Source organism: Pseudomonas sp. GW821-FHT05D12, from assembly GCF_059419825.1.
The window spans coordinates 460906-518576 of the sequence record NZ_JBWKSN010000003.1 but is presented as its reverse complement, the minus strand read 5'-3'; the positions used below and the strand labels follow the sequence as shown (position 1 = coordinate 518576).

At 61.5% G+C, this 57671-nt stretch carries 49 protein-coding genes and 2 tRNA genes (2 of these 51 only partly in view); 17 read left to right on the top strand and 34 right to left on the bottom strand.

Going from position 1 to position 57671, the window contains the following annotated elements; all coding sequences use genetic code 11:
• Positions 1-377: the 3' portion of a DMT family transporter gene (locus AC07SI_RS07985; RefSeq protein WP_495005491.1), read on the top strand. Its footprint begins 511 nt before the window's first position; 377 of the gene's 888 nt are visible here — the last part of the coding sequence; the start codon falls outside the window, past its left edge; the stop codon is at positions 375-377.
• Positions 378-472: 95 nt separating this feature from the next.
• On the opposite strand, the gene AC07SI_RS07980 is transcribed toward AC07SI_RS07985, so the two are convergent.
• The gene (locus AC07SI_RS07980; protein WP_120447510.1) at positions 473-1363 is read right to left on the bottom strand and encodes an esterase/lipase family protein; all 891 of its coding nucleotides are present in this window, start codon (positions 1361-1363) and stop codon (positions 473-475) included.
• A gap of 201 nt (positions 1364-1564) precedes the next feature.
• Here AC07SI_RS07980 and AC07SI_RS07975 point away from each other — a divergent pair, with 201 nt between their 5' ends.
• Positions 1565-2095, top strand: coding sequence for a ferritin-like domain-containing protein (locus AC07SI_RS07975; protein WP_034105637.1), 531 nt, complete (start codon positions 1565-1567; stop codon positions 2093-2095).
• Positions 2096-2206: 111 nt separating this feature from the next.
• On the opposite strand, the gene AC07SI_RS07970 is transcribed toward AC07SI_RS07975, so the two are convergent.
• On the bottom strand, positions 2207-4276 hold the full coding sequence (locus AC07SI_RS07970) for an AsmA family protein (RefSeq protein WP_065900188.1): 2070 nt from the start codon (positions 4274-4276) through the stop codon (positions 2207-2209).
• Between the two features lie 347 nt (positions 4277-4623).
• On the opposite strand from AC07SI_RS07970, the gene AC07SI_RS07965 reads away from it, so the two are divergent.
• Entirely contained in the window at positions 4624-4995 is a 372-nt protein-coding gene (locus AC07SI_RS07965; protein WP_065900187.1) for a hypothetical protein, read from the top strand.
• Between the two features lie 153 nt (positions 4996-5148).
• The gene (locus AC07SI_RS07960) at positions 5149-5781 is read left to right on the top strand and encodes a TetR family transcriptional regulator (protein WP_065900186.1); all 633 of its coding nucleotides are present in this window, start codon (positions 5149-5151) and stop codon (positions 5779-5781) included.
• Positions 5782-5786: 5 nt separating this feature from the next.
• Here AC07SI_RS07960 and AC07SI_RS07955 read toward each other — a convergent pair whose 3' ends face one another.
• Positions 5787-6284 carry a C40 family peptidase gene (locus AC07SI_RS07955; RefSeq protein ID WP_495005500.1) on the bottom strand — a complete coding sequence of 166 codons (498 nt, stop codon included), beginning with the start codon at positions 6282-6284 and terminating at the stop codon, positions 5787-5789.
• 276 nt (positions 6285-6560) lie between these two features.
• On the opposite strand from AC07SI_RS07955, the gene ureE reads away from it, so the two are divergent.
• From ureE to AC07SI_RS07930, 5 genes are all read left to right on the top strand, one after another.
• Complete coding sequence (gene ureE, locus AC07SI_RS07950; protein ID WP_065900182.1) at positions 6561-7061, top strand: urease accessory protein UreE; 501 nt, start codon at positions 6561-6563, stop codon at positions 7059-7061.
• Positions 7058-7732 (top strand): urease accessory protein UreF, encoded by a 675-nt coding sequence (locus AC07SI_RS07945; RefSeq protein ID WP_495005490.1) that lies wholly within the window; start codon positions 7058-7060, stop codon positions 7730-7732. The genes ureE and AC07SI_RS07945 overlap by 4 nt, the downstream gene beginning before the upstream one ends.
• A gap of 23 nt (positions 7733-7755) precedes the next feature.
• Positions 7756-8370 carry an urease accessory protein UreG gene (gene ureG / locus AC07SI_RS07940; RefSeq protein WP_065900180.1) on the top strand — a complete coding sequence of 205 codons (615 nt, stop codon included), beginning with the start codon at positions 7756-7758 and terminating at the stop codon, positions 8368-8370.
• 22 nt (positions 8371-8392) lie between these two features.
• A complete protein-coding gene (locus tag AC07SI_RS07935; protein WP_106805307.1) occupies positions 8393-8965 on the top strand; it encodes a HupE/UreJ family protein in 573 nt (190 codons plus the stop codon).
• Between the two features lie 175 nt (positions 8966-9140).
• Positions 9141-10250 carry an AGE family epimerase/isomerase gene (locus tag AC07SI_RS07930; protein ID WP_495005489.1) on the top strand — a complete coding sequence of 370 codons (1110 nt, stop codon included), beginning with the start codon at positions 9141-9143 and terminating at the stop codon, positions 10248-10250.
• 120 nt (positions 10251-10370) lie between these two features.
• Here the strand turns inward: AC07SI_RS07930 and AC07SI_RS07925 are convergent, their stop codons facing one another.
• From AC07SI_RS07925 to amaB, 9 genes are all read right to left on the bottom strand, one after another.
• A complete protein-coding gene (locus AC07SI_RS07925; protein ID WP_495005488.1) occupies positions 10371-11276 on the bottom strand; it encodes a cation diffusion facilitator family transporter in 906 nt (301 codons plus the stop codon).
• Between the two features lie 164 nt (positions 11277-11440).
• Positions 11441-12205 carry an SDR family oxidoreductase gene (locus tag AC07SI_RS07920; protein WP_065900173.1) on the bottom strand — a complete coding sequence of 255 codons (765 nt, stop codon included), beginning with the start codon at positions 12203-12205 and terminating at the stop codon, positions 11441-11443.
• Between the two features lie 823 nt (positions 12206-13028).
• Positions 13029-13745, bottom strand: coding sequence for an ABC transporter ATP-binding protein (locus AC07SI_RS07915; RefSeq protein WP_065900171.1), 717 nt, complete (start codon positions 13743-13745; stop codon positions 13029-13031).
• Entirely contained in the window at positions 13742-14617 is an 876-nt protein-coding gene (locus tag AC07SI_RS07910) for an ABC transporter ATP-binding protein (protein WP_065900169.1), read from the bottom strand. Before AC07SI_RS07910 ends, AC07SI_RS07915 begins: the two co-directional genes overlap by 4 nt.
• A complete protein-coding gene (gene livM, locus AC07SI_RS07905) occupies positions 14614-15891 on the bottom strand; it encodes a high-affinity branched-chain amino acid ABC transporter permease LivM (protein WP_065900168.1) in 1278 nt (425 codons plus the stop codon). The genes AC07SI_RS07910 and livM overlap by 4 nt, the downstream gene beginning before the upstream one ends.
• A gap of 2 nt (positions 15892-15893) precedes the next feature.
• A complete protein-coding gene (locus AC07SI_RS07900) occupies positions 15894-16808 on the bottom strand; it encodes an ABC transporter permease subunit (protein WP_003236186.1) in 915 nt (304 codons plus the stop codon).
• Between the two features lie 208 nt (positions 16809-17016).
• Entirely contained in the window at positions 17017-18153 is a 1137-nt protein-coding gene (locus AC07SI_RS07895) for a branched-chain amino acid ABC transporter substrate-binding protein (protein ID WP_495005487.1), read from the bottom strand.
• Between the two features lie 374 nt (positions 18154-18527).
• A complete protein-coding gene (gene amaA / locus AC07SI_RS07890; protein ID WP_213550401.1) occupies positions 18528-19811 on the bottom strand; it encodes an L-pipecolate oxidase in 1284 nt (427 codons plus the stop codon).
• 177 nt (positions 19812-19988) lie between these two features.
• Positions 19989-21479, bottom strand: a complete 1491-nt coding sequence (amaB, locus tag AC07SI_RS07885) for an L-piperidine-6-carboxylate dehydrogenase (protein ID WP_495005486.1) — start codon at positions 21477-21479, stop codon at positions 19989-19991.
• 154 nt (positions 21480-21633) lie between these two features.
• Between amaB and AC07SI_RS07880 the strand changes: the two genes are divergently transcribed.
• The 3 genes from AC07SI_RS07880 (at position 21634) to nadE (ending at position 24802) form a co-directional block, all read left to right on the top strand.
• Complete coding sequence (locus AC07SI_RS07880) at positions 21634-22530, top strand: LysR family transcriptional regulator (protein ID WP_120447502.1); 897 nt, start codon at positions 21634-21636, stop codon at positions 22528-22530.
• Between the two features lie 226 nt (positions 22531-22756).
• On the top strand, positions 22757-23971 hold the full coding sequence (gene pncB / locus AC07SI_RS07875) for a nicotinate phosphoribosyltransferase (protein WP_065900159.1): 1215 nt from the start codon (positions 22757-22759) through the stop codon (positions 23969-23971).
• 3 nt (positions 23972-23974) lie between these two features.
• Complete coding sequence (nadE, locus tag AC07SI_RS07870) at positions 23975-24802, top strand: NAD(+) synthase (protein WP_065900157.1); 828 nt, start codon at positions 23975-23977, stop codon at positions 24800-24802.
• Positions 24803-25017: 215 nt separating this feature from the next.
• Here the strand turns inward: nadE and azu are convergent, their stop codons facing one another.
• Positions 25018-25464 (bottom strand): azurin, encoded by a 447-nt coding sequence (gene azu / locus AC07SI_RS07865; RefSeq protein WP_120447501.1) that lies wholly within the window; start codon positions 25462-25464, stop codon positions 25018-25020.
• Between the two features lie 332 nt (positions 25465-25796).
• Between azu and AC07SI_RS07860 the strand changes: the two genes are divergently transcribed.
• Positions 25797-25979 carry a hypothetical protein gene (locus AC07SI_RS07860; RefSeq protein ID WP_495005485.1) on the top strand — a complete coding sequence of 61 codons (183 nt, stop codon included), beginning with the start codon at positions 25797-25799 and terminating at the stop codon, positions 25977-25979.
• Between the two features lie 220 nt (positions 25980-26199).
• Here AC07SI_RS07860 and AC07SI_RS07855 read toward each other — a convergent pair whose 3' ends face one another.
• The 13 genes from AC07SI_RS07855 to rnr all read right to left on the bottom strand — a co-directional run bounded on the left by AC07SI_RS07855 (position 26200) and on the right by rnr (position 44573).
• Complete coding sequence (locus AC07SI_RS07855; protein ID WP_065900151.1) at positions 26200-27090, bottom strand: transglutaminase family protein; 891 nt, start codon at positions 27088-27090, stop codon at positions 26200-26202.
• Positions 27090-29576 carry a circularly permuted type 2 ATP-grasp protein gene (locus AC07SI_RS07850; RefSeq protein WP_495005484.1) on the bottom strand — a complete coding sequence of 829 codons (2487 nt, stop codon included), beginning with the start codon at positions 29574-29576 and terminating at the stop codon, positions 27090-27092. Before AC07SI_RS07850 ends, AC07SI_RS07855 begins: the two co-directional genes overlap by 1 nt.
• A 161-nt stretch (positions 29577-29737) precedes the next feature.
• Positions 29738-33028, bottom strand: coding sequence for a transglutaminase family protein (locus tag AC07SI_RS07845; protein WP_495005483.1), 3291 nt, complete (start codon positions 33026-33028; stop codon positions 29738-29740).
• 187 nt (positions 33029-33215) lie between these two features.
• Positions 33216-33665, bottom strand: a complete 450-nt coding sequence (locus AC07SI_RS07840; protein ID WP_201143430.1) for a hypothetical protein — start codon at positions 33663-33665, stop codon at positions 33216-33218.
• Positions 33662-34582, bottom strand: coding sequence for an Ssp4 family T6SS effector (gene ssp4 / locus AC07SI_RS07835; protein ID WP_065900142.1), 921 nt, complete (start codon positions 34580-34582; stop codon positions 33662-33664). The genes AC07SI_RS07840 and ssp4 overlap by 4 nt, the downstream gene beginning before the upstream one ends.
• Positions 34583-34802: 220 nt before the next feature.
• A complete protein-coding gene (locus AC07SI_RS07830; RefSeq protein ID WP_065900141.1) occupies positions 34803-37106 on the bottom strand; it encodes a YgiQ family radical SAM protein in 2304 nt (767 codons plus the stop codon).
• A 189-nt stretch (positions 37107-37295) separates the two neighbouring features.
• Positions 37296-38693 carry a replicative DNA helicase gene (dnaB, locus tag AC07SI_RS07825; protein ID WP_065900140.1) on the bottom strand — a complete coding sequence of 466 codons (1398 nt, stop codon included), beginning with the start codon at positions 38691-38693 and terminating at the stop codon, positions 37296-37298.
• Positions 38694-38803: 110 nt separating this feature from the next.
• On the bottom strand, positions 38804-39250 hold the full coding sequence (rplI, locus tag AC07SI_RS07820) for a 50S ribosomal protein L9 (protein ID WP_003171376.1): 447 nt from the start codon (positions 39248-39250) through the stop codon (positions 38804-38806).
• Between the two features lie 18 nt (positions 39251-39268).
• Entirely contained in the window at positions 39269-40162 is an 894-nt protein-coding gene (locus tag AC07SI_RS07815) for a hypothetical protein (RefSeq protein ID WP_495005482.1), read from the bottom strand.
• 36 nt (positions 40163-40198) lie between these two features.
• Positions 40199-40429 (bottom strand): 30S ribosomal protein S18, encoded by a 231-nt coding sequence (gene rpsR, locus AC07SI_RS07810; protein WP_002551829.1) that lies wholly within the window; start codon positions 40427-40429, stop codon positions 40199-40201.
• 28 nt (positions 40430-40457) lie between these two features.
• The gene (gene rpsF / locus AC07SI_RS07805) at positions 40458-40880 is read right to left on the bottom strand and encodes a 30S ribosomal protein S6 (protein ID WP_003236224.1); all 423 of its coding nucleotides are present in this window, start codon (positions 40878-40880) and stop codon (positions 40458-40460) included.
• 307 nt (positions 40881-41187) lie between these two features.
• Positions 41188-41943, bottom strand: a complete 756-nt coding sequence (rlmB, locus tag AC07SI_RS07800; protein WP_065900136.1) for a 23S rRNA (guanosine(2251)-2'-O)-methyltransferase RlmB — start codon at positions 41941-41943, stop codon at positions 41188-41190.
• Complete coding sequence (gene rnr / locus AC07SI_RS07795) at positions 41940-44573, bottom strand: ribonuclease R (RefSeq protein ID WP_495005481.1); 2634 nt, start codon at positions 44571-44573, stop codon at positions 41940-41942. The genes rlmB and rnr overlap by 4 nt, the downstream gene beginning before the upstream one ends.
• A gap of 225 nt (positions 44574-44798) precedes the next feature.
• Between rnr and AC07SI_RS07790 the strand changes: the two genes are divergently transcribed.
• The 4 genes from AC07SI_RS07790 (at position 44799) to AC07SI_RS07775 (ending at position 47879) form a co-directional block, all read left to right on the top strand.
• Positions 44799-44888 (top strand) — tRNA-Leu (locus AC07SI_RS07790).
• A 153-nt stretch (positions 44889-45041) separates the two neighbouring features.
• Positions 45042-45128: transfer RNA gene (locus AC07SI_RS07785), tRNA-Leu, on the top strand.
• A gap of 160 nt (positions 45129-45288) precedes the next feature.
• Positions 45289-46314 carry an iron ABC transporter substrate-binding protein gene (locus tag AC07SI_RS07780; RefSeq protein WP_065900132.1) on the top strand — a complete coding sequence of 342 codons (1026 nt, stop codon included), beginning with the start codon at positions 45289-45291 and terminating at the stop codon, positions 46312-46314.
• Entirely contained in the window at positions 46314-47879 is a 1566-nt protein-coding gene (locus tag AC07SI_RS07775; RefSeq protein WP_495005480.1) for an ABC transporter permease, read from the top strand. The genes AC07SI_RS07780 and AC07SI_RS07775 overlap by 1 nt, the downstream gene beginning before the upstream one ends.
• A 108-nt stretch (positions 47880-47987) precedes the next feature.
• On the opposite strand, the gene AC07SI_RS07770 is transcribed toward AC07SI_RS07775, so the two are convergent.
• The 8 genes from AC07SI_RS07770 to miaA form a co-directional block, all read right to left on the bottom strand.
• Complete coding sequence (locus AC07SI_RS07770) at positions 47988-49922, bottom strand: methyl-accepting chemotaxis protein (protein WP_495005479.1); 1935 nt, start codon at positions 49920-49922, stop codon at positions 47988-47990.
• A gap of 140 nt (positions 49923-50062) precedes the next feature.
• A complete protein-coding gene (locus AC07SI_RS07765) occupies positions 50063-51352 on the bottom strand; it encodes an adenylosuccinate synthase (protein WP_120447494.1) in 1290 nt (429 codons plus the stop codon).
• Between the two features lie 54 nt (positions 51353-51406).
• Positions 51407-52594, bottom strand: a complete 1188-nt coding sequence (locus AC07SI_RS07760; RefSeq protein ID WP_106805318.1) for an ATP phosphoribosyltransferase regulatory subunit — start codon at positions 52592-52594, stop codon at positions 51407-51409.
• Positions 52595-52897: 303 nt separating this feature from the next.
• A complete protein-coding gene (hflC, locus tag AC07SI_RS07755; protein WP_065900122.1) occupies positions 52898-53764 on the bottom strand; it encodes a protease modulator HflC in 867 nt (288 codons plus the stop codon).
• Positions 53764-54939: an FtsH protease activity modulator HflK gene (gene hflK, locus AC07SI_RS07750; RefSeq protein WP_028615515.1), complete on the bottom strand. Its 1176-nt coding sequence runs from the start codon at positions 54937-54939 to the stop codon at positions 53764-53766. Before hflK ends, hflC begins: the two co-directional genes overlap by 1 nt.
• A 96-nt stretch (positions 54940-55035) precedes the next feature.
• Complete coding sequence (hflX, locus tag AC07SI_RS07745) at positions 55036-56337, bottom strand: ribosome rescue GTPase HflX (protein WP_065900120.1); 1302 nt, start codon at positions 56335-56337, stop codon at positions 55036-55038.
• 12 nt (positions 56338-56349) lie between these two features.
• Positions 56350-56610: an RNA chaperone Hfq gene (gene hfq, locus AC07SI_RS07740; protein WP_003188059.1), complete on the bottom strand. Its 261-nt coding sequence runs from the start codon at positions 56608-56610 to the stop codon at positions 56350-56352.
• A gap of 93 nt (positions 56611-56703) precedes the next feature.
• Positions 56704-57671, bottom strand: partial view of a tRNA (adenosine(37)-N6)-dimethylallyltransferase MiaA gene (gene miaA, locus AC07SI_RS07735; RefSeq protein WP_495005478.1) — the 3' portion only. Its footprint extends 4 nt past the window's final position; 968 of the gene's 972 nt are visible here — the last part of the coding sequence; its start codon lies beyond the right edge, outside the window — the gene reads right to left on this strand; its stop codon occupies positions 56704-56706.

The window sequence follows — 57671 nt, the reverse complement described above, 5'->3', positions numbered from 1 at the left end:
AATGGCAGCTGCGCCTGCCGCCGTTGGTGCTTCTCTATCTGCAGGTGCTGGTGGCGGTGGTGGTGCTGTTTCCGCTGTTCCTGTTTTCGGCGAAAGCGGGCCTGGGCTGGGCGAACATCCCGCTGGTACTGTACGCGTGCTTGCTGGCGTCGATGCTCGCGCCGTTGGCGTGGATGCATTCGGTCAAGACCCTGGGGCCAAGCCGCACCACATTGTTTTTCAATCTGCTGCCGCTGATCACCGCGCTGATTGCAGCCGTGGTGTTGAAGGAGCAGTTGGCGCTGTATCACCTGGTGGGTGGCTTGCTGACGTTGGGCGGGGTGATCTTGTCGGAGCGTTGGACCACGCCGGTGCGCCGCGAGGCCAGCGCGGCCTGAGCCCTCGCTATCGCGGGCAAGCCCGCTCCCACAGTGAACCGCGTTGCTTGGTGGGTGCTGGCTTGGCGCGATAAACGATTACGCGATTGGGTCGGCTAAACCCCGTCGGCTTTCAATCGCTGCGCATGCTCGACGAACAAGCGGATCGGCTCCGCGCCCTTGCCCACCAGCCCCATGGACTGGTTGACGATGTCGAAGTGGTCCAACGCATAGTCATCGCCGATCACCCGCCCCAAATGCGAACTGTAGCGCCCGACCATGCCGTCACACTGACCCTTTTCTCGCACAAAACTGCGAGCGAACAAGCGGCAACTGCGGTTCGTGCCGTCCAGCAAGTTGCGCCCGCGATCGGTCTTGCCCGGCTGTAAAGTGCCGGACCACGAGTAATAGCGCACGCCATTGACCACCTCGGCGCCGTGCCCACCCCAAGTGTCGGGCAACCCCTGGGGATACTGGCGATTGAACAGGGCCACGCCGGCGCTGGTCAGGGAATGGTGCGAGGCCTGCAGATCAGCCTTGAAGCGCGGCCCGCGATAGCCGGTTTCCAGCACGCCCATCACCCAGGCAACCAGATGGAACAGCGCGCTCATGATCCGCCCTTTCACACTCTCGGCCGGGTAATGAAGGTGGATATGGTCCGCCAGTTCCGAACCCTGATTGGGCCCGGCCACCGACGTCACCGACGCCACCCAGTCAGGGCGCTTGGCCGCCGCATAGCGGGCGGTAAGGGCGCCCTGGCTATGGCCGATCAGGTTGACCTTGTCGGCACCGGTGTCACGGCGAATCTGCTCGATTTGCGTCAGCAGTTGCTCACCGCGCACCTCGCTGGAATCCAGCGGCGCCACCTGCACGGCAAACACCTGCGCGCCACCGGCCCGCAGCGCCGGGACAATGCCGTACCAATAGGGAAACAACCCCACGCGCACGAAGCCGAGCATGCCGGGGACCAGCACCAGGGGATAACGCGTGGCGAGCGGTTGGGGCATGACGCTGACATCCTGGTCTGAAGGGTGATTGAACCATCCTAGACCAAATGACATGACCGCCCCATGAACAGGCGATCGTTTGCAAATGCTCGACGCCCATTGAAATCCGATAAAACTTTTTGCGTCACGCAGGACTCACAACTTGGAGCGATCACGCCGGTAGAGCGTGGCGTAAAACCGGATTAGCACCAGGAGATTGAGATGACTGAAGCAAACTTGACTGACGTTGCGACCCTGCGCAGCCGCGCCCGCCAGAACGTCGAAAACGGTGCCGTGACCGAGGGTTACGACGCCGACCGCGAAGAGATCATTCGCCTGCTCAACGCCTCGTTGGCCACAGAACTGGTGTGCGTGCTGCGCTACAAGCGCCACTACTTCATGGCCAGCGGCGTCAAGGCCCAGATCGCCGCCGAGGAATTCCTCGAGCACGCGACCCAGGAAGCCGAACACGCCGACAAACTCGCCGAGCGCATCGTGCAACTGGGTGGCGAACCGGAGTTCAACCCGGACCTGCTGTCGAAGAACTCCCACGCCCAATACGTGGCGGGTAACAGCTTGAAGGAAATGGTCTACGAAGACCTGGTGGCCGAGCGGATCGCGGTGGACAGCTACCGTGAAATCATCCAGTACATCGGCGACAAGGACCCGACCACCCGCCGTCTGTTTGAAGAGATCCTGGCTCAGGAAGAAGAGCACGCAGACGACATGGCTGACATCCTCGAAAGCCTGTAACCCCCGCAACACCCTGTAGGAGCCGGCTTGCCGGCGATGATGGCCTCAAGCTCTCCACCGAGAACCAAGGCCTCATCGCCGGCAAGCCGGCTCCTGTTTTTTTGTGTCGGATCAGCCTTTCACGGTCTTCGGCGCCTTGCCTTCCTTCATCTGCTGGAGCAATGGTGCACATTGGTTCGGCTCATCGCCGCTGGGGGCGACCAGCGCCAGCAACCCGGCAGCCGGGCCGGCGATCACGCCCAGGGCGACCATGCCCGCACCACGCAGCGCCAATGGGATGGCTTTCACCCCGGCATTCGGCTTGATGAACGGGCCGTTGACGTACAGCGGGGAACGCAGGGAGAACAGGCGGAAGCCCTTGGATTCCGGCGTGATGGTGAGGTCGAGCTGCTCGGTGGCCATGTTCGCCGTGCCATCGATGTAGATGATGGCGTTCTCGGTATCGAACACAAACAGCCGCGTAGTCGCCAGGCCAGTCTTGATGCCGAAGTCCGCCGCCGCGCAATTGATCTTCACTTCCTTGTCGCCAAACAGGCGGCCCACCACGTAGTTGCCGACGTTGAGCCCGGCGATTTCCATCAGGCTGCGGCTGATGGCGCCATCGTTGATGAGCATTTTCAGGTCACCGTTCGAGGTGCCCAGCAGCGCCGCCACGGAGTTGCCGCGCCCGGAAATATCCGCGTCGCCGTTGAGTTCACCAAAGCTGGTTTTCATCGGTTCGAAGGTCGGGAACAGCTGCTTGAGCTTGAAGTTGCGCGCAGTGAGCCGGGCACGGCCCTCCATTGGCGTAGTGCGGCCATTCAGACGGATCTGCGCGTCCAGCTTGCCGCCGGCCACGCCGAAACGCAGGGGTTCCAGGCTCAGTTCGCCGTCGTTGAGGATCAGGTGGGTGTAGAGGTCGGTGAACGGCAGATCGGCACTGTGCACGATGCGCTTGCCGGTGAATTCCACATCGGCATCCATGTCGCGCCAGCGCTCGGTGCGGAACTCTTCCACCGGCAGCACTTTGGTCGCCGGTTGTTTGCTTTCGCCGCCCCGGGCCTTTTGCTTGGCGTTGGAGTCGGCGCCGATCAGGGGCGCGAGGTCGGTCATCAGCAATTGATTGGACACCAGCGCGCCGCTGAGCTTGGGCCGTGGCTGGCTGGCGACGTAGCCGAGGTTGCCGTGGATGTCACTGTCACCGATCTTGCCGTTGAAGTTTTCGTACCGGAAAGACGCACCCGTCGGCTCGTGCAGTTTGGCGATCAAGTGCCCGTCAGTGGCGTAGGCCGGCGAGTCCGGCAGGGTCACGCCCGTCAGCGGGTACAGGTTGCCCAGGCTGGTGCCGGAGAGTTTCAGGCGCAGGTCGAGGGCGCCGAGGTTCAGCGGGTCGGTCAGGGTGCCGGCCAGCGCGATGCTGGTGTCGGCGATCTTGACCTGGGCCTGCAGCGGGAATGGCTTGGCCGCGTCCTGCAGGGCCAGCAGGCCACCGATTTTGCCGCTGCCGTCGAGTTTCTGGCCATGGTACTGGCCTTTGACCTTGAGGCCGAACGCGTAGTCCTGCGGTGCCGAGCCTTTTTCCAGGGCCTTCTTGGCATCGGCGTCGCCGACGATTTCGCCAAACGGAATCGGCTTGCCCAAGGGGTCGATGATCACGTCGAGCTGGGTCTTGAGGGTCTGGTCGTCGAGGGTGACGTGGCCCTTGTCGAAGCCGATGGCGCCAATGTCCACCACCCAACTGGAGGGTTCGGCGTTGGGGTCCTTGGGGTCGAACTTGAATGTCCAGTTGGCGCGGCCGTCGGCCAGGCGCTGCAACTGGGCACTCGGCTCGGTGAGGTCGATGCGCGGGATCACCACGCGCTGCACCAGCAGCGCCAGCGGCGAAATGCGCAGCTCGACCTTCTTCAACGTGACCATTTGCGGCTGTTTCGACCAATCGGGATTGCCCAGGGTCAGGTCTTCGGCAATCACATGGGGCCATGGCACCCAGGCACGCCAGCCGCCTTCGTCGGGCTCACGCGCCCACACCACGGCCAGGTTGCCGTTGATGGCAAACGGGCGATGCAACTCTTCGGAAACCTTGGCATTGAGGGGCGGCTTGATGCGGTTCCAGTCAAAAAACACCAGGACCAGCACCAGGATGGCGATTAACAGAACGAAGCTGGCGCAGCTCCAGGCGACAATTTTACGAGTGCGCGTCATTGCACAGGACTCCTCAACACGAATAGCTGAACTACAGCTCATAAGGCTACGACTGGCAAACCGCGCGGGGGTTTAACTCGATCGCGGATTTAGTCGCAAAAAGCCATTTTCCTGATCGACCGGACAGATTCGATCATCAACGGGCGCACCATTGTTACCCATGTTCGTGTCGAAAATACCCACCTCGGTGCAAAAGCGCGTGCTTGAGAGGCCCGTTCTAGAGCGGCTCTGGCGAACAATCAATTCTGTTGATTATTACCATTGTGTTTATGAACTTTTATATCGACTTATCAAGAGTAGCATTAGCCCTGTACCCACTTTATCGCCCTCCCAAGGAGCAACCCATCATGAAACGCCAAGTACTCGCTACCGTCCTGCTGTCTGTCCTTGCTTCCAGTGCCTTTGCCCTGCCAGCAGCCGAACAGGCAACCCCACAGAACAAAGCTCAAGCCGTTCAATCCAGCCAGACCCTGGCTCGCAGCGGTTCGCAAGAAGAAGAGAATCGTGACTACGCCAAAGGCGGCGTCGCTGAAAACGGTTCGGAACAGGCCAACAAACGCGCCTACACCGAAGGTGTTGCTGAAGGTGGCCGTGATCGCCTGGAACAGAAAGGCCTGGTCGAAGGTGGTTCTGAACAAGCCAACAAACGCGCTTACACTGAAGGCGTTGCCGAAGGCGGCTCGGACCGTCTGCAAGAACTGCATCAAGCACAGAGCTAACCCCGTGGTGGCCCTGAAAAAAGCCCGATCAGCCGATCGGGCTTTTGACTTTTCATAGCACCTGTCACCCCGCCTGCCCCGTCAAGTTCGACGCCAGCGAAGCTGTTTTGCTAGAGTGCAGCGCTGTACTTGTCGACAAAAGCCCGCCCGCCAATGCTGCCCCGCGCCGAACAGAAGCAACAGACCCGCCTCGCCCTGATGGACGCAGCCCGCCATCTGATGGAGTGTGGCCGTGGGTTTGGCAGCCTGAGCCTGCGTGAAGTGGCGAAGACGGCCGGCATCGTGCCTACCGGTTTCTATCGTCATTTTGCCGATATGGACCAGCTCGGACTGGTATTGGTCAGTGAAGTGGGCCAGACTTTTCGCGCCACGATTCGCCTGGTGCGCCACAACGAATTCGTGATGGGCGGCATTATTGATGCCTCCGTGCGGATCTTTCTCGACGTGGTCTCGGCCAACCGTTCGCAATTCCTGTTCCTGGCCCGCGAGCAATACGGCGGCTGCCTTGCCGTGCGCCAGGCCATCGGCGCCTTGCGCGAAGACATCACCCGCGACCTGGCGGCCGACCTGACGCTGATGCCCAAGCTGCAACACCTGGATGCCGAAGGCCTGCACGTGATGGCCGACCTGATCGTCAAAAGTGTGTTCGCCACCCTCCCCGACATCATCGACCCGCCCGCCCAGGCGCTGCCTGCCCACCTCACGCCCCAGGCGAAAATCACCCAGCAATTGCGCTTTATCTTTATCGGCCTGAAGCATTGGCAGGGCCTGGGCAGCACCGAATAAGCGCCTTACCCCGCCGGGTGAAAACGCTTCGCGGTGGTGTAGTGCTTGTTCCAGTACGAATTGCTCAGCGAATCGATACGCACGTTTTTGCCGGCGCGCGGCGAATGAATGAACTTGCCGTCACCGATGTACAGCCCCACATGGCTGACCTGGCCGCGCCCATTACCTTTGAAAAACACCGCGTCGCCAGGCTTGAGTGCATGGCGCTTGATGGTCGCCGCCGTTGATCGATGCATTGCCAGCGTGGTGCGCGGAATCTGGATATTGGCTTCGGTCTTGAACAGGTACACCAGGAAGCTGCTGCAATCGAAGCCCTGCTCCGCCGAGGCACCGCCCCATTTGTAAGGTGTGCCGAGCAATTGGAGGGCACGGTCAACCACATCCTCAATGGACGCTTCTTTAAAGGACGCAGTGAACAAAGGGCGTGGCTGTAGATTGGCCGACGCAGACGAAATGGCGAGAGACAGACTGACAATCACTAAACAAAAAAATGACTTGAACATGATGAACGTCGCAATGGGATAAACACGGCGCACAGCCTAAAGAAACAGTGCGTAACGTTTTGAACGCCGAATCCGCATCACTTGTAGGAATAGTCCTAAAACGCCCATGACAGGTGCGCCCTACTTCCGCGCGCACCACTTTGGTTCACCACTAGAAACTTCCTACGCCCTCTTTAGTAGCACTACTACACTGCCTACAAGCAATTCCTACCCTTCACCGGGGTTGGCAAGCCCCTTGCTCTAGCACTCTCATCGCTCATTGCTGGAAGCTTCCTGATGCTGGTGATCCACCGCCGAATCGCCCCCCAAGCCCTCTGGGCCGCCGAGTTGCTGCTGAATTTCGAAGCACGCAGCAAAAGCCGCCTGCGCTGTTTCAGTGCCGACGGTGAAGATGTCGGCCTGTTCCTGGAGCGTGGCCAGCCGCCGCTGCACGATGGCGAATGCCTGCAGGCCGAAGACGGACGCGTCGTACGCGTCGTTGCACGACCTGAACAACTGCTTCACGTCACCTGCAGCAGCGCCTTCGAACTGACCCGCGCCGCCTATCACCTGGGCAACCGGCATGTGGCGTTGCAAGTGGGGGACGGTTGGTTGCGCCTGCTCGATGACTACGTGCTCAAGGCCATGCTGGAGCAACTGGGCGCCCACACCGAGACCATCGAGGCACCCTTCCAACCGGAGCACGGTGCCTACGGCGGTGGCCACCATCATTCGCGGCATGGCGATGAAGATTTCAACTACCCGCCCAAGTTGCACCAGTTCGGCGTGCGTCCATGAACCCAGCCTGGGCGCTGCTGCGTCTGGCCAGTCCGCAATTGCCGATTGGGGGCTACAGCTATTCCCAGGGCCTGGAAATGGCCGTGGAGAACGGTCGCGTCAACGACGCGGCCAGTGCGCGGCGCTGGATCAGCGACCAACTGCTGCTCAACCTGGCACGCTTTGAAGCGCCTCTCTTGCTCGCCCATTGCCGCGCCGCTGCCGAACTCGATTGGCCGCGCCTGACCCAATTGTGCGAAGAGCACCGCGCCAGCCGAGAAACCCGCGAGCTGTACCAGGAGAGCCGGCAGATGGGCTACTCCCTGCAACAACTGCTCAATGGCCTGCCGGAACTCGACCAACCCGCCGAGGATTTCCTCGCCCGCCAGCCAGAGCCGCACCTGGCCCTGGGCTGGGCGCTGGCGGCGCGGGCCTGGACTATCAGCCCTGACGATGCCCTCGCCGCCTGGCTCTGGAGCTGGCTGGAAAACCAGTTGGCCGTATTGATGAAAACCCTGCCGCTGGGCCAGCAAGCCGCGCAGCGCTTGACCAGCGAACTGCTGCCGCTGCTGCAACAGGCCCAGCAGGACGCCAGCCATATCGCCCCCAACCATTTCGGCAGCGCCGCTTTCGGCCTGTCCCTGGCGTGCATGGCCCATGAGCGCCAGTACAGCCGACTGTTTCGTTCCTGAGGCCTTTTACTGTGGAGAAGCACATGAACACACAACCCCTGCGCGTCGGTATCGGCGGCCCGGTGGGCTCCGGCAAAACGGCCCTGACCCTGGCCCTGTGCCTCGCGCTGCGCGACCGCTATAACCTGGCCGTCGTCACCAACGACATCTACACCCGCGAAGACGCCGACTTCCTGGTGCGCAACCAGGCGCTGGCGCCGGAGCGCATCATCGGCGTGGAAACCGGTGGCTGCCCGCACACGGCGATCCGTGAAGACGCCTCGATCAACCTGGAAGCGGTGGACCAGCTCAACCGCCGCTTCCCCGGCCTGGACCTGATCCTGGTGGAGTCCGGTGGCGACAACCTCTCGGCCACCTTCAGCCCGGAACTGTCGGACCTGACCATCTACGTGATCGATGTGTCCGCCGGCGACAAGCTGCCGCGCAAAGGCGGGCCTGGCATTTGCAAATCCGACCTGCTGGTGATCAACAAGATCGACCTCGCGCCGATGGTCGGCGCCTCGCTGGAGCTGATGAACAGCGACACCCAGCGCATGCGCAACGGTAAACCCTTTGTGTTCAGCAACCAGAAAACCGGCGTCGGCCTGGCCGACATCGTCGCCTTCATCGAACGCCAGGGCCTGCTGACCGCCGCCTGATCAACCCACAAGGAACCTGTCCATGAGCCTCAACAAACTCCTCGCAGCTGCCGCCCTGCTGCTCGCCCCTGCCCTGGCCTTCGCTCACCCGGGCCACGGCGACAACGGCCTGGTGGCCGGTATCAGCCATCCCCTCAGCGGCATCGACCACTTGCTGGCGATGGTTGCGGTCGGCCTGTGGGCGGCCCAACAAAAAGGCGCCGCGCGCTGGGCCCTGCCGTGCACCTTTGTCGGCACCATGCTGATCGGCGGCGTGCTGGGCTTTGAAGGGCTGGAACTGCCGGCCCTGGAAAGCGGGATTGCCGCCTCGGTGTTGGCCCTGGGCCTGGCAGTGGCGCTGGCGGTGCGTCCACCGCTGTTCGTGGCCGTGGCTGCCACGGCGTTGTTTGCGCTGTTCCACGGCGTGGCCCACGGCCTGGAGTTGCCGGACATGTCCAGCCCTTGGGCCTATGCCGCGGGCTTTGTCGGCGCAACGGCGGTGTTGCACGCGGCCGGGTATGCGGTAGTGCGCTTCCTGCCGGCAGCGGCGGCGCCGTTGGTGCGGATTGCCGGCGCGGCTTCGGCGGCGACTGGGGTGTGGTTGTTGGCGGGGTGAGTGTTGTCGCGCCGATAAGGGCCACATCGCAGGCAAGCCAGCCGCCCACATTTGACCGGTTTCACACACCCAAATGTGGGAGCGGGCTTGCCCGCGATAGCGCCAGCGCAAACACCATAGATCCCAAGCCTGCTACCATGCGCGGCAAACACCCCTGCCGTGACGACGCCAGCCAATGCCCAGCGCTTCCCACCCCTCCTTGAACACCGTGCTCACGCACTTCCACAGCCTGATCGTGCCGCTCTGGCAAGGCCCGGGCTGGAACGCCGAGTTGGCATTGCCCTTTGAGGCGCTGGACGCCGATCACCGCCCCTTGCCCCCGCAACGCTACCGCGCCATGGCCTGCGCCCGGCAGTTGTACCTGTTTGCCAGCCTGATCGGCGAGCCCGGCGCGGCCTTCGCCGAAGAGCGCGCAGCGGCGCTGTTCCGTTCGCTGCAACGGCATTTCCACGACGCCGAGCACGGCGGCTGGTTCTACAGCATCGACCCCGCCGGCCAGCCGCTGGACAAGCGCAAAGACCTCTACACCCACGCGTTCATCATCTTTGCCTGTGCGCACTACTGGGCCAAGGTGCGTGAGCCACTGGTGGAGTCGGTGCTCGACGCAGCCCTGGAAGTGGTCGCCAGTCGGTTCGCCAGCGGCGACGGCCTCTACGAAGCCGTGCTGGAGCGCAACTGGTCATCCCTCAAGTCCGGCCCACTGCAAAACCCGCTGATGCACCTCGCCGAGGGTTTCCTCGCGACGCTGGCCGTGCGTGAAGACCCGATCACGCAAGACGCCCTGCTGGACTTGGCCAACGCGATGCAGAAGCGCTTCATTGCCCCCGAGCACGGCGTGATGCTGGAAAAACCGCTGGGCGCTGTGGATAACTGGTTTGAGCCCGGCCACCAGTTCGAATGGTTCTTTTTGCTGGAGTCATCGCCAGTGCTGCGCGGCACGCCGCTGCATGCGTCGTTGACGCGCGCATTTGCCTACGCCGAACAGAAGGGTGTGGATAACAGCAGTGGCGCGGTCAGCGGCATGCTGGCCCTGGACGGTAGCGTGCGTGATAGCACCCAGCGTATCTGGGCACAGGCCGAATACCTGCGGGCACTGACCTTGCGGCCGAACAGTGAAGCCGTGCTGCAGCGTCAATTGCTGGCGCTGCAGCAAAAATTCCTGCATGCCAAAGGCTGGAATGAATGCCTGGATGCCCATGGCGAGGTCAGTCGGCGGGATATGCCGTCTACCACGCCTTATCATTTGGCGACCTGCTATCAGGGGTTGGTCCAGCATTTGGGCTGACCTCATGGGCCTCTTCGCGAGCAAGCCCGCTCCCACATTTGATCGCATTCCAAAGGCAGGACGCGGTTAAATGTGGGAGCGGGCTTGCTCGCGAAAACCTCACCTCGGTCTACCTGACTATCACGCAATCCACTTGCGATCCCCGGTAAAACTGATCGTCAGCCAACGCGCCGCATCCGGCTTGCCCAGCCCTGTGGATATCTCTTCACGCAGCGCATCCAGCGTGGCGACATTGCCCACCGGGTAATCCGCCGGCAATACCACATGAATCTCGATAAACCGTGCGCGTCCGTGCTTTTGCACGTAGGACACGTAGTCGTCGAAACCATGCCGGGCCTGGGCCGCGTCCATCACTTCACGCACTTTGTCGTCCAGATGATCCGGCGCAATACCCAGCACCTCGCGCAATGCCGGGCGCAAAATCTTCAGCGCCGGCGCCAGCATGCTCAGGGCCAGCAGGATCAGGATCAACGGGTCGACATACACCGCCCATTCGCCATAGCCCTGGGACTTGAGCAGCAGTGCAGCCAGGAAGCTGATCAGCAAACCCACCGACAGCATCGCGTCCACCAGCCAACTGATGTTGTCGAACTGGATCAGTGACGATTTGAGCGTACGGTTGCGGTAGCGCACGTAGAAGAAATAAGCGAACTCGACAACGGTAAACACCGCCGCGTAGATGATCACCAGGCCCAACTCGATCTCGCGCCCGCCATTGATGATGCCGAACACACCGTTGAGAAACGCGTAGATGGCGATCAGCAACAGGAAACTGCCTTCGATCAGCAGCACCATGGGTTCCAGGTGCCAATAGCCGAACTGGAAGCGTTCGTTGCTTTTCTTGGCGATCAGCTTGGCCGTGATCAGCATCAACACCTTGATGGCGGTGGCGATCAGCGAGAAAAAGCCGTCGAATAAAATGGATTGGGCGCCAGATACCACACCCGTGACAATCCCGGCGATCGCCACGGCGAACATCAGGATAGTCGATTGTTTGAGCAGTGCCTGCTCACCTCGGTTACTCACATTTCCTCCTGTCAAAACCTATAAACCGCACACTGCGGAGGGGTTTTCAGGGGTGGAGTGTACCTTATGTCGTGTTTTGGCCGATTTGCCGCCATCGCCGGCAAGCCGGCGCCTACATATGACCACCTGCAGGAACCGGTTTGCCGGCGACTCGAATCAATGCCTTACTTGGCGCCTCGCTCGATGGCAAACCCAGCCCAGGTCTGGCTCACCGGCATCAACTCCAGGCGGTTGATGTTGACGTGCGCAGGCGTGTTCAGCACCCAGAAGATGGTGTCGGCAATGTCCTGCGGCTGGATCGGCTCGGCACCGGCATAGGTGGCGTCATAGCGCGCCTGGTCGCCGCCGAAGCGCACCAGCGAGAACTCGCTTTCGCACAGGCCTGGCTCGATGTTGGTCACACGCACGCCGGTACCTTGCAGGTCGCAACGCAGGTTTAGCGAGAACTGCTTCACGAACGCCTTGGAGCCGCCATACACGTGGCTGCCCGGGTACGGGTAGCTGCCGGCGATGGAGCCCAGGTTGATGATCCCGGCGCCACGGCCATGGGCGATCAGGCGCGGCAGCAGCAGGCTGGTGGTGGTCAGCAGGCCCTTGATGTTGGTGTCGACCATGGTTTCCCAATCGTCGAGGCTGCACTTGGGCGCAGGATCGGTGCCCACGGCCAGGCCGGCGTTGTTGATCAGTCCACGCAAGGTGGCGAACGACGCTGGCAGATTGGCGATCGCGTCTTCCATGCCCTTGCGGTCACGGACGTCCACCACCAGGCCATGCACTTCGGTCTGCTTGGAAAGCTCTTCGACCAACGCATTCAAACGGTCGGCACGACGACCGGTGAGCACCAGTTTCCAGCCGGCTTCGGCAAAACGACGGGCACAGGCCTCGCCAAAACCTGAGGTTGCGCCAGTAATAAACAGCGTGTTGGACATGGTGTTCTCCTTGCGGTGATCGGGGAAAAAAGTTGCCAGCAGAATGCCCGTACGCCGCGGTGGCGGCAACCGCTATGCACTCACCTTCTTGTACAGCTGATCATTTTTTGACCATTACGAGCAACGCCATATAAACCGTGGCCTGCAGCCATATGCGCGCAGGTTATCCACAACTGCGCCCACAGTCTTTGGGGGCAAGTGCAAAACACCCGAAGCCGCTGTGTACAAGGCCTGCAGGCGGTTTTAGAAAGTTTTTTGCTTGACCTTGGCCGGGGCGTATGTAGGCCCATGACCCCGCAGAAAATCCAGACGATGGCTCCAGGCCAGTCATTCCGGCCTCTGCGGCAGTCTTTCCAGAGTTTAGTCACAGACTTATCCACAGGCCGGAGGGACATATTTCGGTCATATACCTGTGTCTTTAAACAGGTTGACAAAGGCCTCGTCCAGTCCGCAAAAAGCCGCTGGTCAAAAAACAACCGCCATGCTGCAAGCCACGTAAATAAAGGCCTTCAGCGAGCTACACCCACGTTACCCACAGCCGGTTCCACAGCGGATGGGGACAAGTCAAAACTGTGACAAAACAGGGATTTGCGGCGGCTATATGTCGCGCTTTCAGAGGAGGCCAGATTTGTTTTCCACAATTTGGCGGGGAGCCTGTGGACACCCCAAAAACAAATGTGGGAACCGGCTTTATGTGGGAGCCGGGCTTGCCCGCGATAGCTTCACCTCGGTTTGCCTGACAGACCGAGGTGTTCGCATCGCAGGCAAGCCAGCTCCCACATAAAGCCGGTTCCCACATGGGTTACTGCATCAAGCTTTTAGATCAGTGCCCACCCAGGTAGGCGTTGCGCACCTCTTCATTCACCAGCAATTCCTTACCGGTGCCGGTCAGGCGAATCTCGCCGTTGACCATCACATACGCACGGTCCGACAGGCGCAACGCATGGTTGGCGTTCTGCTCCACCAGGAAGATGGTCATCCCGGTGGAAGCCAGCTCGCGCAGCGTGGCGAAGATCTGCTTCACCACGATCGGCGCCAGGCCCAGGCTCGGTTCGTCCAGCAGCAACAGCTTGGGCCGGCTCATCAGCGCGCGGGCGATGGCGAGCATTTGCTGCTCACCACCGGACATGGTCATCGCGCGCTGGTTGCGCCGCTCCTTGAGCCGTGGGAACAGCTCGAACATGCGCTGCATGTCCTCCGTGGCAAACTTGTCGCCAATCGGGATGGTGCCCATCAGCAGGTTTTCCTCGACGGTCATGTCGGGGAACACCCGCCGCCCTTCCGGCGACTGCGCAATGCCGTTGGAAGCGATGTAGTGGGACGACTTGTGGGTGATGTCGACGCCGTTGTAGATGATCTGCCCCGACTCGGCCCGAGGCTGGCCGAAGATCGACATCAGCAGCGTGGATTTACCCGCGCCGTTGGAACCGATCAGGCTGACGGTTTCGCCTTCATTGATGTGCAGCGAGACTTTTTTCAGGGCCTGGATCGGGCCGTAGAACACGTCCAGGTCCTTCATTTCGAGGATAGGTGTACTCATACCAGCTCCTCTTCGTCTGCGCCCAGGTAGGCGGCAATCACTTTCGGGTCGTTGCGGATCGCATCCGGCCCACCCTCGGCAATCACGTTGCCGTGGTCCAGCACCACGATGTGGTCGGAAATACTCATCACCATGCCCATGTCGTGTTCGATCAGCACCACCGTGAGGTCGTGTTCGTCGCGCAGCAGGCGAATCATCGCGCTGAGGGCTTCGGTTTCCTGCGGGTTGAGGCCCGCTGCCGGTTCGTCCAGGCAGATGATCTGCGGCCGGGTGCACATGGCCCGGGCGATTTCCAGGCGGCGCTGCTGGCCGTAGGAAAGCTCGCCAGCCAGGCGGTTGGCGCAGTCCACCAGGTCGACCACCTCGAGCCAGTAGAAGGCATGGTCGAGCGCATCGCTCTCGGCCTTGCGATAGCCCTTGGTGTTGAGGATGCCCGCGAGCATGTTGCGGTTGACCCACATGTGCTGGGCGACCAGCAGGTTTTCCAGCACCGACATTTCCTTGAACAGGCGAATGTTCTGGAAGGTACGGGCCAGGCCGGCACGGTTGACCAGGTGGGTGCCGCCGAACATCTTGTAGAACACCCGGCTGAAGAAGCTTTTCGGCGACACGAAGTCGACCGCCTTGAAACGCTCACCCAGCAACTGGATCACGTTGGTCTGCTTGCCGCGAATGTTCAGTTCGATCTTGCCGCCGCTGGCTTTGTAGAAGCCGGTGAGGCAGTTGAACACGGTGGTCTTGCCCGCGCCGTTAGGGCCGATCAGGGCGAAGATCGAGTTGCGTTCGACCTTGAGGCTCACGTCGCTCAAGGCCTTGATGCCACCGAAGTGCATCATCAGGTGTTCCACGGAGAGGACGACTTCCTTGCTCATGGCGCTACCCCCTTGCGTGGCGTCACACCGGTGCGGCTGATCCGGATCAGGCCGCGCGGTCGCCAGATCATCATCACCACCATCAGCACGCCAAACAGCAGCACGCGGTATTCGCTGAAGCTGCGCAGCAGTTCAGGCGCGACGGTCAAGACGAACGCCGCAATCACCACGCCGACCGTCGAGCCCATGCCGCCCAACACCACGATGGCGAGGATCAGCGCCGACTCGAAGAAGGTGAACGAGGACGGGTTGACGAAGCCCTGGTAACTGGCAAAGAACACCCCGGCCAGACCGGCGGTGGAAGCGCCGATGGTGAACGCCGAGAGTTTGACCAGCACGTGGTTCAGGCCCATGGAGCGGCAGGCGATCTCATCTTCGCGCAAGGCTTCCCAGGCGCGACCGACCGGCATGCGGGTCAGGCGATGCTTGATGTACAGCACGGCCAGCACCACCAGGAACAGCACGATGTAGATGAACAGGAATTTGATATTGGGGTTGTAGTCGATGCCGAAGAATTCGTGGAATGGAATCCCACCGTCCTTCGCCTTGCGCCCGAACTCCAGGCCCAGGAAGGTCGGCGACGGCACCGGCATACCGTTCGGGCCACCGGTGAACGACAGCCAGTTGTTGAGCACCAGGCGGATGATTTCACCGAAGCCCAGGGTCACGATGGCAAGATAATCGCCGTGCATTCGCAACACCGGGAACCCGAGTATGCACCCCGCCAGCGCCGCACAGATGGCCGCCAGCGGCAGCACCGTCCAGAAACCCAGGCCGAGGTATTGATAACCCAGCGCCAGGCCGTAGGCGCCGATGGCGTAGAACGCTACGTAACCGAGGTCGAGCAGGCCGGCCAGGCCGACCACGATGTTCAGGCCCAGGCCGAGCAACACGTAGATCAGGCCGAGGATCACCACGGTCAGCAGGTACTTGTTGGCGAAGATCGGGAACACGATGGCGATCACGATCAGCACCGGGATGATCCAGCGCAGCCGCGACTTGTAGTCCGGTGGCAGCACGTGCACGCCGGAGCCACTGCTTTCGAAGCCCTGCAGGATCTTCAGGCCCTTGGGGGTCTGCAGGAACAGGCTCATGGCAAAGCGGCCGACCATCACGATGGCGACCAGCAGGGCCACGCGGGCCGGTTCCAGGTTGAAGCTGTAGCCGTCGAGGACCACGCCGACGATCGGACCGAACACGATCAACGAGATCAGCCCGGCAAGGACCGTATCGACCACACTTTTCTTGATATCGATGGGTTTGGCAGCAGACATGTTTACACCTTCGCCACGAGTGGGCGACCAAGCAGGCCCTGGGGACGGAAAATCAGAATCACCACCAGCAGGGAGAAACTGAACACGTCTTTGTAGTCAGAGTTGATCAACCCCGAGAACAGCGACTCGGAAATACCCAGGATGATCCCGCCCAGCATCGCCCCAGGCAGGGAGCCGATGCCGCCGAGTACCGCTGCGGTAAACGCCTTGATGCCGATGATGAAGCCGGCATAGAAGTCGAACGTGCCGTAGTTGAGGGTGATCAGCACACCGGCCAGGGCCGCCATGGCGGCACCGATGACAAACACATAGGAGATCACGCGGTCGGTGTTGATGCCCAGGATCGAGGCCATCTTGCGGTCTTGCTGGGTGGCGCGGCACATGCGGCCGAGCTTGGTGTACTTGATGATGTAGGTGAGCAGCGCCATGCCGGCAAACGCCGCCACGAGGATGAAGACCTTGGTGTACGTGAGCTGGACGAACCCGCTGCCGATGTCGACACGCCAGGCCCCGGCCAGCAGGGTGGGAATACCTTGTTGCTTGGCACCCTGGGCGATCTGCGCGTAGTTCTGCAGGATCAGGGAGATCCCGATGGCGCTGATCAGCGGAGCCAGTCGGGTGGAGTTGCGCAGCGGTTTGTAGGCGACACGCTCGATGACCCAACCGTACACGCCGGTGACGACCACGGTGAAGATCAAGGTGCCGAGAATGAGCAGCGGGAAGGATTCGATGCCGAAGTAAGCCAGCAGTGCCAGACTGATCGCCGCGAGGTAAGCGGAAATCATATAAACCTCGCCATGGGCGAAGTTGATCATGCCAATGATGCCATAGACCATTGTGTAGCCGATGGCGATCAGGCCATAGACCGACCCGAGGGTCAGGCCGTTGACCAGTTGCTGCAGGAAAATACCATCCATAACGCAATCTCACGCGGTGAGAGACTGCACACCCGCCAGTTGCCGGTGTGCGGCTCTTCTTGGAGGAAAAAACAGATATCCATCACAGCACCATTCCCTGTGGGAGCGGGCTTGCTCGCGAAGGCGGCGGGTCAGTCAACACATCGACTGCTGACAGATCGCTTTCGCGAGCAAGCCCGCTCCCACAGTGGATCTGTGGTGCCCAGCCTTACTTCTGTTTTTCCAGCTGATGGTATTTACCGTCTTTGTCCCACTGGTAAACCACGTAGTCGGAGACTTTCAGGTCACCCTTCGCGTCCCAGGCTTTTTCACCCATCACGGTTTTCACCGGGTGCGCCTTGAGCCACTTGGCGGCGTCTTCGCCCTTGTTGGACTTGGCGCCATTGAAGCCAGCGGCCAGGGCCTGGATCGAGGCGTAGGCGTACAGGGTGTAGCCTTCTGGCTCGGTGCCGTTTTTGCGGAACTCTTCAACCACGGCCTTGCTGTCCGGCAGCAGGCGCGGGTCGGCGCCAAAGGTCATGTAGACGCCATCCACGTACTGCTTGCCACCAGCGGTCGCGACCAGTTCGTCGGTAACCACGCCGTCATCGGACATGAACTTCACGTCCTTGAGGCCGGCTTCACGGATCTGGCGAACCAGAGGACCGGCTTCCGGGTGCAGGCCGCCGAAGTACACGACGTCAGCACCGGTGGAACGGATCTTGGTGACCAGGGCGCTGAAGTCTTTCTCGCCACGGGTCAGGCCTTCTTCCAGCACCGGCTTGACGCCGCGCTTGGTCAACTGCGCCGCAGTGGCGTCGGCCAGGCCTTTGCCGTAGGTGTCCTTGTCGTTGATAACCGCGACTTTCTTGCCCTTGAGCACGTCGACGATGTAGTCGCCGGCGACGATGCCTTGCTGGTCGTCACGCCCGCACATACGGAACATGGCGCCCAGGCCGCGTTCGGTCACTTGTGGGTTGGTGGAGCCTGGGGTGATCGCGATGATGCCCGCCTCGTCATACACCTCGGACGCCGGGATGGTGTTGGACGAGCAGAAGTGCCCGACCACGCCGATGACTTTGTCCTGGTCTGCCAGGCGGTTGGCCACGGCTACGGCTTGCTTGGGTTCGCAGGCGTCGTCGCCGGCGACCAGCACGATTTTCTCGCCGTTGATGCCACCGGCCTTGTTGACCACATCGGCTGCCGCCTGGGCACCCTTCATGTACTGCTCACCGAAAGCGGCGTTGGCGCCCGTCATCGGCCCCGCCACGCCAATCTTCACATCAGCTTGAACAAACGCAGAAACACCCAGCGCCGCTGCAACGGCGAGGGCCAGAAAACCTTTCTTGTAAAACGTCTGGGACATGAGTGGTGCTCCGATATTTTTGATTTTTGGCACGACAACTTGCATTCAAACCTTTCACTGAAAGCCCAGAGCAAGGCGCGTGCCATTACGTTTTTATTCTTCAAAAAGACACGGTGTCATTGGGATTGCTGGCGTTTCGACTCCTTTTGCCAGGACGTGCAACCCTCTAGCGTCAAGAGGTGCAACCGGTGGATCGAAAAAGTACAACCTTGGCAGGTCGCACCTGCAACCAGACGGATAAACGACAGTTCCTGCACCTGTAACAACGTGCGTAACGGAACTGCACATTTACAGTGCGTGATTGCTACGACTTGCACCAATACAGATTAGTAGCCTGCTAAGAAAATGCAGGCTTCTGAGCAGTATTTCGCTGATCAGATCACGATCCTCAGGCATTGTCCGGCGTGATACAGCGAGAATCCGGCTTCATACAGGCAACTGCGCAGGCCCACTCCGGCCAGCGGTTGCATGGGCGCGAACGGAATCGGCAAGGCCTGGGGATTCTGGTGACACAGGTAATCGGCAAACGCCTTGCCGACCACACTGCCGGTGGTCACGCCGCGCCCGTTATAGCCCGTTACTGCCACAAGGCCAGGGGCCGGTTCGAACAGGCGCATCAGGTGATCCGGGGTGAAGGCGATGCAGCCGGTCCAGGTGTACTCCCACTGCACCGATTTGAGGTACGGGAAGTAATGCTGCTGCACCCGATCGGCCCACGCCTTGAGGAACCAGGCCGGTTTCTGGTTCCCGTTGCCCAGGCTGCCGAGCAACAGGCGGCCATCGGCATCGCGGCGGATGCTGCTCAATACCTGGCGCGTGTCCCAGGAACCCTGGCCGCCGGGCAGGATTTGCTTGGCGGCGTCGTCGGTGAGGGGCGCCGAGGCCACTTGGTAGTAATAACCGGGGAAAAAGTTGCGGCGCAGTTCGGTCCATTCGCCTTCGGTGTAGGCGTTGGATGCGATCACCACCTGTGCAGCCTGCACCGCACCGTTGGCGGTCTGCACCGACCAATGCGCGCCTTGGCGCTCCAGTTGGGTGACGGGGGAATGGTCGAACAGTTGTCCGCCCAAACCCGCCGCCGCAGTGGCCAGGCCACTGGTGTAGGCCATCGGGTTGAGGGTGCCGGCGCGTCTATCCAGCAGGGCGGCGGCGATCTTCTGGGTGCCGGTGGCTTGCTCGCAGGCCTGGCCGGTGAGTAATTCGACCGGCGCCCCACGGCGCTTCCACTGCTCTTCGCGACTGCGCAGATCCGCCTCGCCCCGGGCGTTGTGCGCCATGTGCAAAGTGCCCTCGCGGCGCAATTGGCAATCGATGTTGTATTTGTCGATCAGGCTGAACACCAGCGACGGCGCGGCGCCCAACATGCGGTTGAGCTGGCTGCCCACCGCCTCGCCGAAACCGGCTTCGATCTCGTCCGGTGGAATCCACATGCCGGCATTCACCAGCCCGACGTTGCGCCCCGAACCGCCGTGGCCGGTGCGATGGGCCTCGAGTACGGCGACACTTTTGCCTTGTTCCAGCAAGTGAATGGCGGCCGACAAACCGGTGATCCCGGCGCCGATCACGCACACATCCACCTTGACCTCGCCCGCCAGCGCCGCACGCTCCGGCCGGCCGGGGGTGAGGTGTTCCCACAAACATGTTTCGCGCAATGCCATTGCCAGACTCCGATGAGACCTAACAAACATCTAAATTCAGTTTCGACTTGGTAATCCAATCAACTGTGGGAGCGGGCTTGCTCGCGAAAGCGGTGGATCAGTCAACAGATATACAGCTGATCCACCGCATTCGCGAGCAAGCCCGCTCCCACATTTTTTCCGCATTCCGACAGGTATTTAGTCGAAAGTAATGCCTTGGGCCAGCGGCAATTCCAGCGAGTAGTTCACGGTATTGGTCTGGCGACGCATATACCCGCGCCACGCATCCGAACCCGACTCACGTCCGCCGCCGGTCTCTTTCTCACCGCCAAACGCACCGCCGATTTCCGCACCACTCGGGCCGATGTTGACGTTGGCGATCCCGCAGTCGCTGCCCACCGCCGACATGAACTGCTCGGCTTCACGCACGTCGGTGGTGAAGATGCACGACGACAAGCCTTGCGGCACGGCGTTGTTCAGGCGCAGGGCTTCGGCGAAGTCGGTGTAGCCGACCACGTACAGAATCGGCGCGAAGGTTTCGGTGCACACCACGTCGCTTTGCTCGGGCATTTCCACAATCGCCGGCGACACGTAGTAGGCGTTGGGGAAGGTGTCTTCCAGCTGGCGCTTGCCGCCGAATACCTTGCCGCCTTCGCTCAGGGCTTGCTCCAGGGCGTCCTGCATGTTGTCGAAGCCGTGCTTGTCGATCAGCGGACCGATCAGGTTGCCTTCCAGCGGGTGGCCGATGCGCACCTTGGAATAGGCGGCCTTGAGACGGGTGACGATTTCTGCCTTGACCGACTCGTGCGCGATCAGGCGGCGCAGTGTGGTGCACCGCTGGCCGGCGGTGCCCACCGCACTGAACAGGATGGCGCGTACGGCCATGTCCAGGTCGGCGCTCGGGCCGAGGATCATCGCGTTGTTGCCGCCCAGTTCGAGGATGCTGCGCGCGAAACGCGCGGCGACTTTCGGGGCGACTTCACGGCCCATGCGCGTGCTGCCGGTGGCGCTGATCAGGGCCACGCGCGGGTCGTCCACCAGCGCGGCGCCCGCATCGCGGCCGCCGATGATGACTTGGCTGAGGTATTGCGGGGCGTCAGTGAATTTTTTCAGCACGCGCTCGAACAGCGCCTGGCAGGCCAGGGCGGTGAGCGGGGTCTTTTCCGAAGGTTTCCAGATCACCGCGTTGCCACACACCAGCGCCAGGGTGGTGTTCCACGCCCACACCGCCACCGGGAAGTTGAAGGCGCTGATCACGCCAACCACGCCCAGCGGGTGCCAGGTCTCACGCATGTGATGGCCGGGGCGCTCGGAGGCGATGGTCAGGCCATACAGCTGGCGGGACAGGCCGACGGCGAAGTCGCAGATGTCGATCATTTCCTGCACTTCGCCCAGACCTTCCTGGGTGATCTTGCCGGCTTCCCACGAGACGAGTTCGCCAAGGTCGGCCTTGTATTCGCGCAGCACGTCGCCGAACTGGCGCACCAGCTCACCACGACGCGGTGCCGGCACTTTGCGCCAGGCCTCGAATGCATGCTCGGCGCGACTGACCTGCTGCTCCACCTCGGCGGCGCCCTCCCAGTGCACACTGCCGATACGGCTGCCATCAATCGGCGAATGCACGGGTTGTTTACCCGCCTGGTACAGCGCCGGGTTTACCCCGAGACGATCAAGCAATGCAGCAACCATGGGTCACTCCTTCAATCTGCAGACAGAAAAATTGCGCCGCGGCCCACACGGCGATCCTGGGCTTATTTGTAGCTGGCCCAAGACTTGCCAACAAACGACGATTAGGCGAGATATCATTCCGTTTATTCATGCAAAGAATAAAAAGAGGCGTGCCGTGCTGAACAAAAGACATTTGCCCTCGATCACCGCCCTGCAGTGTTTCGAAGCCGCCACCCGCCACCTGAGCTTCACCCGTGCCGCCGAGGAGCTGAACCTCACGCAAAGCGCGGTGAGCAAACAAGTGGCGCAGCTCGAAGAACTGCTGCAGCACCTGCTGTTTCGCCGCGTGCGCCGCCGCTTGCAGATGACCCCGGCGGGCGACCTGTACCTGGTGGAAGTGCGCAAGATCCTTACGCAGGTGGAGATGTCCACGCACTACCTGCGCTCCTACGGCGGCGAGACCGAAGTGCTGCGTGTGTCCACGCCGTACACGTTCGGCGCCCGCTGGCTGGTGCCGCGCCTCAAGGGCTGGCGCCTGCGTCACCCGCAGATCCACCTGGACCTGTGCAACGAGCAGGAGCCGGACGAGTTGCTGCAAGGCAAGGCCGACATGGCCTTCTACTTCGGCCAGGGCTCACGCCCTGGCACCGAGAGCCTGAAGCTGTTCAGCGAAGAACTGGTACCGGTGTGCGCGCCGGAGAGCCTGCCAGTCCAGCCCTTCACCGACCCGACCCAACTCAGCGAGCTGGTGTTGCTGCAGAACGCCTCGCGGCCCCAGGGCTGGCACGACTGGTTCGCGAGCCAAGGTTTCCACACCGAGCACAGCTACCACGGGCCGCGTTTCGACACGTTCTATATGTGCATCCGCGCCGCGCAGGTGGGCTGTGGCGTGGCCCTGCTGCCGCGCTTTCTGGTGGAGGAGGAGTTGGCCGAGGGCAAGCTGGTGATTCCTTGGCCGCATGCAATGCCGAGCCAGGATGCGTATTACCTGGCCTATCCGGAGCATTCGGCGGAGGTGCCCAAGGTGCGCGAGTTTGTGAAGTGGATGATGGAGCAAGTTGAACCTGTTTGAGCCCCGTCGCCTGACATGCCGCCTTCGCGAGCAAGCCCGCTCCCACATTTAAAATGCATTCCAAATGTGGGAGCGGGCTTGCTCGCGAAGGCGCCAGTGGCCACAACAAAGATCCCAAGATGAAAAAACGCTGGCAAAACCCCACAGGTCTATGCGCCACTAGCCCCCTTCCTTAATTGTGCGTAAAGGTCGGCGCCGATCGCCGACCCGTCTGGAGATTCCCGTTATGAGCGAGAGTGTGTTTGCCGATCGCATCGTGCAGAACCTGCTCGACACCGACTTCTACAAGCTGACCATGATGCAGGCGGTGCTGCACAACTACCCGAACGTGGAAGTTGAATGGGAATTTCGTTGCCGTAACAGCGAAGACTTGCGCCCGTACCTGGCGGAGATCCGCTACCAGATCGAGCGCCTTGCCGAGTTGAGCTTGAGCCCGGACCAACTGGGCTTCCTGGAGCGCATCAGCTTCATGAAGCCGGATTTCCTGCGCTTCCTCGGGCTGTTCCGCTTCAACCTGCGCTACGTGCAGACCGGTATCGAGAATGGCGAGCTGTTTATCCGCCTGCGCGGCCCGTGGCTGCATGTGATCCTGTTTGAAGTGCCGATGCTGGCCATCGTCAGCGAAGTGCGCAACCGCTACCGCTACCAGACCGTGATCCTCGAACAGGCCCGCGAGCAGCTGTACCGCAAGTTCGACTGGCTGACCGCCAACGCCAGCAGCGACGAGCTGTCTGAGCTGCAAGTGGCCGACTTCGGCACGCGCCGGCGCTTTTCGTACCGGGTCCAGGAAGAAGTGGTCAGCGTGCTCAAGCATGACTTTCCCGGGCGTTTTGTCGGCACCAGCAACGTGCACCTGGCCCGCGAGTTCGATATGAAGCCGCTTGGCACCATGGCCCATGAATGGATCATGGCCCACCAGCAACTGGGCCCGCGCCTGATCGACAGCCAGATCGCCGCCCTCGACTGCTGGGTCCGCGAATACCGTGGCCTGCTGGGCATCGCCTTGACCGATTGCATCACCACCGACGCGTTCCTCGGCGACTTCGACTTGTACTTCGCCAAGCTCTTCGACGGCCTGCGCCACGACTCTGGTGACCCGGTGCAGTGGGCAGAAAAAGCTATCGCCCACTACCACAAGCTCGGCATCGAGCCGATGAGCAAGACCCTGGTGTTCTCCGACAGTCTGTCGTTGCCCAAGGCGCTGGAGATTTTCCGTGCGCTGCGCGGTCGGATCAATGTGAGCTTCGGCATCGGCACTAACCTGACCTGTGACATTCCAGGGGTGGAACCGATGAGCATCGTGCTTAAAATGACCGCCTGCAATGGCCAGCCCGTCGCGAAAATCTCCGATGAAGCGGGCAAGACCCACTGCACCGATCCGAATTTCGTCGCCTATTTGCGTCACGTTTTCAAAGTACCTGCCCTTTCCAGCAAGGAGTGAATCATGCAAGCCGTACAGCGTGAGATTGCGCAGCAGCTCAAGGTCCAAGCACCGTTCAAAGACCAGGCGGCCCTTGAAGCCGAAGTTGCGAGGCGTGTGGCATTTATCCAGGACTGCCTGCGCAATTCCGGGCTCAAGACATTGGTGCTGGGCATCAGCGGCGGCGTCGACTCCCTGACCGCCGGCCTGTTGGCCCAACGCGCGATGCAGGAACTGCGCACCCGCACCGGGGATGAAGCCTACCGGTTTATCGCGGTGCGCCTGCCCTATGAAACCCAGTTCGATGAAATCGACGCCCAGGCATCGGTGGACTTTATCGAGCCGGACGAGCGCCATACCGTCAACATCGGCCCGGCGGTGAAGTCGCTGGCCAATGAAGTCGCGGCATTCGAAGGCAAGGCCGCGGTGTCCCGCGATTTCGTGCTGGGCAACACCAAGGCGCGCATGCGTATGGTCGCGCAGTACACCATCGCCGGCGCGGCCGGTGGCCTGGTGATCGGCACCGACCATGCGGCGGAAGCCGTGATGGGCTTTTTCACCAAGTTTGGTGACGGCGCCTGCGACCTCGCCCCCCTGAGTGGCCTGGTGAAAAACCAGGTCCGCGCGATTGCGCGGCACTTTGGTGCGCCGGAGTCGCTGGTCGAGAAAATCCCGACTGCCGACCTCGAAGACCTGTCCCCAGGCAAGCCTGACGAAGCCTCCCATGGGGTGACCTACGCCGAGATCGATGCGTTCCTGCATGGCGAGCCGGTGCGTGAGGAAGCGTTCAAGATCATCTGCGACACCTACCGCAAGACCGAGCACAAGCGGGTCATGCCGTTCGCGCCGTGAACACTGTGGTGAGTGGGCCGCTGTGGCGAGCGGGCTTGCCCCGCGTTGGGCCGCGCAGCGGCCCCAGTGAGTTGAACGCGGTCATTCACACAAGCCATGTGGCAGTTTTTGGGGCCGCTTCGCAGCCCAACGCGGAGCAAGCCCGTTCGCCACAGGTTTTCACCGCCCACAAAAAAAGCGCCTGAAAAGGCGCTTTTTTTTCGACCGGAGTCGGCTTACTTCACGACAACAGTGCCTTTCATCATCGAGATGTGGCCTGGGAACGAGCAGAAGAACGCGTAATCCGTACCGGCGGCCAGTTTCGACACATCGAAGGTCACGGAATCTTTCTCGCCAGCACCGATGATCTTGGTGTGGGCGATGATGCGGGTGTCGCCATCTTTCAGGTAGTTCTTGTCGATGCCGGCAGCCATGCCGTCGCTGGCGACGCCAGGCATGTCGGCGGCGGAGCTCAGCACCCAGTTGTGGCCCATGACGTTTTTCGGCAGGTTGCCGGAGTGAGTCAGCTCGACGGTGAATGTCTTGCAGCTTTTGTCGATTTCAATGGCCTTGGTGTTGAAGGACATTTGATCAGTGGAGTCGACGGTGACCTTGCACTCTGCAGCAAGCAACTGGCCGCTCGCCAGAGTCAGCAGGGAAACAGCAACGAGTTTGGCAAACATGTGAATCTCCAAGGCAGGGTTAAAAAACGCGTATTGCGACAAGGGTGCCTCATGCAGGCGTAAATTCTTATGATCTGAATCAACAGATTGTATACAACTTTAGGCTATCAGACTTATCAACACAATCTACCAGCTAAAGTAGCGACACCTGCCTATGATCGGCCCATCACCCTTTGGAGTCCGAACCATGCGCCTCAATCACCTGTTCAACGGCCTGCTGGCCGCGTACGCCTGCGGTAAGTGAAGGCCAAGCGCCCCTTGAAGCTGCTACCATGACGGCCCAAGGCAGCTGCGCGCCGCCCACCCTCACCTTCGACCCTAGAGGATCGCCCATGGCCAAACCTAATTACTCCTTCGCCAAACGTCAGAGAGACTTGGCCAAGGAGCAGAAGAAAGAGGAAAAGCTGCAACGCAAGAAAGCCGCTGCAGATGAAGAAGCCAGCGCACTGAACCCGGATGCCGAAGGCGAAGTAGCGACTGACGACACCGAGACACCGAAAGACCCGGCTGAATAATTGATCTGTTGCGCCAGGTCGCAAGCGGGCTTGTCGTGGCTATCGGACTTGCTGTGACAAGCGGGTTTGTTGTGGCGAGCGGGCTTGCCCCGCGTTGGGCTGCGAAGCGGCCCCAATATATCCCCCGTTAGTTCAGATAGACCGCAGCTTCAGGCTTCAGGGCTGCTGTGCAGCCCAACGCGGGGCAAGCCCGCTCGCCACAAATTAAGAAGCCCGGTCCTCACTCCAGCGGCATCACCGTCACCCGCACTTCCGGGTCATGGCTGCCTCCCCCCAGGATCACCCCGCGCAACGGCGATACATCGGAAAAGTCCCGGCCCCAGGCCAGGGTGATGTGTTCCAGTGCCGGCTGTACATTGTTCGTCGGATCAAAATCCACCCACCCCGCGACCGGGCAATACACCGAAACCCACGCATGTGACGCATCGGCGCCGATCAGTCGTGGCTGGCCGGGCGGTGGCTGGGTCAACAGGTAGCCGCTGATATACCGCGCCGCTAGGCCACGCGAGCGCAGGCACGCGAGCATCAGGTGGGCGAAGTCCTGGCACACGCCGCGCCGGCGCTCCAGCACTTCCACCAGCGGCGTGGCGACCTGGGTGGCTTCGGCATCGAAGGTGAATTCGCTGAAGATCTTTTCCATCAAGGCCTGCACGCCCAACAGCAACGGCTTGCCGGGAGGGAAACAGCTCTCGGAAAACTCGACGAAGGTTTTCTTCAGGTGCACATAGGGCGATTCGAAGCGATAGCGGCACGCCTCGACCAGCTGTGGCGACAGCGGCTGGCTGCTGTAGGTCAGGCTGTCACGGGTCTGGTCCCAAGGCGGTGACTGCTGGAAATCCAGCGTCGGCCGCGCCAGCACTTCGACGGTGAGCCCGGCATTCACCAGCAATTCATCATGGGGCCGCTCGAACGCCAGCCGTGTGATCGGGTTGCCGAACACGTCCAGCTCATCGCGACGCGAAGACGGCGGCGGGCTGATCTCCAGCTGCTGCGCGCTGCAGCGCTGCCAGGCGCAGGGGCGCGGCCACAGGTGCGCCAGCTGCTGGGCCAGGGACACCGGGCTGTCGTAGTGGTAGTGGGTATCGTGGAAAATCTGGTAGCGCGCACTCATCACACCGACACCGTTTGCTGACTGACATCATCCACATGGGCAAAGTGACGCAACGCCAGGCGATCCGACACTTGCCCGCTTTCATCGGCGACCGCCTGCAACAGGTCGGCCAGCCCCTCCAGTGCGGCGCGCACGCTGGACTCGCCAAACAGCGGGTTTTCCAGGCAGCCCAGGTCGAAACGCGCGAGGCGCTCGACCAACGGCGCCAGGCCGGTTTCGCGCGGCACACCGAAGTCGTCGTTGAGGCGACGCAAGGTGCGGCTCACCAGTTTCAGCTGGAACAGCACGGCGTGGGGGTTCTGCTCATCCAGTAGCAACAAGTCCAGCACCGGGATCAGTTGCGGCACCGCCAGGTAGCGCGAGCGATAGGTGATGCTGCTGTTGCCCAACTCCAGCAACCACTCCAGCCCCGCCTGGTCGAACACCGCCACGCCGCGCAGGAATGCCGCCAGGCTGCTGCTGAGAAATTGCAGGCGCTCGATGCGCCGGCCCATCATCAAAAAGCGCCAGCCTTCATCGCGGGTCATGTCGTCCAGCGCAAAGCCGGACAGCGCCGCCAGGGACATCACCAGGCGGTTGAGAAAATCCAGCAACTCGCCAAAATCCGGGCTTTCGCTTTCCAGCTCCAAGGCTTCGCGCTGCAGTTCGACCAAGGCCTGCCAGTTCTCGCGGGACAACTTGCCGCGCACCTGCGACGCCGCCCACTGCAGGCGCTGCAGGTTGGCACGCAGGCTCGACGGCCAGTCATCGCCGAGCAACGCCGCGAGCAGGCGCTCGGGCAACTCGCCTTCCTCCGGCAACAAACGCAGGTTCTCGCCCAGCTCGACCGCGGCCTGCAGTGCCAGCGGATCGTCGCCATCGACGTAGCGCGCCAGCACAATGCGCAGCCAGCGCGCACTGTCATCGCAGCGCTCGCAATAACGCCCGAACCAGAACAGGTTTTCCACCACCCGTGACGGCAGATACGGGTCGCGGCGCACCAGATCATGCGCGCCAATCGCCCGTTGCGCGCGCCAGTGCTCGCCACCGGCAGCCCGTTCACCGAGGACCCAGGTGTCCTTGCTGGCGCCACCGCGTTGCATCGATACCACCTCGGCATCGGCTTCGGCCGCCACGCGGGTCAGGCCACCGGGCAGCACACGATAGCCATCCTGACTGGCCACTGCATACACACGCATGCCGATGGCGCGGTGCTGCAGGTGATCATCCACGGTGTGCCACACCGGCGCCTGGGACAGCTGCGCCAACTCCTGGGCGACATACGCGTAAGGCCGCGCGCGCATGCGTTCGGCGAGGGCCTGGCGCTGCTCGTCATTCAAGTCGCGGCCAAATACCGGGGTGAAGCTTTGCGACGGAAACGCCGGCTTGATCAGCAGCTCCGGCAATTTCTCCAGGGCTTCGGCCAGCACCGGCGCTTCACCGCACCACCAGGTGGCGATGGACGGCAGGATCAGCTCTTCGCCAAACAGGAACTGGTTGATCTTCGGCAGGAAACCGAGCAACCCCGGCGACTCCAGCACGCCGCTGCCCAGGGCATTGGCCACCAGCACATTGCCCTGGCGCACGGCGTCGAGCAGGCCGGGCACGCCGAGCGCCGAGTCGGTACGCAGCTCCAGCGGGTCGCAGAAGTCGTCATCCAGGCGCCGCATGATGGCGTGCACCCGGCGCAGGCCGCTGAGGGTCTTCAGGAAGACGGTGCTGTCGCGCACGGTGAGGTCGCCGCCCTCCACCAGCGGGTAGCCGAGCTGGCGCGCGAGGTAGAGGTGTTCGAAATAGCTCTCGTTGAAACGCCCGGGTGTGAGCAGCACGATCAGCGGCGGCTGGTCATCGCCGGGCGCTTGGCGGGCCAGGGTTTCCTGCAGCGTGCGGAAGAAACCGGTGAGGTGCTGCACCTGCAGGTCGCGGTACAGGTCCGGGAACGCCCGCGACACGATGGTACGGTTTTCCAGGGCATAGCCGGCCCCCGACGGTGCTTGCGTGCGGTCGGCCGTCACCCACCAACGGCCATCCGGGGTGCGCGCCAGATCCACCGCATACAGGTGCAGGAACGCGCCGTCCGGCGGCTGGATGCCCTGGCACGGCCACAGGAAGTTGTTGTGCCCGAACACCAGCTCGGCGGGCAGCAAGCCCTCGGTGATCAAGCGTTGCGGCCCGTAGAGGTCAGCCAGCACCGCATTGAGCAGGCGCGCCCGCTGGGCGATACCCGCTGCCAGCTGCTGCCACTCATCGGCAGCCAGTACGTGCGGCAACAGGTCCAATTCCCACGGACGGTCGGCGCCCTTGGGGTCGGCGTAGACGTTGTAGGTCACGCCATTTTCCTGGATCTGCCGGGTCAGCAGCGCCTGGCGCTGGGCCAGTTGCGCGGGTGTGCTGCGCTGCAGGTGATCGAGCAGGCGCCGCCAATGGGCACGCACCGCGCCGCTGTCGTCGAGCAGTTCGTGATAAGTGCCCGCGGTCAGCGGGTAACGGTCGAGCAAGTCGGGCATGGAACGCTCGGCAGAGGCAAGGGAAGTCAGATTAACTCAAATTTACTGCGATCCAATGTGGGAGCTGGCTTGCCTGCGACAGCGGTTTTCCAGTCATCTTATTGGCTGGCTGATACACCGCTATCGCAGGCAAGCCAGCTCCCACATTTTTCGAACCGCGTTCAGTCATTTTTATTGGGGAAACGCCGTAAATCCAGGGTCATCGGTAGCTCATCGTTGATGATCATCGTCGGTACCTGCAGCTTCCCAGGCGTATGCCCCAACCTGAAAAACCGCGCCATCCGCCGGCTCTCGGCTTCATTGGCATTCACCGGCAAGCTGTCGTAGTTGCGCCCGCCCGGATGGGCCACGTGGTACTGGCAGCCGCCCAGGGAGCGCTGCATCCAGGTGTCGAGCAGATCGAATACCAACGGCGCATGCACCGCGATGGTCGGTTGCAGACAGTTGGCCGGTTGCCAGGCGCGGTAACGCACGCCGGCAACGAACTCGCCGACGCGCCCGGTGGGTTGCAGCGGCACCGGGATGCCATTGCAGGTCAGCAGATAACGCTGCGGCGGCAAGCCGCTCAACTTCACCTGCAAGCGCTCCAGCGATGAATCGACATAGCGCACCGTGCCGCCCACCGCGCCCTCTTCACCGAGTACATGCCAGGGTTCCAGGGCCTGGCGCAATTCCAGTTCGATGCCGCTGACTGCGTAGTCGCCGACCTTGGGAAAACGGAATTCCAGGTGCGCGGCAAACCATTCGGCGCGCAGTGGGTAACCGGCGGCATTGAGTTCGACGATCACATCGGCAAAGTCCTGCTCGATAAAGTGCGGCAGCAGGAAACGGTCGTGCAGTTCGGTGCCCCAGCGCGCCAGCTTTGGCGGTGCATAGGGTTCACGCCAGAAGCGCGCGACCAACGCGCGCAGCAACAGCTGCTGGGTCAAGCTCATGCGCGCATGGGGCGGCATTTCAAAGGCGCGCAATTCCAGCAGGCCCAGGCGGCCGGTTGCGCCATCGGGTGAGTAGAGTTTGTCGATGCAGAACTCGGCGCGATGGGTGTTGCCGGTCACGTCGATCAGCAGGTTGCGCAGCAAGCGGTCCACCAACCACGGCGGGCACTCCTCGCCTGGTTCGGGCATTTGCGCGAAGGCGATTTCCAGCTCGTACAGCGCATCGTTGCGTGCTTCGTCGACCCGTGGCGCCTGGGAAGTCGGGCCGATGAACAGGCCGGAAAACAGGTACGACAGCGAAGGATGGTTATGCCAGTAGCTGATCAGACTGCGCAGCAAATCCGGCCTGCGCAGGAACGGTGAATCCTTGGGCGTCGCGCCGCCGAGTACAAAGTGGTTACCGCCGCCGGTGCCGGTGTGACGGCCGTCGATCATGAATTTCTCGGTGGTCAGCCGGGTTTGCCGAGCCTCTTCGTAGAGGAATTCGGTGCGCTCCACCAACTCGTCCCAAGTGGCGGACGGCTGCACGTTGACCTCGATCACGCCGGGGTCCGGCGTGACGCGGAAGTTGCTCAGGCGCGTATCCGCCGGCGGCTCGTAGCCTTCGAGCAGCACCGGGCAATGCAGCTCTTCGGCGGTGGCTTCGATGGCGGCCACCAGCTCCAGGTAATCCTCGACGCGCTCCAGCGGCGGCATAAACAGGTACAGGCGCCCTTCCCTGGCCTCGGCGCACAGGGCGGTACGGGTCAGCCAGTCGGCGGACTCGTCTACCTTCGGCACGCGCTCGTCGCTCGGCGCGGGTTCACCGTGGCTCTGCAGTTGCGCGGTTGTCGGCAGCCCCGGCTGATCCTGGTTCGGGTCGGTGGGATGCACAAAGGGATATTCCGCCGCCGTCACCCACGGTTGCGAGGCCAAGGGCAGGCGATAGCCCAGCGGCGAATCGCCCGGCACCAGACGGCAATGGTTATCGCGCAAGTACCAGCACCCGCTCTGCCAGCGATCATTGGCGGCGGTGCGCGCCAGCGGCAGCACCTGGCCGATGACTTTATCCAGGCCCTGGCTGAACACTTTGCGCAGGCGTTCGCGCTCAAGGTCATCACTCAGGCGCGGGTCTTGGGCGGTGACGTTTTGCGGCAGCGCGCCTTCGCGCCACAGGTAATAGAAATTGTCTTCGAAGGCCGGGAACACGAAACGCGCCGGCAGCTTCAGACGCTCGGCGACGCTGGCCAGAAAACGCCCGGCCAGCACGCCATCGGCGCCGTAGTCCTGTTGTTCATCGGCGATCAGCGCGCTGTTGTGCCAGATCGGCACGCCGTCGCGGCGCCAGTAACAATTGAGCGACCAACGCGGCAGTTGCTCGCCGGGGTACCACTTGCCCTGGCCGAAGTGCACCAGGCCTTTGGGCGCGTAGTGCTTGCGCATGCGCTGGAACAGCTCGGCGGACAGCCGTCGCTTGTCCGGCCCGAGGGCGGCGGTGTTCCACTCGGCGCCGTCGGGGTCGTCGATGGACACGAAAGTCGGCTCGCCACCCATGGTCAGGCGCACGTCATCCTTGAGCAGGTCGCCGTCAATCTGCCTGCCCAGGGCCTGGATCGCCAGCCATTGCTCTTCGGTGTAGGGCTTGGTGACGCGTGGCGCTTCCCAAATGCGTTCAACCGACATCTCGTGGGTAAATTCGCACTCGCAGGGCTCAACCAACCCACTGATTGGCGCGGCAGATGATGGATCGGGACTACAAGCGAGCGGGATATGCCCTTCACCGGCGAACAGCCCGGAGGTGGCATCCAGACCAATCCAGCCGGCGCCGGGCAGATACACCTCGCACCAGGCGTGCAGGTCGGTGAAGTCCACCTCCGTGCCGGACGGGCCGTCGAGGGCTTTGACGTCGGCGGTGAGCTGGATCAGATAGCCGGACACAAACCGCGCCGCCAAGCCCAGGTTGCGCAACAATTGCACCAGCAGCCAGGCCGAATCGCGGCAGGAACCGGAGGCGTTTTCCAGGGTAAATTCCGGGGTCTGCACGCCCGGCTCCATTCGGATCAGGTAACCGATATCGGCCGCCAGGCGCTGGTTGAGGCCGACCAGGAAATCCACCGCCGGCAGCGGCGTACGGTCGATGCCGGCAAGGTAGGCGGCAAATCTCGGCGTCAGCGGCAGGGTTTCCAGGTACGGCGCCAGCTCGCGCTGCTCATCGGCGGCGTAGGTGAACGGGATTTTTTCGGCGTAGGGCTCGAGGAAAAAGTCGAATGGGTTGAACACCGCCATCTCGGCGACCAGGTCGACTTCGATGCGCAACTCGTCGGTCTTTTCCGGAAACACCAGGCGCGCCAGGTAATTGCCCTGGGGGTCCTGCTGCCAATTGATGAAGTGCTGCTCGGGCAGCACTTTCAGCGCGTAGGACAAAATCCGCGTGCGGCTATGAGCCGCCGGGCGCAAACGCACGATCTGTGGGCCGAGTTCGACAGCGCGGTCATAGCGGTAATGCGTAACGTGGTGCAACGCGACATGAATCGACACGGCGGCCTCCTGCGAGCCAGGGCATGGACACAACGCGCGCAAGACTTATGCCAGAGCGGCGGTCATTGCGCTTTATCGTGGGACCCGGTGCAGTACAGCACCAAAACGGCGCCGTGGCTGCGGTAATGGTGCGAGGGTTGCACATTTATGTGGCGGTCATGTGAGCGGGGGTGGTGAATCTACCCAGTCAGCGAGCTTTTTGGCGGGCGCTGATGGCTTCGCGCAGGAGGCGAACTTCGACCAGTTTCTGGCGCATTTCACGGTGACGCTTGCTGTTGAACAGCAATAGCCCAAGCAATGGGAACACGAGGCTCAAGGCATACATCAGCGCATTCGGTTGATCATTGAGGGTTGGCAGTACACTCAGAAAGCACACCCCCAAAAGCACCACGACCGGCCACGTCCATTGGGGATGCCCGCGGGCGATCATGAAATTGCAGTGCACGATGATTAGCGTGAGCGCGATACCCACCAGGAAGGCGTACTTGGCGTTATCTGCCATGGACAGGCTGGGCATATAGCTGTCGAAGAACACCGGAAGCGTAAACACGAGGGTGAAAATCGAGGCAAATATCGCCCCCATGAAGACCGGGAAATACGTCGACAGAAAACTGCGAATGCTGGGCAGTTCGTTCATTGCTCGGCCTCCTCATACAGCCCTACGGCAATTGTGCGTACGTTCCCCGACACTGCGCTGCCGGTAAAACCAATGACTGCGCCCAAGGCATCCTTGATCTGCGTGACTGTTGCATGTTTGACCTCAGTGGGCGTGAACCGCTTAGGCAACTCGCCCGACAACTGCTTCAGCTTGATCATCTTGGACGTCAGGCGTGGATCGTTGATGCTCAACAGCTCTTTGGTCAACTTGGCGCGCTCCTGTCGATTCAGGCCCCTGAGCACCTCCCTTACACTTTTTCCGGTGGCGGCCTTATTCAGCCGCACCAGCTTGACCGTTGCCAGCGCCGATGAACCTACCCCGACCAACGACGCCGCATCCAGGGCAATCATGGTGTATTGGTACCACTCCTCACTGTCGAGCTGATCATTGCGCGCGGGGTTACGGATCTCATTGACCGTGCGATAGCCGCTGGCAAAACACTGCACGGAACTGGCTGCCGCAGCCGTGTAGCCAAGCGCCACGACCACCGAACTGGCGCCTGCCGAAAACGGGACCGCGACGGAACCACTGAGCACCACAATCCAACCGATGACCGCACCGGCACACGACAGCGTGGTATTGACCGCTTCGCCCACCAGCCGGGACTCCCGCGGGTTGTCTTGCACCTGTTGGGCGAATTGCGTTGGCGCGATGTACTTCTGTGCCTCACGCAGGATCAACCGCTTGGGTGCGATGCTGCAGATAGGCTGGAATTCGCGCAGAGTGACGACGTTGAACTCGGCATCGATATACACAACACCGGCACCGACAATGGCGGGGTCGGCATCGATGGCAGCGAACAGGCGCGGCAGGTTGATCTGGCTTTCGATGCGCTGGCGCGCCATGAATTGGGAGCGGTTGGAGTCCATGCCAATGTTGAGCAGGGGGTTGCTCATGGGTGTTCTTCCTTGAAATGAAGGGTGCCTGAACTGACGCCTTCGCGAGCAAGCCCGCTCCCACATTCGCGCGCATTCTCATGCTGGAACTCGGACAAATGTGGGAGCGGGCTTGCTCGCGAAGGCGATTCAATGGGCGCCACCTTAACAAACAGGTACGCCAGCGAATAGAAAGCAAAACGCCAGCACGAGGCTGGCGTTTTGCATATTCAGGTTGCGATCAGCGCGGCACGACCGGCTTGCGCGCAGGCTTGCCGCCCTTGCCCTTGGCCGCATCCGCGCGTTCCTTGGCTGCCTGCTTGTTGCGCGCCTGGGCGGCGGCCTTGGCTTGCTCGCGCTTGTCCCACGGGTTGCTGCCGTCGCTGCCACGCGGTGGCAGGCCGGTGTGCTGGGTGAGGATCCGGGTGGTGGTTTCCTTGGCGACCTTGTGGCTGCCGGCCGGCGTCGAGTTCTTGCGACGCGCGCTCTGGTAGCTGTCGGTGCTCGGCTGATGCAGCGGGATCAGTTGGTCCTTGCCCGGGCCGATCAAATCGGCACGGCCCATGCGGGTCAGCGCTTCACGCAGCATCGGCCAGCCTTTCGGGTCGTGGTAGCGCAAGAAGGCCTTGTGCAGGCGGCGCTGCTCTTCGCTCTTGACGATGGTCACCGCGTCGCTCTTGTAGGTGACCTTGCGCAGCGGGTTCTTGCCCGAGTGGTACATCGCGGTGGCGGTGGCCATCGGCGACGGGTAGAACGCCTGCACCTGGTCGGCGCGGAAGCCGTTGCCCTTGAGCCACAAGGCCAGGTTCATCATGTCTTCATCGGTGGTGCCCGGGTGGGCGGCGATGAAGTACGGGATCAGGTACTGCTCCTTGCCCGCTTCCTTGGTGTACTTCTCGAACATGCGCTTGAACTTGTCATAGCTGCCAATGCCCGGCTTCATCATCTGGTTGAGCGGACCTTCCTCGGTGTGTTCCGGGGCGATCTTGAGGTAACCACCGACGTGGTGGGTCACCAGCTCCTTGACGTACTCCGGCGACTCGACCGCGAGGTCGTAGCGCAGGCCGGAAGCGATCAAAATCTTCTTCACCCCCGGCAACGCACGGGCGCTGCGGTACAGCTGGATCAAGGAGGAGTGGTCGGTGTTCAGGTTCGGGCAGATACCCGGGAACACGCACGACGGCTTGCGGCACGCGGATTCGATTTCCGGGCTCTTGCAGGCGATGCGGTACATGTTCGCGGTCGGGCCGCCGAGGTCGGAGATCACGCCGGTGAAGCCCGGCACTTTGTCGCGGATCTCTTCGATTTCGCGGATGATCGACTCTTCGGAACGGTTCTGGATGATGCGACCTTCGTGCTCGGTGATCGAGCAGAAGGTGCAGCCGCCGAAGCAGCCACGCATGATGTTCACCGAGAAACGGATCATGTCGTAGGCCGGGATCTTTTCCTTGCCGTACACCGGGTGCGGAACGCGGGCGTAAGGCATGCCAAACACGTAGTCCATTTCTTCGGTGGTCATCGGAATCGGCGGCGGGTTGAACCACACGTCCACTTCACCGTGCTTCTGCACCAGCGCGCGGGCGTTGCCCGGGTTGGTTTCCAAGTGCAGCACGCGGTTGGCGTGTGCATACAGCACCGCGTCGCCACGGACCTTTTCCACCGATGGCAGGCGGATCACGGTCTTGTCGCGGGTCATCTTCGGGCTGGCAAGGATCTGCACGACCTTGGCTTCTTCCGGATCGTCCTGCGGGCCTTTTTCCTGCTCGATGGCGCAGGCCTGGGTGTCCTGGGTGTTCACGTACGGGTTGATGATCTTGTCGATCTTGCCCGGACGGTCGATCCGCGTAGAGTCCACTTCATACCAGCCTGCCGGCGTGTCACGACGAATGAACGCAGTGCCGCGCACGTCGGTGATGTCTTCGATCTTGTGACCCCACGACAGGCGCTGGGCCACTTCGACGATGGCGCGCTCGGCGTTGCCGTACAGCAGGATATCGGCGGTGGCGTCGATCAGGATCGAGTTGCGCACACGGTCCTGCCAGTAGTCGTAGTGGGCGATGCGGCGCAGGGAGGCTTCGATGCCTCCGAGCACGATCGGCACGTTCTTGTAGGCTTCCTTGCACCGCTGGCTGTACACCAGGCTCGCGCGGTCCGGGCGTTTGCCGGCCATGCCGCCAGGGGTGTAGGCGTCGTCGGAACGGATTTTCTTGTCGGCGGTGTAGCGGTTGATCATCGAGTCCATGTTGCCGGCCGCGACGCCGAAGAACAGGTTCGGCTCGCCAAGCTTCATGAAGTCGTCTTTGGACTGCCAGTTCGGCTGGGCAATGATCCCGACGCGAAAGCCCTGGGACTCCAGCAGCCGGCCGATGATGGCCATGCCGAACGATGGGTGGTCCACGTACGCATCACCGGTGACGATGATGATGTCGCAGGAATCCCAGCCAAGCTGATCCATCTCCTCCCTGCTCATTGGCAGGAATGGCGCAGGACCGAAACATTCGGCCCAGTACTTGGGATAGTCAAATAACGGCTTGGCTGTTTGCATGACGGTGACCGGTGTTGAGATGAAAAATCGCGGGCGCGGAATATAGCACAAATTTTGACCAATTCCGACGGCAACAGTCGGAATTGTGCTGAAGCCATCGGGGGCAAGCCCGCTCCCACACTGATTAGTGAATACATCCAGATGTGGCCGCTGGCGTGCCGGCGATCAGGCCCTTGAAGGCGCTGGGGCTTACTCGTCGTCGTCGAAGTTGTAACTGCCCGGAGCCAGGTTCTCGAAACGCGTGTACTTGCCGATGAACGCCAGGCGGATAAAGCCGATCGGCCCGTTCCGCTGCTTGCCGATGATGATCTCGGCAATGCCCTTGTGCTCGGTTTCGGGGTGGTACACCTCGTCGCGGTACACGAACATGATGACGTCGGCGTCCTGCTCGATCGCTCCGGATTCACGCAAGTCGGAGTTCACCGGGCGCTTGTTGGGACGTTGTTCCAGGGAACGGTTGAGCTGGGACAGCGCCACCACCGGGCAGTTGAATTCCTTGGCCAGGGCCTTCAGGGACCGCGAGATTTCGGAAATTTCGTTGGTCCGGTTGTCGCCGCTGGAGCCCGGGATCTGCATCAACTGCAAGTAGTCGATCATGATCAGGGCGATGTCGCCGTGCTCGCGCACCAGGCGGCGGGTACGTGCGCGCATCTCGGACGGGCTGATACCGGCGGTGTCATCGATGAACAACTTGCGGTCGTTGAGCAGGTTGACCGCCGAGGTCAGGCGCGGCCAATCGTCGTCTTCCAGGCGACCGGCACGCACCTTGGTCTGGTCGATACGGCCGAGCGAGGAAAGCATACGCATGACCAGCGATTCGCCTGGCATCTCGAGGGAGTACACCAGTACCGTCTTGTCGCTGCGCAACACCGCGTTTTCCACCAGGTTCATCGCAAAGGTGGTTTTACCCATGGATGGACGGCCGGCGACGATGATCAAGTCAGCCGGCTGCAGGCCACTGGTTTTCTCGTCGAGGTCGGTGTAGCCGGTGGAAATACCGGTGATGGCGTTGTCGGTGTTGAACAACGTGTCGATACGGTCGATGGCCTTGGTCAACAGCTCGTTGACGCCTACCGGGCCGCCGGTCTTGGGCCGTGCTTCAGCGATCTGGAAGATCTGGCGCTCGGCTTCGTCGAGAATCTCGGCGGCGGTACGGCCTTCGGGGTTGAAGGCACTGTCGGCGATCTCGGTGCTGATGCCGATCAGTTGGCGCAGCGTGGCGCGCTCGCGGACGATCTGCGCATACGCCTTGATGTTGGCGACGGACGGTGTGTTTTTCGCCAGCTCGCCGAGATAACCCAGGCCGCCGACCTGGGAGGTCTGGCCTTCCTTGTCCAGCTGTTCGGCCAGGGTCACCACGTCGATCGGCGAGTTCTGGTCGGCCAGCTTGGCAATGGCACGGAAGATCAGGCGATGGTCATGCCGATAGAAATCACCGTCCGAGACTTGATCCAGCACGCGTTCCCAGGCGTTGTTGTCCAGCATCAGGCCACCGAGCACGGCCTGTTCGGCCTCGATGGAATGCGGCGGCACCTTCAGGGCAGCGGTTTGCAGATCGTATTGCTCAGGAGCTGAAATATCGTTCATGGCCACTTGGAATTAGGGGTTTGTAGAAAAACAAAAGGCACGACCTGTAAACAGGATCGTGCCCGATGTTAACCGCCTGGCACGCGAGGTGCCAGTCAGTTAGGTGCTGCTTAAGCTGCTACCACGACAACGCGTACGGTGGCTTCAACTTCAGCGTGCAGGTGCACGGCTACGTCGAATTCGCCTACGTTGCGGATGGTGCCGTTCGGCAGACGAACTTCGCTCTTCTGCACTTCAACGCCGGAGGCGGTCAGTGCATCAGCGATGTCGTGGGTGCCGATCGAACCGAACAGCTTGCCTTCGTCACCGGCGGTGGCAGTGATAGTCACTTCCAGCTCAGCCAGTTGGGCAGCGCGAGTTTCGGCCGATGCTTTTTTGTCTGCTGCGGCTTTTTCCAGCTCAGCACGACGCTCTTCAAACGCAGCCAGGTTGGCAGCGGTTGCAGCGGTGGCTTTGCCGTATGGCAGCAGGTAGTTACGACCGTAGCCGGCCTTAACGTTCACTTTGTCGCCCAGGTTGCCCAGGTTGGCGACTTTTTCCAGAAGGATCAGTTGCATGTGAAAATCCTCTAACTTTTAACCTTCACCGTTCGCGTTATCGGCGTCTTTCGACGCGAGACGACCGCGAAAATCAATCAGGCCGTCGACAATGGCCAAGACCACGAGTAACGGATAGATCAGCTGCATGAACAGCAACAGCGTGACGTACAACCCCACCAGCCAGAACTTGGCCAGGCGCTTTCGCGCAACCAGCCCGTGAATCAGGGCCAGTCCGGCAAACACCAGCGGTACGCTGCAAATCGGCGCCAGCAAGGCCATCTGTGGACCGAAGTTCGGTCCGACAACCATGCACGCCAGCAGCAACATCGCCAGCCCCGCAGGGATTCTGATACTGCGAAATTCGCGACCAAAACCACCCGGGTTGTACAACAACGCCTGCCAATAACGCCCAAGAATCAGGCTCAGCACGCTGACGATCTGCAACAGTGCCGCTATCAGGCCGGTCAGGACCGGTGCAATCAGTGCCGCAAGGCGCGCTCGCTCATCTACCGTCAACTGCTGGTAGAGATCCCCGAGGGCCAGCGGCAGGATCTTGACGATCTCCTGCGCCAGCGCCTCGATATGCGGGCGGAAAGCCGCGCCAAGCATTACTGAGTACACCAACCCCAATGCCACGCTGACCAGCAGCGTGCGGACCCAGGACTCGCTTGCGCGTAAAACCAACGCAAGGCTCGATGACCCCAGCAGTACCAGAAGCACGCGTGGATCGTCGAATTGCAGCCACCAGACCAAGGCCGGCAGCAGTCCCAGGGCGAGAACGCCAAGGGCGTCCTTCAAACCGCGCCGCAGGAGCACAAGGCAACCTGCGGCAGCACCCAACCAATAAAGCAACGGCAATGCCGCACATCCAGCCACTACCAGAGTGGCCTGCACACGACCGCGCATGATGAACTCAGCTAAGGCGCGCATGCATTCAATCCCTTACTACTTGTCGACTGCCCGGTCTCAGCGGCCGTGGCTGTCGGTGTAGGCCAGCAGGGCCAGGAAGCGGGCGCGCTTGATAGCGGTGGCCAGCTGACGCTGATAACGTGCTTTGGTACCGGTGATACGGCTTGGAACGATTTTGCCGGTCTCGGATACGTAGGCTTTCAGAGTGTTGAGATCTTTGTAATCGATCTCTTTCACGTCTTCAGCGGTGAAGCGGCAGAATTTACGACGACGGAAGAAACGTGCCATTTGATAGGCTCCTTAAAAGGTCCGTGGATTACTCGTCAGCGTTATCGCTGTTGTCGCTGTCATCACTGTCAGCGCTATCAGCGCCTTCGTGCTCAGGACGGTCGCGACGCTCACGGCGCTCACTGCGGTTTTCTTCAGCCTTGAGCATCTCGGATTGGCCGGTAACGGCTTCTTCGCGACGGATGACCAGGTTACGGATCACTGCATCGTTGTAGCGGAAGTTGTCTTCCAGCTCGGCCAGGGCCTTGCCAGTGCACTCAACGTTCAGCATCACGTAGTGAGCCTTGTGAACATTGTTGATTGCGTAGGCCAGTTGACGACGGCCCCAATCTTCCAGACGGTGGATTTTGCCGCCATCTTCTTCGATCAGCTTGGTGTAACGCTCAACCATGCCGCCGACTTGCTCGCTTTGATCCGGGTGGACCAAAAAGATGATTTCGTAATGACGCATGAATGCTCCTTACGGGTTGTAGCCTGCCGCTCAAAAACGGTCAGACAAGGAGTGAATGACACTTATGGATCTTGCCGCAGGGAGGCACATCGGTGCCTGCCAGGAAGGCAAGGGGCGCAATTGTAGAGAAGGGGGAGAAAGGGTGCAAGGTGATTGGTGATTATTTGAACAGCGCCCATACACCACTAAAACAAATGTGGGAGGTGGCCTGCTCCCGAAAGCGGTGTGCCAGTCACCCAATGCACTGGCTGATACACCGTATTCGGGAGCAAGCCCCCTCCCACATTTTGACCTGCGCCAGACTTGGTTATTTCTTGGCTTTAGCCTTGGCACCGCGCTGGCGCTGGGCTTCGAACAGGCAGACGCCCGTTGCGACCGATACGTTGAGACTGCTGACGCTGCCGGCCATCGGCAGGTGCACCAGGTAATCGCAATGCTCACGGGTCAGGCGACGCATGCCTTTGCCTTCGGCGCCCATGATCAGGATGGTCGGGCCGGTGAGGTCCTGGTCATAGATGCTGACCTCGGCCTCTCCCGCCGTGCCCACGACCCACAGGCCGCGCTGCTGGAGTTTCTCCAGGGTACGCGCGAGGTTGGTCACGGCTACCAGCGGAATCACTTCCGCCGCGCCACAGGCGACTTTACGTACAACCGGCGTCAAGGTCGCCGACTTGTCCTTGGGCACGATCACTGCCAGCGCGCCGGCGGCATCCGCCGAACGCAGGCAGGCACCGAGGTTGTGCGGGTCGGTCACGCCATCCAGCACCAGCAGCAGCGGCGCACCTTCGGTACGGTCGAGCAGCTCGTCAAGCATGGCTTCGCCCCAGACCTGGCTCGGGCTCACGTCCGCGACCACGCCCTGGTGGACACCTTCCACCCACACGTCCATTTCACGCCGCTCGGCCTGGCCGATCGCGACTTTGTTGGCAGTGGCCAGCTCGACCAGCGCTTGCACGCGCGGCTCGCTGCGACCTTCGGCCAACCAGACTTGCTTGACGCGCTTGGGATGGTGACGCAGCAATGCTTCTACGGCGTGTACGCCGTAGATTTTTTCCAGACTCATGACTTGGCCTTAGGTTTGCGCGACCCGCCGCTTTTCGCGGGGGCCGAACCCGCTTTTGGCGGGCCTTTACGGTGTTTACTCGGCTTGCTCGACGGCTTTTCCGCCCCGTGGGACTTTCCCCCAGACGCCGCTTTACCACCGCTTTTGGCTTCGTTGAGCAACTGCTGCTTCAACTCACGGCTCTTGCGCAGTTCGGCGTTTTTCGCCGCTGCGTCACTTGGGCGATAGGCTTCGGGGGCCTTGTCCTTGGCAGACGAACGACGACCCGCCTTGGCCGGCGCAGGCTCGGTGGCCGCCGCTTTCGCAGGAGCCCCCTTGCCCTTGGCGGCCGGGACTGCGGTGTCGCTGCCACGTTTTTTCCGGCCAGTCGGTTCGGCCGGTTTGTCAGGCATGCCGAAGTCGATCTTGCGCTCGTCGAGATCGACGCGCATGACCTGCACTTCCACCGTGTCGCCCAAGCGGAAGCTGCGACCGGTGCGCTCGCCCGCCAGGCGGTGATGCACAGGATCGAAGTGGTAGTAGTCGCCCGGCAACGCGGTGACGTGCACCAGGCCCTCGACGTAGATGTCGGTCAGCTCGACGAACAGGCCAAAGCCGGTCACGGCAGTGATCACACCCGGGAACGACTCGCCCACGCGGTCTTTCATGAACTCGCACTTGAGCCAGTTCACCACGTCGCGGGTGGCTTCGTCGGCGCGGCGCTCGCTCATGGAGCACTGCTCGCCCAACTGTTCCAGGGCCGCTTCGTCGTACGGATAGATCCGAGCCTTCGGAATGGTCATGGCACCGGCGCGCTTGACGTGCGGGGTATTCTGCTTGGAGTGGATCACGCTGCGGATCGCCCGGTGCGTGAGCAAGTCCGGGTAACGGCGGATCGGCGAAGTGAAGTGGGTGTACGCCTCGTAATTCAGGCCGAAGTGGCCCTGATTATCGGCGCTGTACACCGCCTGGCTCAGGGAGCGCAGCATCACGGTCTGGATCACGTGGTAATCCGGACGGTCCTTGATGCTCGCAAGCAGAGCCTGGTAGTCCTTCGGCGTCGGGCCGTCCTTGCCTTTGTGCAGGGACAGGCCGAGTTCGCCGAGGAACGCGCGCAGTTTTTCCAGGCGCTCCGGCGGCGGGCCGTCGTGCACACGGTACAACGCAGGGATTTCGTGCTTTTTCAGGAATTCAGCAGTGGCCACGTTGGCCGCCAGCATGCATTCCTCGATCAGCTTGTGCGCGTCGTTGCGGGTGGTCGGGGTGATCGCGGCGATCTTGCGCTCGGAACCGAAGACAATCCGGGTTTCCTGGGTTTCAAAATCGATCGCGCCACGCACGTGACGCGCGCCCAGCAACACCTTGTACAACGCATACAGCTGCTTGAGGTGCGGCACGACGCCGGCGTATTCAGTACGCAGGGCCTTGGCTTCGCTGGTCTTCGGCGTCTCCAGGATGGTGCTGACCTTGTTGTAGGTCAGGCGCGCCTGGGAGTGGATCACCGCTTCGTAGAACTGGTAATCGGTCATTTCGCCGGTTTTCGAGATAGTCATCTCGCACACCATGGCCAAACGGTCGACTTTCGGGTTCAGCGAGCACAGGCCGTTGGACAGTTCTTCCGGCAGCATCGGGATCACGCGCTCGGGGAAGTACACCGAGTTGCCGCGCACCTGGGCTTCGTTGTCCAGTGCCGAGCCGATTTTCACGTAGCTGGAGACGTCGGCAATCGCCACGTACAACTTCCAGCCGCCGGAGAACAGGCGCAACTTGCCAGGCTTGGCTTCGCAATAGACCGCGTCGTCGAAGTCGCGGGCGTCTTCGCCGTCGATGGTGACGAACGGCAGATGGCGCAAGTCGATGCGCTTCTCTTTGTCCTTCTCGTCCACTTCGGGCTTGAGCTTGCGGGCTTCTTTCACGACGGCTTCAGGCCATACGTGAGGGATGTCGTAGGTGCGCAGCGCGACATCGATTTCCATGCCCGGCGCCATGTAGTTGCCGACCACTTCGATCACGTCGCCCTGCGGCTGGAAGCGCGGGGTTGGCCAGTGGGTGATCTTCACCTCGACGAACTGGCCGATCTTGGCGTTGGCGTTGCGGCCCGGGGTGATCAGCACTTCCTGCTGCACCTTGGGGTTATCCGGCACCACAAAGCCGATACCGCCTTCTTCGAAGTAACGGCCGACGATGGTCTCGTGACCACGGGACACCACTTCGACGATCACGCCTTCACGGCGACCGCGACGGTCGAGGCCGGAAACGCGCGCCAGGGCACGGTCGCCATCGAACACCAGGCGCATCTGCGCCGGGCTCATGAACAGGTCGTCACTGCCATCATCCGGGATCAGGAAGCCGAAGCCGTCACGGTGGCCGGCAATGCGGCCAAGGATCAGGTCGAGCTTGTCCACGGGCGCATAGGTGCCACGGCGGGTGTAGATCAGTTGAGCGTCGCGCTCCATGGCGCGCAGGCGGCGGCGCAGGGCTTCGAGCTGGTCTTCGGTGGTCAGACCGAATTCTTCGACCAACTGCTCGCGGCTAGCAGGCGAACCCCGATCGGCGAGATGCGCCAGGATCAGTTCGCGGCTAGGAATAGGGTTTTCATATTTTTCCGCTTCACGAGCGGCCTCGGGATCGAGGGACTGCCAATCGGCCATTAGAGAGTTTTCACCTTGTCTATATGCGGGTTAGTTTGGCATACGCGTATTGAAACGGGAAATTTCAGGCATCAACAAGCGTTTTAAAGGCCTTTGCAGCCCTCGGAACGCACCTTGCACGACCACTGGCGAAATTTTCCAGGTTTTTTTGATAGCAGGGCTTTACAGCCAAAATAGCGCTGCGTATAGTGCGCGCCATCGACGACGGCAACGTTGTCAGATAATGCCCAGGTGGTGAAATTGGTAGACACGCCAGCTTCAGGTGCTGGTGATCGTCGCAAGGTCGTGGAAGTTCGAGTCTTCTCCTGGGCACCAAATTCAGATCAAACCCGCGAAAGCGGGTTTTTTCGTTTCAGGCCTTTGATTTTAAACGTGAATCCCGATTTATATTTTTGATATCAGGGGTTTACAGATCAAAAAGCCCTCCGTATAGTTCGCTCCATCAACAGCGCAAGCGTTGTTGATAATGCCCAGGTGGTGAAATTGGTAGACACGCCAGCTTCAGGTGCTGGTGATCGCAAGGTCGTGGAAGTTCGAGTCTTCTCCTGGGCACCAAATTCAGATCAAACCCGCGAAAGCGGGTTTTTTCGTTTCCGGGGTTTGAAAACATCAGCCTGGAAACTTTCCCACCCGATTTACCCTCCCGTCCGCACCTGAGAAACTTTATCGTTTATCCTTGCAATGATTTGTTGCACTCAAGTGAGGAAAACCCCGGATGATGATCCGCGATACCCGTCTCAAGACATCCCTTCTGCGTGGCCTGACCATCACTCTGCTCGGCCTGACCCTGCTCTCGCCCAGTGCCTATTCCGCCGACAAGGTTTCCCTGACCCTGTACAACGGCCAACACAAAGAAGTCGGCGATGAACTCGCCAAGGCCTTCGAAGCCAAGACCGGCATCCACGTCAATGTGCGCAAAGGCAGCAGCAACCAGCTGGCCAGCCAGGTCGTGGAAGAAGGCGAGCGCTCCCCTGCCGACGTGATCTACACCGAAGAGTCACCGCCCCTGAACAAGCTCGGCGAGCAAGGCCTGCTGGCGAAGATCGATGCCAGCACTCTCGCGGTGTTGCCCAAGGACTACGTCGGCAGCAACGGCGACTGGATGGGCGTGACTGCACGTACCCGCGTCGTGGCGTTCAACCCCAAACTGATCGCCGAAAAAGACCTGCCCAAGTCGGTACTGGACTTCGCCGGTCCCGAGTGGCAAGGCAAGGTCGGCTTCGTGCCCACCAGCGGCGCGTTCCAGGAACAGGCCGTGGCGATCATCAAGCTGCACGGCCGCGAAGCCGCCGAAGAATGGCTGACCGGCCTGCGCGCCTTCGGCAAGGTGTACAGCAACAACATGGTCGCCCTCAAAGCTGTGGAAAATGGCGAAGTGGCTACCGTGCTGGTGAACAACTACTACTGGTTTGCCCTGAAGAAGGAAAAAACCAACCTGGATTCCCAGCTGCATTACTTCACCAATGGCGATGCCGGCGGCCTGATCACCGTGTCTTCGGCAGCGGCACTGAAATCCAGCAAACACCCCCAGGAAGCACAGCAGCTGCTGGCGTTCATGGCCAGTGAAGAAGGCCAGCGCGTGATCACCAACACCTCGGCCGAATACCCGCTGCGCAAGGGCATGGAATCCAACCGTGGCCTCAAGCCCTTCAGCGAGCTGCAACCGCCGAAAGTCACGCCTGCCGACCTGGGTAACGCCGAAGAGGCCCTGGACCTGGAACGTGACGTTGGCTTGAACTGATGAACCCATCGCCACCCGCCCCCGCCCTGCGTGGGGGTTTCACCCCGCGACGCAAGCGCCCCTCGATCTGGTTGTTGCTCCCCGTCCTGCTCCTGGTGGGCCTGAGCCTGCTGCCGCTGGTGTATGTCGGGCTGAAGGCCTGGCAGGCAGGCTGGGCAGAAGCGGTGCACTTGCTGTGGCGGCCTTACGTGTTTGGACTGCTGCGCAACACCTTGGCGCTGATGGTCGGGGTGACGGTCGCGTGCGCCGTGATCGGCCTGTCCCTGGCGTGGCTGCTGGAGCGCAGCAACCTGCCGGGACGGCGCATCTGGGGCGTGATCCTGTGCCTGCCGTTTGCGGTGCCGGCGTTTGTCAGCAGCTTTACCTGGGTGTCGCTGAGCGCCCAATTCGAAGGGCTCGGCGGGGCGATCCTGGTGATGAGCCTGTCCAAATACCCGCTGGTGTTCTTGCCGGTGGCGGCCACCCTGCGCAATCTTGACCCCTCGCTGGAAGAGTCGGCCCGCACCCTGGGACTCAACCGCTGGGGCATATTCTTCCGGGTGACATTGCCGCTGCTGTGGCCATCGCTGCTGGCCGGGGCCCTGTTGATTGCCCTGCACATGCTGGTGGAATTCGGTGCGCTGTCGATCATCGGATTGCAGACGTTCACCACCGCGATCTACCAACAGTTCGAACTGGAATTCAGCAATGCGAATGCCGCGATGCTCTCGGCGGTGCTGCTGGTGATGTGCCTGACGCTCCTGTGGCTGGAGTTGCGCGTGCGCGGCAAGGGCCGGCACGTGCGTATCGGCCAGGGCGCGGCGCGGCACGCGGAGCAGGTCCGACTGGGTAAATGGGCGCCACTGGGCCAAGTGTATTGCTTGCTGCTGGCAATCATCGGCAGCGGCATTCCCCTGGGCATGCTCGGGTATTGGCTGGCAGTTGGTTCGTCGGCGGCGTTTCCAGCGGCCGAAATTGGCGAGGCGCTGCTGTCTTCCCTGGCACTCTCGCTGGGCGGCGCCGCGCTGTGCCTGGTACTGGCAGTGCCGGTGGGGCTACTGGTGGTGCGCTACAAAGGCCAACTGGCGCTCTGGGCCGAACGCCTGCCGTACCTGCTGCACGCCCTGCCCGGCCTGGTGATTGCGCTGACGCTGGTGTATTTCGCCCTGCATTACGTGCCGGCGCTGTACCAGACCTCGGCGTTGCTGTTGATTGCTTATGCGCTGCTGTTTCTGCCGCTGGCGCAGGCGCCGATCCGTACCGCCCTGAACAAGGCGGCGCCGCAGCTGGAAGAAGCCGCACGTACGCTGGGCGCGTCGTCGTTCAGCGCGTTTTGCCGAGTGACCTTGCCGATTATTTTCCCGGCATTGGGCGCGGCGTTTGCGCTGGTGTTCCTGGATGCGATGAAGGAGTTGACGGCGACGCTGCTGCTCAGCCCGACCGGGCTGAACACCTTGGCCACGGCGGTGTGGGCGCATACCTCGAATGTGGAATTCGCGGCGGCGGCGCCATATGCCGCGTTGTTGATCCTGGTGTCGGGGTTGCCGGTGTATTTGCTTACGACGCGGATGTACTTGAGCCGCTGAAGCCGCCATCGCAGGCAAGCCAGCTCCCACACTCGACCGTATTCCAATGTTGTAACGCGATCGAGTGTGGGAGCTGGCTTGCCTGCGATGAGGCCGAAACAGGCGACATCAAGCCCGGAACTGCCCCAGGCTCGCCTTCAACTGTGCAGCCAACCCATCCAGCACCTTGCCACTGGCCGTGGTCTCCACCACCGCCTGCGCCGCACGTTCGGCCTGGGCATGGATCACCTCGACCCGCCCACGCACCGCATGCGCGCCCTGCGCTTGATGCTCGGCCGCGCGCGTGGCGAGGCCGATGGCCGCGTGCACCTGCTCCACCGAAGCCTGCACCGTTTGCTGCAGGCGCACGCTATCGCGCAGCACCAATAAGCCTTCGTTGGCCTGGCGTCCGGCCTTGCCAATGGTTTCCACCGCCTCGCGCGCGCCCTGCTGCAGGGCCGCGATATGCGCCTGAATGTCACCAGTAGAGCTTTGGGTCTTGCTGGCCAGCGCACGCACTTCGTCCGCCACCACTGCAAAACCACGACCGGTCTCGCCGGCGCGCGCCGCTTCAATGGCTGCGTTAAGCGCCAACAGGTTGGTCTGTTCGGCAATACCATGGATCACCGTTAACACCACTTCGATCTGCTCGCTTTGCTGCGCCAGGCGCTCAATCACCTGCGAACCGGCTTGCACCTGCCCGGCCAGCGCTTCGATCAGGCTGCCGACTTCGGCCGAGGTGCGCGAGTTCTCATCGGTCGCCTGGCGAATATCCACCACCTGCTGCAACGCGGCCTGCATCGCATGGCTTTCGGCCTGGGCCTCGTCGGCCATTTGCGACAGCGCGCGCAGGCTTTCGGCGACTTCGTCACGCTGCAGCCCGGCGGCGGCATCGGCACCCGCATTGCGCAAGGTCATGGCGCCGATTTCCACACCGGTACGCTGCGCCACGTCACCAGCCTCACGCACGATGGGCTGCAACTTATCCACAAAGCGATTGACCGCCGAGGCCATGTCGCCGATTTCGTCCTTGCTGCTGATCTGCACACGCTTGGTCAGGTCGCCCTCGCCTGCCGCCAGGTCATCCATGGCCGCAATCAACAGCTTCAGGCGATTGACCACGCGCCGCCCAAGCACGATCGCGATCAGCAGCAATACGCCAAAGCCAACCAGCGCGAGCCCCATGCCGATGCGCCAGCGCAAGGTGCCGGCAGCCTCCTGGACAGCGCTGGAGGTGTTGGCCGTCATCTGGGTCGCAGTGGCTTGCGCCGACTGCAACCGCGCGCCCATGGCGGCCGCGCTATCGGCAGCGGCGCCCTTGAGGCTGTCGCCGACCAGTTGGTCGCCGCTGGCGATCAATGCAGCAAAACGCTTATCCAGGGCTTGCAGGTCCGCTTCTACCGACGCGGTCGAAACGCCCATGATGACTCTGCCGATCTCGACGCCATTAGGACTGATGGACGCCTCGACGTAATACACCGACGGATCGGTCTTGGCCGCATTCAACACTTTGTCCAACGCGCGTTCGCCCTGGCCCTTTTCCAGCAGCGCCTGGTTGATCGGGTTTTCTCGATTCAGGTAGCGCGTGAGGTGCTCACCCGCCGCATCGTCATACACCACAAACAACACGTTGGGATTGCGCTGGGCACGGCGGGCAAACTCCGACAGCGTCGGCACGTCGCTGTCCCACATGGCGCGCGGCGCCACCGAGGCCAGCAGTTGAGCCATATCGTTAGCGGAGTCCTGCAGGTCTTTTTCCAGGGTCGCACGCAGTTGCTTCTGCTCTTCCTGCAGACGCGTGGACAACCCAGCGGTAAGGCGCTGGCGAGTACTGGACGACAAGCTGTCGAGACTGGAAGTCACCTCTTTGCCAGCCTGGGCCAATTCGCCGGACAGTTTCTGGCTGTCGATCCCCAGGCGATTGCCCAAATCAGCTTCCAGCGCCGTGACTGTGCTCCGGGTCAGAGCGACCGCCACCAGCACTTGCACCAAAAGAGCGATACCTAGGGTAACGAACACCGGCCGCAACAGACGGCTTTGTAACAATGAGAGAACGGCAGACATCTGGGAATCCCTCCACCACGGGTGCCATTAATTTGATAGCACCGCGAAAGAGAGAACCAAAGCAAGGGTCGTGCCGTTTGCCCGGCAGAAACGACAAAGGGCTCCCGAAGGAGCCCTTTGCTTTTTACATCAACAGCTTATTACGCGAACGGGTGACGCAGAACGATGGTTTCGTTGCGGTCCGGGCCCGTCGAAATAATGTCGATCGGAGCACCGATCAGCGTTTCAACGCGCTTGATGTACGCGCGCGCATTGGCTGGCAGCTCTTCCAGGGTCTTGGCGCCCACGGTCGATTCGGTCCAGCCCGGCACTTCTTCGTACACAGGCTGCAGGCCCACGTAGCTGTCAGCGTCAGTCGGGGCAACGTCGTTGCCTTCCGCATCTTTGTAACCGATGCAGATATTGATGGTTTCCAGACCGTCGAGTACGTCCAGCTTGGTCAGGCAGATGCCCGAGATGCTGTTCACATCGATAGCGCGACGCAGGATAACGGCGTCGAACCAACCACAACGACGGGCACGGCCGGTAGTTGCGCCGAACTCGTGACCTTGCTTGGCCAGGTGTGCACCGACTTCGTCGAACAGTTCAGTCGGGAATGGACCCGAACCTACGCGCGTGGTGTAAGCCTTGGTGATGCCCAGGATGTAGTCCAGGAACATCGGGCCAACGCCCGAACCGGTCGCAACGCCACCCGCGGTGGTGTTGGAACTGGTCACGTACGGGTAGGTACCGTGGTCGATATCGAGCAACGAACCTTGGGCGCCTTCGAACATGATGTCTTTGCCAGCGCGGCGCAGGTCATGCAGCTCGGCAGTCACATCCAGCATCAGCGGCTTGAGCAGCTCGGCGTATTCCTTGCACTCAGCCAGGGTCTTTTCAAATTCGATGGCTGGCTCTTTGTAGTAACCGACCAGCATGAAGTTGTGGTAGTCCACCAACTCACGCAGCTTGTCTTCAAAGCGCGGCATGTTGAGCAGGTCGCCTACACGCAGGCCACGACGTGCAACCTTGTCTTCGTACGCCGGGCCGATGCCGCGACCGGTAGTACCGATCTTCAGCTCGCCACGGGCCTTTTCACGGGCCTGGTCCAGCGCAACGTGGAAGGACAGGATCAGCGGGCAGGACGGGCTGATACGCAGGCGCTCGCGCACCGGTACGCCTTTCTCTTCCAGCTTGGTGATCTCACGCAGCAGGGCGTCAGGTGCGACCACCACGCCGTTACCGATCAGGCACTGCACGCCTTCGCGCAGTACACCCGACGGGATCAGGTGCAAGACGGTTTTTTCGCCATCGATGACCAGGGTGTGGCCAGCGTTGTGGCCACCTTGGTAGCGCACTACGGCGGCAGCATGTTCGGTCAGCAGATCAACGATCTTGCCTTTGCCCTCATCACCCCATTGGGTGCCCAGGACTACGACATTCTTACCCATAACACTTGTCCTCATTCGCGCAAACTTGGTGCCGGCGATGGCCGGCAGGAAAACTCAAGAAGCCAGTGGCGATACTTGCCAAAGCCCGTTCTGCAGAATCAATTGCCGGTCGCAGTCCGCTTCACGGGCGGCGGCCAATGGCTGCCCAGGCAAGGCCTGGACAACACGCTGACCCTCACTGCGCAACTGGCAAACCTGCTGCCAGAGTGCTGCGTCCGTACTGTCGGGCATCCAGATGCCACCAGACGGCAGCTCGACCTCAGCACGCCCCAGGGTCACCAGGGTTTTCAAATCGGTGGAAAAGCCGGTGGCCGGACGCGCACGACCGAAGTCGGCGCCGATATCGTCGTAACGACCACCCTGGGCGATGGCTTGGCCAACACCCGGTACAAACACCGCGAACACCACGCCCGTGTGGTAGTGGTAGCCACGCAACTCACCCAGGTCGAAATACAGCGGCAACTCGGGGAAGCGCGCCGACAACTGCTCGGCGATCGCGAACACATCATCCAGGGCAGCCAATACCGGTGCCGGCGCATTGGCCAGGCGCTCACGCGCCGCCGCCAGCACTTCACGGCCGCCGCACAGGTTGACCAGCGCGCGCAGCATGCCAGCCAAATCCGCAGGCACGCCTTCGGTCAGGGCGATGACTTCATCGATGGCCTTGCGTTGCAGGGCATCGAACAACTGTTGCTCCACTTCACCGGACAAGCCGGCCGCACGGGCCAGGCCACGGTAGATACCGACGTGGCCGAGATCCATGTGGACATCCGGCACATCGGCCAGTTGCAGCATGGCCAGCATCAGGCTGATCACTTCGACGTCGCTGCTCGGGCTGGCATCGCCGTACAACTCGGCGCCCAACTGGATCGGGCTGCGCGAAGACGACAAAGCGCGCGGTTGAGCATGCAGCACGCTACCGGCGTAGCACAGGCGACTCGGGCCTTCGCGACGCAGGGTGTGCGCATCGATGCGCGCCACTTGCGGCGTGATGTCGGCACGGAAACCCATTTGCCGACCCGACTGCGGGTCGATGACCTTGAAGGTGCGCAGATCCAGGTCCTGGCCCGCGCCGGTCAGCAGGGATTCCAGGTACTCGATATGGGGGGTCACGACGAACTCGTAACCCCAGCTCTGGAACAGATCCAACACCTGGCGACGCGCTACTTCAATGCGCGCAGCTTCTGGTGGCAGTACTTCTTCGATGCCATCTGGCAGCAGCCAGCGGTCTACCGTTGCCATTACGCCATTCCCCTATGATCCGGGCGGCCAGCCCTCGGCCGAGCCTTGAGTGAAGCAGAAAATACCCGGCCCCTGCATAAACAACGCGCAAGAACGACGTGACGAACGGCCTGCAAACGGCCTCGTCGGGCACTTTCCTCGAAAAACTGTGGCGTCTGCGCGGCCAAACAACAATCAAACATGCAGACGCAAAAAAGCCGGGAATTTCCCGGCTGCCGCATCATACACCCGTTTTCTGAAAGGATCACCCCGCCAGGCGTTTTAGCCGCCCGACGGAGTCACCCCTACAGAATCACCGGCTGGTTACTTGGACTTTTCCAGGTAGCGGAAGAAGTCGCTGCTTGGGTCCAGCACCATGACGTCGGTTTTGTTCGCGAAGCTTTCACGGTAGGCGCGCAGGCTACGGTAGAACGCGTAGAACTCCTGGTCCTGGCCGTAGGCCTTTGCGTAGATCGCCGCGGCTTGAGCATCACCATCACCACGTGCCTCTTCAGACTCGCGGTAGGCTTCGGCCAGCAGTACACGGCGCTGACGGTCGGCATCCGCACGGATACCCTCAGCCAGCTCGTTACCCTTGGCGCGATGCTCACGCGCTTCACGCTCACGCTCGGTGCTCATACGCTCGAACACGCTGCGGTTCACTTCCTTCGGCAGGTCGATGGCCTTGACCCGCACATCGATCACTTCGATGCCCAGCTCTTTTTCCGCCATCGCGTTCAACGAACGCGTGATGTCAGCCATCAGCGCATCACGTTCACCGGATACCACCTCGTGCAGGGTGCGCTTACCAAACTGGTCACGCAGGCCCGATTCCAGACGACGCGACAAACGCTCGTCGGCAATCTGCTTGAGGCCGGAGGTCGCGGTGTAGAAGCGCTCGGCATCCTTGACGCGCCACTTGGCGTAGGCGTCAACCATCACAGCTTTCTTTTCCAGGGTCAGGAAGCGTTGTGTCGGTGCATCCAGGGTCATCAGGCGGCCGTCGAACTTGCGCACCTGGTTGACGTAGGGGACTTTCACATGCAGGCCCGGCTGGACATCCGCCTGGACCACGCGACCGAATTGCAGCAACACCGCGCGCTCGGTCTGAGACACGATATAGAAGCAGTTCCAGGCAGCGATGACCACGACGACGCCCACAATCAGGGCGGTCAGCGATTTATTGCTCATCAACGACTCTCCCTGGTACGTGTTTGCTGTTGCAGCAAGTCAGCGGCCGCACGGGCGCTCGCTTCGTTGGCAGCGGCATTGGAACCGGTGGACGGTGCGCTGGTGCTGCTACGACCACCTTCGATCATCTTGTCCAGCGGCAGGTACAGCAGGTTGTTCTGCCCACCTTTGCTGCCGGTCACGAGCACCTTGCTGGTGTTGCTGAAGACTTCCTGCATGGTGTCCAGGTACAGACGCTCGCGGGTCACTTCGGGGGCCTTGCGGTACTCGGCGACCAGCTTGGTAAAGCGATCCGCCTCACCCTTGGCACGCGAGACCACTTCGTCGCGGTAACCGTTGGCATCCTCGAGGATACGCTGGGCTTGACCACGGGCTTCCGGCACGACGCCGTTGGCGTAGGTTTCAGCCTGGTTGCGCGAACGCTGCTCGTCTTCACGGGCGCGGATCACGTCGTCGAAGGCTTCCTGCACTTCACGCGGTGCTGCTGCGCTCTGTACGTTCACCTGGGTGACAGTGATACCGGTGCGATACGTGTCGAGGAAGCGTTGCAGGCGTTCCTTGATTTCGCTGGCCATCAATTCACGACCTTCGGTCAGCACCTGGTCCATCGCGGTGGAACCCACCACGTGGCGCAGGGCGCTTTCGGTCGCGTGTTGCAGGCTGATTTCCGGCTGATCAACGTTCAGCACGAAGTCCTGCAGGTTGCTGATCTTGTACTGCACGGTCAGCGGCACTTCGACGATGTTCTCGTCTTCGGTCAGCATCTGGCCCTGCTTGGTGTAGGCACGCTCACGCGTGACGTTCTCCATGTACTTCTTGTCGATCGGCGGGAAGTAGATGTTCAGGCCAGGGCCGACTGTCTCGTAGTACTTGCCGAAGCGCAGCACCACGGCCTGCTCCTGCTCGTCCACCACGTACACGGCGCTGTACAGCCATACGGCCGCCAGCACGACAAGACCCAGGCCCAGCAGGCCATAGCCACCGCCCTTGCTTGTGCGACCGCCGTCGTCACCACCACGTTTTTTTCCACCACCGAACAACCCATTCAGGCTTTCCTGCAGCTTTCGGAAGGCCTCGTCGAGATCTGGTGGCCCCTTGCGGTCGCCATTATTGCGGCGCTTACCACCCCAAGGATCCTGATTATTCGAGTTGCCACCCGGCTCATTCCAAGCCATAGCGCTCTCCATCTGATAAAGCAAAGACGCACCCACGGCGCGCCGACCAATGCTACAGAATGCCTGCTACTGCGGCACAACCGCTTTCGGAGGCTTTTATTGCAAAGTGTGTTGTTCGATGAACTCTGTCGGTACAACACCTTCCCGACTGACCAGCCGGTTCAGCTCCGAGCGCGGCAATCGAACGGCCAGCAAGCTGACACCTTCTTCGTCGTGTTCTTCTTTCTGTACCGCGCCCAACTCGAAAAACTGTGCACGCAGTCGAGCAAAACGCTGAGGCAAGCGCAAGGTGCCGACGAACAAATCGCTGCCGAGCAGTTCGGCAATCGCTTGTTCAAGCAGCTCCAGCCCCGTGCCATCTCGCGCCGACAGCCAGACCCGCTGGGGTTTGCCGTTCTCGTCGCGCTGGATTTGTGGCTCTACGCCTTCAAGCAAATCGAGTTTGTTATAGACCTCGAGGATCGGCAAGTCCTGGGCACCAATCTCGCCCAGCACCACCATCACCTGCTCAATCTGCAGCATGCGATCCGGTTCAGCCGCATCGATCACGTGCAACAACAGGTCGGAATTGCTCGACTCTTCGAGCGTAGACCGAAATGCCTCGACCAGCTTGTGGGGCAAGTGACGAATGAACCCCACGGTGTCGGCCAGGACAATCGGCCCCAGGTCGTCCAGGTCCAGACGGCGCAAGGTCGGGTCGAGGGTGGCGAACAGTTGGTCAGCGGCGTACACGTCCGACTTGGTCACGTTGTTGAACAGCGTGGATTTGCCGGCGTTGGTATAGCCCACCAGGGACACGGTAGGGATATCCGCGCGCGAACGGCCACGACGCGATTGCTCGCGCTGGCTGCGGACTTTCTCGAGACGCCCCTTGATCTGGCGCAGGCGTACCCGCAACAGGCGTCGGTCGGTTTCCAACTGGGTTTCACCCGGGCCACGCATGCCGATACCACCCCCTTGACGCTCAAGGTGAGTCCAGCCACGCACCAGGCGGGTGCTCATGTGGTCAAGCTGGGCCAGTTCGACCTGGAGCTTGCCTTCATGGGTACGGGCGCGTTGGGCGAAAATATCGAGAATCAGACCGGTGCGGTCGATCACGCGACACTCGAAGACACGTTCGAGGTTACGTTCCTGACTGGGCGTGAGGGTGTGATTGAAGATCACCAGATCGGCTTCTTCGGCGTGAACCAGGTCGCGCAACTCCTCGACCTTGCCGCTGCCAATCAGGAATTTGGCGGTTGGCCGATGACGCGGTACGTTAAAAAACGCAACGGTCTCGGCGCCGGCCGAATTTGCCAACTCCTGAAACTCCTGCGGATCTTCGCGCGCCTCAGGGTCCTGTCCATCCAAGTGAACGAGGATTACCCGTTCACCACCACCGTGGCGCTCAAAGAACAAAGGAGACTCCTATCAGGCGTTACCTGGCTCAGCGTCACCCTGTTCGTCACCCGCTGCGCTAGGCAGGCGGATCGGACGTACTGGCACTACTGTCGAGATAGCGTGTTTGTAAACCATCTGGCTGACGGTGTTCTTCAGCAGGATCACGAACTGGTCGAACGACTCGATCGTGCCTTGCAGCTTGATACCGTTGACCAGGTAGATGGAAACCCCCACTTTCTCTTTACGTAAAGTATTCAAGTAAGGGTCTTGTAGCGAATGCCCTTTTGACATGTGCCGCACTCCTTTAAGGATCAATAATAAAAATCGGAAAATAGATAGCTCATGGCCGTCACACCCCCAAGGATAGACGGCAATTGCAAGGACTCAGCTCAATATGGAGACCGTTCCCAAGTATTTCAAGGCGCGTGACAGATTGTCGCTGTCCAGGCTGTCCAACCAGTGCAAATCGCTCCAGCTGCGCAGCCAGGTGAACTGGCGCTTCGCCAATTGCCGCGTGGCAATGATGCCGCGCTCCTGCATTTCGGCTGACGTCAGCTTTCCATCCAGATGATCCCAGACTTGGCGGTAGCCTACAGCACGTATCGAAGGCAACCCCGAATGCAGGTCACCTCTGGAACGCAGTGCTACGACCTCCTCTACAAACCCCTGTTCCAACATAATTGTGAATCTTTGTGCAATTCGTTCATGCAGCACCTGGCGATTTGCCGGAGCGATGGCCAGATTCGCCACAGTATAGGGCAATTGTGACTGACCAGATGCGCCTGCATCAGCACTTTGCGCAGTTTGTTTCAGCCGATGTTCAGTCATGGTCTGGCCGCTGACCCTCCAGACTTCCAGCGCGCGAGTGAGCCGCTGGGGGTCATTCGGATGAATGCGCGCCGCCGACACCGGATCCACCGCCGCCAATTGGTCGTGCAGGGCTTGCCAGCCGTGGCGTGCAGCCTCGTCTTCAAGCTCGGCGCGGACCTGGGCGTCGGCGGGCGGCATATCGGCCAGGCCTTCCTGCAAAGCCTTGTAGTAGAGCATCGTACCGCCCACCAGCAGCGGAATATTACCCCGCGCGGTGATCTCGGCCATGGCCGCCAGCGCGTCGGTACGGAAATCCGCCGCCGAATAGCTCATCGCCGGGTCAATAATGTCGATCAACCGATGCGGATACTGTGCCAACAGCGCCTTTGAAGGCTTGGCCGTACCAATGTCCATGTCCCGGTAAACCAGGGCAGAGTCGACACTGATCAGCTCGCACGGCAGCACCTTGGTCAGCTCGATGGCCAGGTCGGTCTTGCCGGCTGCAGTAGGACCCATCAGGAAGATGGCGGGGGGCAAGGCAC

Coding starts and splice junctions, on each gene's coding strand:
- AC07SI_RS07980 (WP_120447510.1), bottom strand. CDS start 1,363: ATGCCCCAACCGCTCGCCACGCGTTATCCCCTGGTGCTGGTCCCCGGC.
- AC07SI_RS07975 (WP_034105637.1), top strand. CDS start 1,565: ATGACTGAAGCAAACTTGACTGACGTTGCGACCCTGCGCAGCCGCGCC.
- AC07SI_RS07970 (WP_065900188.1), bottom strand. CDS start 4,276: ATGACGCGCACTCGTAAAATTGTCGCCTGGAGCTGCGCCAGCTTCGTT.
- AC07SI_RS07965 (WP_065900187.1), top strand. CDS start 4,624: ATGAAACGCCAAGTACTCGCTACCGTCCTGCTGTCTGTCCTTGCTTCC.
- AC07SI_RS07960 (WP_065900186.1), top strand. CDS start 5,149: ATGCTGCCCCGCGCCGAACAGAAGCAACAGACCCGCCTCGCCCTGATG.
- AC07SI_RS07955 (WP_495005500.1), bottom strand. CDS start 6,284: ATGTTCAAGTCATTTTTTTGTTTAGTGATTGTCAGTCTGTCTCTCGCC.
- ureE (WP_065900182.1), top strand. CDS start 6,561: ATGCTGGTGATCCACCGCCGAATCGCCCCCCAAGCCCTCTGGGCCGCC.
- AC07SI_RS07945 (WP_495005490.1), top strand. CDS start 7,058: ATGAACCCAGCCTGGGCGCTGCTGCGTCTGGCCAGTCCGCAATTGCCG.
- ureG (WP_065900180.1), top strand. CDS start 7,756: ATGAACACACAACCCCTGCGCGTCGGTATCGGCGGCCCGGTGGGCTCC.
- AC07SI_RS07935 (WP_106805307.1), top strand. CDS start 8,393: ATGAGCCTCAACAAACTCCTCGCAGCTGCCGCCCTGCTGCTCGCCCCT.
- AC07SI_RS07930 (WP_495005489.1), top strand. CDS start 9,141: ATGCCCAGCGCTTCCCACCCCTCCTTGAACACCGTGCTCACGCACTTC.
- AC07SI_RS07920 (WP_065900173.1), bottom strand. CDS start 12,205: ATGTCCAACACGCTGTTTATTACTGGCGCAACCTCAGGTTTTGGCGAG.
- AC07SI_RS07915 (WP_065900171.1), bottom strand. CDS start 13,745: ATGAGTACACCTATCCTCGAAATGAAGGACCTGGACGTGTTCTACGGC.
- AC07SI_RS07910 (WP_065900169.1), bottom strand. CDS start 14,617: ATGAGCAAGGAAGTCGTCCTCTCCGTGGAACACCTGATGATGCACTTC.
- livM (WP_065900168.1), bottom strand. CDS start 15,891: ATGTCTGCTGCCAAACCCATCGATATCAAGAAAAGTGTGGTCGATACG.
- AC07SI_RS07900 (WP_003236186.1), bottom strand. CDS start 16,808: ATGGATGGTATTTTCCTGCAGCAACTGGTCAACGGCCTGACCCTCGGG.
- AC07SI_RS07895 (WP_495005487.1), bottom strand. CDS start 18,153: ATGTCCCAGACGTTTTACAAGAAAGGTTTTCTGGCCCTCGCCGTTGCA.
- amaA (WP_213550401.1), bottom strand. CDS start 19,811: ATGGCATTGCGCGAAACATGTTTGTGGGAACACCTCACCCCCGGCCGG.
- amaB (WP_495005486.1), bottom strand. CDS start 21,479: ATGGTTGCTGCATTGCTTGATCGTCTCGGGGTAAACCCGGCGCTGTAC.
- pncB (WP_065900159.1), top strand. CDS start 22,757: ATGAGCGAGAGTGTGTTTGCCGATCGCATCGTGCAGAACCTGCTCGAC.
- nadE (WP_065900157.1), top strand. CDS start 23,975: ATGCAAGCCGTACAGCGTGAGATTGCGCAGCAGCTCAAGGTCCAAGCA.
- azu (WP_120447501.1), bottom strand. CDS start 25,464: ATGTTTGCCAAACTCGTTGCTGTTTCCCTGCTGACTCTGGCGAGCGGC.
- AC07SI_RS07860 (WP_495005485.1), top strand. CDS start 25,797: ATGGCCAAACCTAATTACTCCTTCGCCAAACGTCAGAGAGACTTGGCC.
- AC07SI_RS07855 (WP_065900151.1), bottom strand. CDS start 27,090: ATGAGTGCGCGCTACCAGATTTTCCACGATACCCACTACCACTACGAC.
- AC07SI_RS07850 (WP_495005484.1), bottom strand. CDS start 29,576: ATGCCCGACTTGCTCGACCGTTACCCGCTGACCGCGGGCACTTATCAC.
- AC07SI_RS07840 (WP_201143430.1), bottom strand. CDS start 33,665: ATGAACGAACTGCCCAGCATTCGCAGTTTTCTGTCGACGTATTTCCCG.
- ssp4 (WP_065900142.1), bottom strand. CDS start 34,582: ATGAGCAACCCCCTGCTCAACATTGGCATGGACTCCAACCGCTCCCAA.
- AC07SI_RS07830 (WP_065900141.1), bottom strand. CDS start 37,106: ATGCAAACAGCCAAGCCGTTATTTGACTATCCCAAGTACTGGGCCGAA.
- dnaB (WP_065900140.1), bottom strand. CDS start 38,693: ATGAACGATATTTCAGCTCCTGAGCAATACGATCTGCAAACCGCTGCC.
- rplI (WP_003171376.1), bottom strand. CDS start 39,250: ATGCAACTGATCCTTCTGGAAAAAGTCGCCAACCTGGGCAACCTGGGC.
- AC07SI_RS07815 (WP_495005482.1), bottom strand. CDS start 40,162: ATGCGCGCCTTAGCTGAGTTCATCATGCGCGGTCGTGTGCAGGCCACT.
- rpsR (WP_002551829.1), bottom strand. CDS start 40,429: ATGGCACGTTTCTTCCGTCGTCGTAAATTCTGCCGCTTCACCGCTGAA.
- rpsF (WP_003236224.1), bottom strand. CDS start 40,880: ATGCGTCATTACGAAATCATCTTTTTGGTCCACCCGGATCAAAGCGAG.
- rlmB (WP_065900136.1), bottom strand. CDS start 41,943: ATGAGTCTGGAAAAAATCTACGGCGTACACGCCGTAGAAGCATTGCTG.
- rnr (WP_495005481.1), bottom strand. CDS start 44,573: ATGGCCGATTGGCAGTCCCTCGATCCCGAGGCCGCTCGTGAAGCGGAA.
- AC07SI_RS07780 (WP_065900132.1), top strand. CDS start 45,289: ATGATGATCCGCGATACCCGTCTCAAGACATCCCTTCTGCGTGGCCTG.
- AC07SI_RS07775 (WP_495005480.1), top strand. CDS start 46,314: ATGAACCCATCGCCACCCGCCCCCGCCCTGCGTGGGGGTTTCACCCCG.
- AC07SI_RS07770 (WP_495005479.1), bottom strand. CDS start 49,922: ATGTCTGCCGTTCTCTCATTGTTACAAAGCCGTCTGTTGCGGCCGGTG.
- AC07SI_RS07765 (WP_120447494.1), bottom strand. CDS start 51,352: ATGGGTAAGAATGTCGTAGTCCTGGGCACCCAATGGGGTGATGAGGGC.
- AC07SI_RS07760 (WP_106805318.1), bottom strand. CDS start 52,594: ATGGCAACGGTAGACCGCTGGCTGCTGCCAGATGGCATCGAAGAAGTA.
- hflC (WP_065900122.1), bottom strand. CDS start 53,764: ATGAGCAATAAATCGCTGACCGCCCTGATTGTGGGCGTCGTCGTGGTC.
- hflK (WP_028615515.1), bottom strand. CDS start 54,939: ATGGCTTGGAATGAGCCGGGTGGCAACTCGAATAATCAGGATCCTTGG.
- hfq (WP_003188059.1), bottom strand. CDS start 56,610: ATGTCAAAAGGGCATTCGCTACAAGACCCTTACTTGAATACTTTACGT.